General features: G+C 62.0%; 38 protein-coding genes and 2 pseudogenes. 12 read left to right on the top strand and 28 right to left on the bottom strand.

All coding sequences use genetic code 11. The features are described 5' to 3' along the window. From ACTHN9_RS29820 to ACTHN9_RS29800, 5 genes are all read right to left on the bottom strand, one after another. Nucleotides 1-999, bottom strand: a 999-nt coding sequence (locus tag ACTHN9_RS29820; RefSeq protein ID WP_440540431.1) for an aldehyde dehydrogenase family protein, incomplete at its 3' end; no start/stop codon positions are given. Nucleotides 1,000-1,172: 173 nt separating this feature from the next. Continuing rightward, nucleotides 1,173-1,682 (bottom strand): signal peptidase II, encoded by a 510-nt coding sequence (gene lspA / locus ACTHN9_RS29815; RefSeq protein WP_440540430.1) that lies wholly within the window; start codon nucleotides 1,680-1,682, stop codon nucleotides 1,173-1,175. A 198-nt stretch (nucleotides 1,683-1,880) separates the two neighbouring features. Further along, nucleotides 1,881-3,470: a DKNYY domain-containing protein gene (locus tag ACTHN9_RS29810; protein WP_440540429.1), complete on the bottom strand. Its 1,590-nt coding sequence runs from the start codon at nucleotides 3,468-3,470 to the stop codon at nucleotides 1,881-1,883. Nucleotides 3,471-3,500: 30 nt separating this feature from the next. Next, nucleotides 3,501-3,893: a nuclear transport factor 2 family protein gene (locus ACTHN9_RS29805; RefSeq protein ID WP_440540428.1), complete on the bottom strand. Its 393-nt coding sequence runs from the start codon at nucleotides 3,891-3,893 to the stop codon at nucleotides 3,501-3,503. Between the two features lie 114 nt (nucleotides 3,894-4,007). After that, complete coding sequence (locus tag ACTHN9_RS29800) at nucleotides 4,008-4,886, bottom strand: PhzF family phenazine biosynthesis protein (RefSeq protein ID WP_440540427.1); 879 nt, start codon at nucleotides 4,884-4,886, stop codon at nucleotides 4,008-4,010. Between the two features lie 127 nt (nucleotides 4,887-5,013). On the opposite strand from ACTHN9_RS29800, the gene ACTHN9_RS29795 reads away from it, so the two are divergent. After that, nucleotides 5,014-5,379 (top strand): nuclear transport factor 2 family protein, encoded by a 366-nt coding sequence (locus ACTHN9_RS29795; RefSeq protein ID WP_440540426.1) that lies wholly within the window; start codon nucleotides 5,014-5,016, stop codon nucleotides 5,377-5,379. 86 nt (nucleotides 5,380-5,465) lie between these two features. On the opposite strand, the pseudogene ACTHN9_RS29790 reads toward ACTHN9_RS29795, so the two are convergent. Further along, nucleotides 5,466-5,573: pseudogene (locus ACTHN9_RS29790) on the bottom strand (LysR family transcriptional regulator); the annotation flags it as partial. Nucleotides 5,574-5,636: 63 nt separating this feature from the next. Between ACTHN9_RS29790 and ACTHN9_RS29785 the strand changes: the two are divergent. Then, nucleotides 5,637-6,494, top strand: a complete 858-nt coding sequence (locus tag ACTHN9_RS29785) for a DUF2071 domain-containing protein (RefSeq protein WP_440540425.1) — start codon at nucleotides 5,637-5,639, stop codon at nucleotides 6,492-6,494. A gap of 225 nt (nucleotides 6,495-6,719) precedes the next feature. On the opposite strand, the gene ACTHN9_RS29780 is transcribed toward ACTHN9_RS29785, so the two are convergent. The 4 genes from ACTHN9_RS29780 to ACTHN9_RS29765 form a co-directional block, all read right to left on the bottom strand. Then, entirely contained in the window at nucleotides 6,720-9,344 is a 2,625-nt protein-coding gene (locus ACTHN9_RS29780) for a tetratricopeptide repeat protein (RefSeq protein WP_440540424.1), read from the bottom strand. Nucleotides 9,345-9,583: 239 nt separating this feature from the next. Continuing rightward, nucleotides 9,584-10,894, bottom strand: a complete 1,311-nt coding sequence (locus ACTHN9_RS29775; RefSeq protein WP_440540423.1) for a hypothetical protein — start codon at nucleotides 10,892-10,894, stop codon at nucleotides 9,584-9,586. Between the two features lie 543 nt (nucleotides 10,895-11,437). Then, the gene (locus ACTHN9_RS29770) at nucleotides 11,438-13,213 is read right to left on the bottom strand and encodes a hypothetical protein (protein WP_440540422.1); all 1,776 of its coding nucleotides are present in this window, start codon (nucleotides 13,211-13,213) and stop codon (nucleotides 11,438-11,440) included. A gap of 15 nt (nucleotides 13,214-13,228) precedes the next feature. Beyond that, entirely contained in the window at nucleotides 13,229-14,938 is a 1,710-nt protein-coding gene (locus tag ACTHN9_RS29765; protein ID WP_440540421.1) for an Hsp70 family protein, read from the bottom strand. An 879-nt stretch (nucleotides 14,939-15,817) separates the two neighbouring features. On the opposite strand from ACTHN9_RS29765, the gene ACTHN9_RS29760 reads away from it, so the two are divergent. Beyond that, on the top strand, nucleotides 15,818-16,252 hold the full coding sequence (locus ACTHN9_RS29760; RefSeq protein WP_440540420.1) for a hypothetical protein: 435 nt from the start codon (nucleotides 15,818-15,820) through the stop codon (nucleotides 16,250-16,252). Further along, a complete protein-coding gene (locus ACTHN9_RS29755; protein WP_440540419.1) occupies nucleotides 16,249-16,653 on the top strand; it encodes a hypothetical protein in 405 nt (134 codons plus the stop codon). The genes ACTHN9_RS29760 and ACTHN9_RS29755 overlap by 4 nt, the downstream gene beginning before the upstream one ends. 421 nt (nucleotides 16,654-17,074) lie before the next feature. On the opposite strand, the gene ACTHN9_RS29750 is transcribed toward ACTHN9_RS29755, so the two are convergent. From ACTHN9_RS29750 to ACTHN9_RS29740, 3 genes are all read right to left on the bottom strand, one after another. Beyond that, entirely contained in the window at nucleotides 17,075-17,518 is a 444-nt protein-coding gene (locus ACTHN9_RS29750) for a CPCC family cysteine-rich protein (RefSeq protein ID WP_440540434.1), read from the bottom strand. A gap of 198 nt (nucleotides 17,519-17,716) precedes the next feature. After that, the gene (locus tag ACTHN9_RS29745) at nucleotides 17,717-18,094 is read right to left on the bottom strand and encodes a DUF4087 domain-containing protein (protein WP_440540418.1); all 378 of its coding nucleotides are present in this window, start codon (nucleotides 18,092-18,094) and stop codon (nucleotides 17,717-17,719) included. Nucleotides 18,095-18,275: 181 nt separating this feature from the next. Beyond that, nucleotides 18,276-18,731 (bottom strand): hypothetical protein, encoded by a 456-nt coding sequence (locus ACTHN9_RS29740; protein ID WP_440540417.1) that lies wholly within the window; start codon nucleotides 18,729-18,731, stop codon nucleotides 18,276-18,278. A gap of 200 nt (nucleotides 18,732-18,931) precedes the next feature. On the opposite strand from ACTHN9_RS29740, the gene ACTHN9_RS29735 reads away from it, so the two are divergent. Beyond that, a complete protein-coding gene (locus tag ACTHN9_RS29735; protein WP_440540416.1) occupies nucleotides 18,932-19,480 on the top strand; it encodes a GNAT family N-acetyltransferase in 549 nt (182 codons plus the stop codon). A gap of 107 nt (nucleotides 19,481-19,587) precedes the next feature. Here ACTHN9_RS29735 and ACTHN9_RS29730 read toward each other — a convergent pair whose 3' ends face one another. Beyond that, on the bottom strand, nucleotides 19,588-20,535 hold the full coding sequence (locus ACTHN9_RS29730; RefSeq protein WP_440540415.1) for a nitrilase-related carbon-nitrogen hydrolase: 948 nt from the start codon (nucleotides 20,533-20,535) through the stop codon (nucleotides 19,588-19,590). A gap of 94 nt (nucleotides 20,536-20,629) precedes the next feature. Between ACTHN9_RS29730 and ACTHN9_RS29725 the strand changes: the two genes are divergently transcribed. The 5 genes from ACTHN9_RS29725 to ACTHN9_RS29705 all read left to right on the top strand — a co-directional run bounded on the left by ACTHN9_RS29725 (nucleotide 20,630) and on the right by ACTHN9_RS29705 (nucleotide 27,664). After that, nucleotides 20,630-21,523 carry a LysR family transcriptional regulator gene (locus ACTHN9_RS29725; protein WP_440540414.1) on the top strand — a complete coding sequence of 298 codons (894 nt, stop codon included), beginning with the start codon at nucleotides 20,630-20,632 and terminating at the stop codon, nucleotides 21,521-21,523. A 171-nt stretch (nucleotides 21,524-21,694) separates the two neighbouring features. Beyond that, complete coding sequence (locus ACTHN9_RS29720; protein WP_440540413.1) at nucleotides 21,695-22,603, top strand: YihY/virulence factor BrkB family protein; 909 nt, start codon at nucleotides 21,695-21,697, stop codon at nucleotides 22,601-22,603. 377 nt (nucleotides 22,604-22,980) lie between these two features. Beyond that, nucleotides 22,981-24,144, top strand: coding sequence for a porin (locus tag ACTHN9_RS29715; protein WP_440540433.1), 1,164 nt, complete (start codon nucleotides 22,981-22,983; stop codon nucleotides 24,142-24,144). A gap of 305 nt (nucleotides 24,145-24,449) precedes the next feature. Then, nucleotides 24,450-26,114: a phospholipase C gene (locus ACTHN9_RS29710; RefSeq protein WP_440540412.1), complete on the top strand. Its 1,665-nt coding sequence runs from the start codon at nucleotides 24,450-24,452 to the stop codon at nucleotides 26,112-26,114. A 197-nt stretch (nucleotides 26,115-26,311) separates the two neighbouring features. Next, nucleotides 26,312-27,664 carry a cytochrome-c peroxidase gene (locus ACTHN9_RS29705; RefSeq protein ID WP_440540432.1) on the top strand — a complete coding sequence of 451 codons (1,353 nt, stop codon included), beginning with the start codon at nucleotides 26,312-26,314 and terminating at the stop codon, nucleotides 27,662-27,664. Nucleotides 27,665-27,783: 119 nt separating this feature from the next. Here ACTHN9_RS29705 and ACTHN9_RS29700 read toward each other — a convergent pair whose 3' ends face one another. The 8 genes and pseudogenes from ACTHN9_RS29700 to ACTHN9_RS29665 form a co-directional block, all read right to left on the bottom strand. Then, complete coding sequence (locus ACTHN9_RS29700) at nucleotides 27,784-28,233, bottom strand: HU family DNA-binding protein (RefSeq protein ID WP_440540411.1); 450 nt, start codon at nucleotides 28,231-28,233, stop codon at nucleotides 27,784-27,786. Nucleotides 28,234-28,495: 262 nt separating this feature from the next. Continuing rightward, nucleotides 28,496-30,604 (bottom strand): phosphocholine-specific phospholipase C, encoded by a 2,109-nt coding sequence (locus tag ACTHN9_RS29695; RefSeq protein ID WP_440540410.1) that lies wholly within the window; start codon nucleotides 30,602-30,604, stop codon nucleotides 28,496-28,498. 215 nt (nucleotides 30,605-30,819) lie between these two features. Next, nucleotides 30,820-31,098 carry a hypothetical protein gene (locus ACTHN9_RS29690; RefSeq protein WP_440540409.1) on the bottom strand — a complete coding sequence of 93 codons (279 nt, stop codon included), beginning with the start codon at nucleotides 31,096-31,098 and terminating at the stop codon, nucleotides 30,820-30,822. 297 nt (nucleotides 31,099-31,395) lie between these two features. After that, nucleotides 31,396-32,286: a UTP--glucose-1-phosphate uridylyltransferase GalU gene (galU, locus tag ACTHN9_RS29685; protein WP_440540408.1), complete on the bottom strand. Its 891-nt coding sequence runs from the start codon at nucleotides 32,284-32,286 to the stop codon at nucleotides 31,396-31,398. A gap of 314 nt (nucleotides 32,287-32,600) precedes the next feature. Continuing rightward, nucleotides 32,601-34,536, bottom strand: a pseudogene (locus tag ACTHN9_RS29680) (glycosyltransferase); the annotation flags it as partial. A gap of 269 nt (nucleotides 34,537-34,805) precedes the next feature. Further along, the gene (locus tag ACTHN9_RS29675) at nucleotides 34,806-36,293 is read right to left on the bottom strand and encodes an efflux transporter outer membrane subunit (protein WP_440540407.1); all 1,488 of its coding nucleotides are present in this window, start codon (nucleotides 36,291-36,293) and stop codon (nucleotides 34,806-34,808) included. A gap of 29 nt (nucleotides 36,294-36,322) precedes the next feature. Then, nucleotides 36,323-37,924: an MDR family MFS transporter gene (locus ACTHN9_RS29670; RefSeq protein WP_440540406.1), complete on the bottom strand. Its 1,602-nt coding sequence runs from the start codon at nucleotides 37,922-37,924 to the stop codon at nucleotides 36,323-36,325. Further along, the gene (locus tag ACTHN9_RS29665) at nucleotides 37,917-39,059 is read right to left on the bottom strand and encodes an HlyD family secretion protein (protein ID WP_440540405.1); all 1,143 of its coding nucleotides are present in this window, start codon (nucleotides 39,057-39,059) and stop codon (nucleotides 37,917-37,919) included. Before ACTHN9_RS29665 ends, ACTHN9_RS29670 begins: the two co-directional genes overlap by 8 nt. A gap of 122 nt (nucleotides 39,060-39,181) precedes the next feature. Here ACTHN9_RS29665 and ACTHN9_RS29660 point away from each other — a divergent pair, with 122 nt between their 5' ends. Beyond that, on the top strand, nucleotides 39,182-39,985 hold the full coding sequence (locus ACTHN9_RS29660; protein WP_440540404.1) for a CerR family C-terminal domain-containing protein: 804 nt from the start codon (nucleotides 39,182-39,184) through the stop codon (nucleotides 39,983-39,985). A gap of 257 nt (nucleotides 39,986-40,242) precedes the next feature. Here ACTHN9_RS29660 and ACTHN9_RS29655 read toward each other — a convergent pair whose 3' ends face one another. From ACTHN9_RS29655 to ACTHN9_RS29630, 6 genes are all read right to left on the bottom strand, one after another. Continuing rightward, entirely contained in the window at nucleotides 40,243-41,202 is a 960-nt protein-coding gene (locus ACTHN9_RS29655; protein WP_440540403.1) for a nucleoside hydrolase, read from the bottom strand. Between the two features lie 8 nt (nucleotides 41,203-41,210). Beyond that, nucleotides 41,211-41,600 (bottom strand): cytidine deaminase, encoded by a 390-nt coding sequence (locus ACTHN9_RS29650; protein WP_440540402.1) that lies wholly within the window; start codon nucleotides 41,598-41,600, stop codon nucleotides 41,211-41,213. Nucleotides 41,601-41,634: 34 nt separating this feature from the next. After that, on the bottom strand, nucleotides 41,635-42,912 hold the full coding sequence (locus tag ACTHN9_RS29645; protein WP_440540401.1) for a NupC/NupG family nucleoside CNT transporter: 1,278 nt from the start codon (nucleotides 42,910-42,912) through the stop codon (nucleotides 41,635-41,637). Between the two features lie 122 nt (nucleotides 42,913-43,034). Then, nucleotides 43,035-43,322: an H-NS histone family protein gene (locus tag ACTHN9_RS29640; RefSeq protein ID WP_440540400.1), complete on the bottom strand. Its 288-nt coding sequence runs from the start codon at nucleotides 43,320-43,322 to the stop codon at nucleotides 43,035-43,037. Between the two features lie 149 nt (nucleotides 43,323-43,471). After that, nucleotides 43,472-43,750 (bottom strand): hypothetical protein, encoded by a 279-nt coding sequence (locus ACTHN9_RS29635; RefSeq protein ID WP_440540399.1) that lies wholly within the window; start codon nucleotides 43,748-43,750, stop codon nucleotides 43,472-43,474. Nucleotides 43,751-43,851: 101 nt separating this feature from the next. After that, complete coding sequence (locus ACTHN9_RS29630; protein ID WP_440540398.1) at nucleotides 43,852-45,318, bottom strand: sigma-54 interaction domain-containing protein; 1,467 nt, start codon at nucleotides 45,316-45,318, stop codon at nucleotides 43,852-43,854. Nucleotides 45,319-45,650: 332 nt separating this feature from the next. On the opposite strand from ACTHN9_RS29630, the gene ACTHN9_RS29625 reads away from it, so the two are divergent. After that, on the top strand, nucleotides 45,651-47,054 hold the full coding sequence (locus ACTHN9_RS29625; RefSeq protein WP_440540397.1) for a GntP family permease: 1,404 nt from the start codon (nucleotides 45,651-45,653) through the stop codon (nucleotides 47,052-47,054). The last annotated feature ends 24 nt before the right edge of the window (nucleotides 47,055-47,078 follow it).

The raw sequence follows: 47,078 nt of genomic DNA, 5'->3' as shown, positions 1-47,078 counted from the left end.
CTTGTGGTTCGAGCCCATCTTTGAATCGGCGTCGAGTCCGTTGCCGACCTTGATCGCCTTGGCGGCCTCCGTGAACTTGCCGACAAAATCCTTGTAGACCTTGTCCTGCACCAGAAGCCGTGTCGGCGCGATGCAGACCTGGCCGGCATTGCGGAACTTGGCGCCGGCGATGATTTTCACTGCGCCTGCGATATCGGCATCGTTGAACACGATGGCCGGCGCATGGCCGCCAAGCTCCATCGTCGCGCGCTTCATGTGCTGACCGGCCAGTGCGGCCAATTGCTTGCCGACCGGCGTGGAACCCGTGAACGTTACCTTGCGGATCACAGGGTGCGGAATCAAATAGGCCGAGATTTCGGCCGGATTGCCGAACACGAGCCCAATCACGCCTGCCGGCACCCCGGCGTCCACAAATGCCCGCAGCAACGCAGCCGGCGAAGCCGGCGTTTCCTCGGGCGCCTTCACGAGGAACGAGCAGCCGGTAGCCAAGGCGGCCGATAGCTTGCGCACCACCTGGTTCACCGGAAAGTTCCATGGCGTGAAGGCGGCGACGGGGCCGACCGGCTCGCGCACCACCGTTTGCTGCGCACCGAGATTGCGCGGCGGCACGATGCGGCCGTACACTCGCCGCCCTTCGTCGGCGAACCATTCGATGATGTCGGCCGCCGAGAGCACTTCTACGCGGGCTTCGGCGAGGGGCTTGCCCTGCTCCTGCGTCATCCATTGCGCGATGGTCGCCGCGCGCTCGCGCACGAGCGCCGCGGCCTTGCGCATCGTGGCGGCGCGCTCATGAGCCGGCACGGCGCGCCAGGTTTGGAAGCCGCGCTGCGCGGCGGCCAATGCCCGGTCGAGATCCGCGATGCCCGCATGCGCGACCTTGCCGATCACCTGGCCGGTGGCCGGGTTAACCACATCGATCGTCTTGCCGCTGGCCGCATCGCACCATTCGCCGTCGATCAGCAGTTGCGTATTCGTGTAAGCCACCGTCACGTCTGTCATCTCGAGTCCTCTCCGTTCCGCGAAAAAAAGGGCGCTTTCGTACTTGCAAACGGGCCCGCCGATTACACGCGCATCCGTCGGCGAACGTTGCACGCGACAGTCCGCGCCCGGGGCAGGATACTCGCCTTTCGGCTATCGCGTGCGCCGTTGCGCCGCCAGCCCCGGTGTACCGGTCAGGCAGCTGCCGAGCCGGGCGAGGTCGGCTTGCGTTTCATCCCGGCAAGAAGGAGCAGCGCCACCCCGAGCATGATTCCAACGTCCGCGACGTTGAAAATGCCCGTTCTCAACGGTCCGATCCCCATGTTCAGGAAATCGAAAACCCGCCCCCCGTAAACGCAACGATCGAACAGATTACTCAGTCCGCCCCCAACGATGCAGGCGATTGCAACGACCTCCGTGCGGCCGAGCCTGGACGAGCGGAACAGCCATACGCTAAGGCCGATCAGGATAGCGAGCACCCCGTAAATGAAAATCATGTTGCGTGTCGCGTCAGACATTTGAGCCCCGAGACTGAGAAACGCCCCATGGTTGTAGATAGGGAGTATCACGAGGCTTCCAGCAAGAAATGACTTTACGTCGCCTGGCGCCAATATCTGCTTGAACACTGCCTTCGTCAGTTGATCGGCGACGATCCAGGCCACCGCGCATAGCACGGCAGTCGTGAGTCTTTGCTTCTTCGACATTTTCGGTTTGGGCCTTTTAGGTTTGGGCCGGTAGAAAGGTGAACGCGATTTTAACCGCTCCCGGAAGGCACCCGCGGAAGCCGCCATCGAGCCTGCGTCTACTCCGCCGCGAGGGCTCCGCCGTCCTCGCGGTGGATATCTTGGACCAGCCTCCATGCAAGATCGCGCGCTCGCTGCTTGCGATCGATTCCCATTCGTTTAGTTACCGCTCGTAGCGACTGAACCTTGCAACTGAATATCGTCCCCGCACCACGTCGCTCGCATCCGCTTGCCATCGCTGAGATCGACCACGGTATCGTCGGGTGTCGTATCGTCGGCGGATTTGAAAAGATATCGATAGCGATTGTTTTCATAACCGATCGAATAGCCTGCCGGCAGTTTATTCAGTGCGATGAACCGAAGCGGGCCAAATCGACGGGCAAGCGCAGGCGTCGGCGCAGCGAGCTTCGCGACAGCGCCGCACAACGGTCCATCGCCCCTCGATAATGCACCCCGCACATTGATGAACCCGAAGTCATCCGCAAGGGAACCGGCCACTGGGCCGCTCAAGCGGCCTGCAAGTTGCACGGTACCTGCAACGGCGCCTTCGCCGAAGTTTTGATGCACGGGATCAAGATCGAAGAGCTTCTTTCCGGCGATACCCAGATACGACGGGCCCGCCATCATGAAATAAACGAAATCCGGTACGTCGGCGATTCGCTTGATATCGTCGAACTCCTGGAAATAGAGCATATCGCGTCCACTTCGGGCGACACGGAATTCGTTCGGTTGAGCATAAGGGATGCATTTCACATCGGGCGCGCCCGGCACCGGACACACCGGAAACAGCATCTGAAAGGTTTCCGCCCGCACGCCGTCGAGTGCCTTTTGGCCCAGGTAGATGCGCACGCCGTCGCTGATGATGGCCGGTTCAAGCGAGGCCGGAGGGCTAAGCACCTTCAGCGGCGCTTTGACCTCTGGGAGATAAACGGGACCGTTGAGGACGTCGATTGAAAATACACGTCCAGCGTTGACAGCGAACGTGTTGCCGACGATTTCGACTTCGCCCGGCACCATCTTCGGGTCCGAACGCTCTTCGAGGTAGACATGGTTGCGGTCGTACGCCCACCCATCGTCGGCCTTCGCGCCCTTGGGCACGAAGGTCTTGAAGGTCGCCGGGTCGGCACCTGGAACCACGTCGGCGCCGTCAAAGACTTGTTGTCCGTCGGTAGCATGAAGCCGATCCAGAACGCGCAGCGCCGAACCCCGTAGCGTGAGCAAATAATAATGTCGCGTCTCGTCATCCTCATGACGGCGCAAACGCGAGGGGACAAGACAATCGAAATCCGGTACGGGCCCACCGTGCGAACACGAATCATGAAATTCGTGCAGTTCCGAAATGAAATACCCCCGGCCATCTATCACGCCATACTGGTCGCTCAACATCTTCACCGGCCGATACTTGCAAGGCCCCGCGCGCACGGAAGATAGCGAGCCCATGCTTTTGCCTGTATGAGCCAACGGATACCAGTATTCCCGACAGATATTCACGGTGTACGCGTGTGCAGAACAAGCGAAGCCGATAAACAACAAGCCGAGTGCTTGCAAGATCGCGTTGCGGATTCGGTCGCGCGGCCGCAGGCTCATGCGAACGCTAGCTCGCGAAGTGTTTTTGCTCATAAAGGTTGGTTCGGTTTCGCTCGGAGGCGTATTGTCGACGATACGGGCCGATCTGTCGAAGGCGCATTCCAAGCCGCAGACCGCCGGTGACAAGGCATTGCTTTGCGGGTGGGAACCACCTTGACTCATCGCAGACGGGCGTTCACGGATACCGGCGGTTCATTCAATTCGCTCGACAAACTGCGTCCTGTCGAATGGCGCGTCGTATGGCTCTGGCCAATACTCGATCATGCGGGCGATTTTTCCACCTTCGACGGTAAAGAATGATATCGCTCTCGCATTCAGTGCGCCGTCGGTGACGGATACGTCCGAAACAATCTCATCACCGTCCGCGACCATGCGATTTATCGTGAAGGCCCACGGCCCTTGCGCCGGGTACGCCGCGTTGAGTCCAGCGAAATTGTCGGCGCCTCGAATCCGCTCTTTCGACTGAGGCCATTCGAGAACGAAATCGTCTGCGAGGACCGCTGCGACAGCGTGAAAGTCGTTGGTGGCCATAAGCCGCCAAAATTCATGAATCACATCTCGCGCGGTCTTGGGTTGAATAGTCATAACGCTACCTGAGTTGTGCACACGCGTCGAAAGCCTGGACGCGGCTGATTGTCGACTATCTCGTCCGCTAGTGGCGATCATCGGGTCCTGGCCGAGACCCGTTGACCGCTTCGCTCAAATTTCCACGATGACGCTTTGTTTGAGGGTGGCGCTTCCGCCGGCCATTAACCGGACGACCTTCCCATCCTCGATGTCGAGACTGATCTTGATGAGGCTCGGAGACGCAGGCTGCATCAGCCGTCCCTGCTCGATAACCATTTCGGAATCTCTGGAGCCCATGCGTTCGTAAAGGAAGCATGCCAATGGGCCAGCGGCCGTTCCGGTCGCCGATTCCTCGGGAATGCCAAATCTTGGTGCGAACATGCGTGTCCCAGCCTGCCGACCGGCAACAGCAGTCTCACGAGAAAAGACGTAGTAGCCGATCAGGTCGAGTTCCTCGCTGATCGCGGCGATCGCCTGATGGTCGGGCTGAACCTCGGCAACCGAACGGCCATCGGGCAATGCAATGATGAGAAAGCTGTTTCCCGTGTTGACCACTGTCGGGCGTGCAGTGCTATAGATATCTGCCGGCATCAACCCTATGGACGCGGCGATCTTTTCCGCCAGGTCAGACTGCACTTCGATCGATGTATAGGTCGGAGAACCTTGTTCCATCAGAACAGATTTTCCCGCTACCAAAATATCCCTACACCCGTCCACCGTTTCCTTCGTTAACTTCCCCTCACTTACCCGACCAAGCTGCCTGAGCAGTGAAAACGTAGCGATCGTGGCGTGCCCGCAATGTGCAATCTGCCGAGTTGGCGTGAAAAAATCCAGCTTGACAGTCGCAACACTAGATTTGGACACGAACGCCGTTTCTGACAAACCTACTTTCCGCGCAACCGCTAGCTTCTGTTCCGTGGAGAGCGCATCCGCATCGATCACTACGCCAGCGGGATTACCCCCGACTGCGCCATCCGTAAGCGAATTCACGATGTGCACGTCTACCTTCATTGCTTCTCCCGCTTCAGATGTCGTAGTTTCATCAAGCTATTGAAATTCGTTCCCGACGAATGGCAAGATACGTCATGGTAAGCTGGTCAGCCACTTTTCAGCTCCATCAGGGCCACTCACATTAACCATGAACACTATCACACCCGAATTCGCGCAGGCGTTCAGTCAAGAATGGATCGAAGCATGGAATTGCCACGACCTCGATCGCATTCTCTCTCACTACTCCGACGGGTTCGAGATGTCGTCCCCCCTGATTGCACAGATCGTGGGTGAACCCACGGGCATTCTTCGAGGCAAGGAGAGAGTGAGAGCCTATTGGGAAAAGGCCCTGAAAATGGTCCCAGACCTTCACTTTGAAGGCATAGCGACGCTAGCTGGCGTAGGAAGTATCGTCATCCACTATCGAGGTGCCAACGGACGGCTCGCAGCGGAAGTATTCTTCTTCGGACCTGACAATCTGGTCCAAAAGGCGTTCGCCAATTACGCTTCCTGAGCCCGGCGCTGTTCCACTCATTCCGTTGACGACCTCCCGAACACGATACCTTGCTGATTGCGATTGCAGGAAGGCATAGTGCCAAGGAGTTCGACCAGTGTTCCCTTCGCGAGATCTTCCTCAACCATATGGCACGGCATGTGCCCCGAGCACAAGCGGCCCCTGATCAGGTCATGCTTCGCGTCGACCTCTGACCACAACGAGAGACGAAGGAGAATGACATGGAGCGGACGTCGTGCCAGCGGGAAAAGGTTTCTATGCCCTACGACAACACTTTTGTCCATCCGTCCACCAGCCTAATTGGCCGGCTCGCCAATCGGATCGTCGCGAGCCGTCCGTTGCTGCGCACACGCCGCGCGCTACTGTCGCGGCTGCCGTTCCTCCAGCTCGCCAGCGACGTCGCGAACGTCGTGTATTGCACGTGGGTGGTCGATGTCGCGGCGGTTGCGCCACTGGTGCCTCGCGGTATCACGCTCGCAAGCCGCAACGGTCGCACGCTTTTTACGACGCTTACCTATGCGCACCGGCACTTCGGCCCGCGCATTGCCGGTCCGCTGCGGCGCGTATTTCCGTCGCCGCTGCAAAGCAACTGGCGTCTGTACGTCGACACGCTACCCGGCGGGATACCCGCCGACGGCACGGTGCTGTTCGTGAAGAACGTTTTTAATCACCCGCTCTATGCGCTCGGCAGCCGGGTCTTCAGCGACGCGCTGCCGTCGCATCTCGCGCAGCGCTTCACGCATACCGAGCAGGGCGGCCGCTACGACACCCTGCTCTCGGGCGGCGGTGGTAGTGCGCCGGATCTGCGCTGCACGGCGCAAGCGACTGACGATCGAACGCTGCCCGATGCGTTCGCGCCGTTCTTCGACGACTGGCGAGATGCCGTCGCTTCCCTCTCGCTGCAGCATGCGGCGATCGCGCATGTCGAAGACTGCGATCGCCTTGCCTATGCGTCGATCGATCTGCCGATCGATGTCGACGCGGTGCGGCCACTGAAGACGGTCGGCCCCGTGGGCTGCGGAAACTTCCTCGCAGGCATCGGAGCCACGGGCGAACCGATGTGCTTCGTCGTGCCCGATGTCGCGTTTCGCGTGCTGTCCGAGCGGCTGCTATAAGTACGTCGGGAAGACGAATCCACGCCCCCGGCCGGCGGGGGCAATCGGCGCTGCGCGCCTTGACGGCCCCCAACTAAGTCAGCCGTTCAACCGCTCGGTGGGCGTGGGCGCGGCATGGCCCCGAGTGCCCCCACCCGATCTAAAACTTGTTTTGCAGGGAGGCCGTCGGGACCGCACCGGCTGCTGCACGACAGGCGGATGGCTGTCGTCGACCCACAAGGAACATTAGAGCGACGCGGCAGCGAGTAGCTCGGCACGAGCCCTCTCAGCTTCCGTGAGCGACGCTCGCACGCGCGATTCGACGACCTGCGCGGCGCGTGCGTAGGCTTGCCATCCGGCACGAGTCGAAAGTGTGCCCGCTGCGCGCCTAAGCCATGCATCGCCAAGCGCCTTATCTTGAATTCCGCCTCGCCCGCGCCAAAAGAGAATTCCGGTTTCGAACTGCGCGAACGGCTGTGACAGTCGTGCTCTGTCAAGCGCCGAAAGCACGGCCCACGTATCGTGTTCGTCCTTAGCTCCATTCGCACCTCCTGCAGCAGCAGAATCGCCCCCAGCCGAATCAGCGACAGCTCGCGCAAACCAAAATCGATCACGTTTGCTGACGGTTGATGGCTCGTCGCCTTCACTGAGTGCCTTTAACGCGAGCGCGATGGCTGCTTCCTCTGACCCGAGCGCTGCCGCCTTGCGATACCACCGCTGAGCTAGCACAGGGTCGCGCGCAGCGCCATCACCCGTCACGTAGCAATTGGCAAGGTCGGTCGCCGCCTGCGCCGACCCCGCATCGGCCGCGCGAGTCAACCATTTCAACGCGGCAACAACGTCCCGTTGGACGCCGCGCCCGAACAAATAGGATTCGCCGACGAGCATCGTGCCTTCCGCGCTGCGTGCCGCCGAGCGGGTAGCCCACGCGAACGCCTCATAGTCGTCGTGCTGCCCGCCCACACCGATAAAGAGATCTCGCGCCAGCAAACTCTGCGCCGCTGCGTCTCCGCGCATCGACGCATACCTGAACCAGTAGAGCGCCGCGCCATGGTCGACGGGGACGCCTCGCCCAAGATCATAGGCTTCACCCAGAATGCCTGCGTAGGTCGCGTCCCCCATCGATGCGAGCCGCCATTGCCAGTAGGCGCGTGCCGTCATCGGCAATTCCGGCACGGAGCCCGACGCCAGCACGCCCATTGCGATTTTGTCCCCCGCAGCGGCGGCCACGGCGCACCAATACAGCGCCTTGCCTGCATCGTGCACGGCGCCGAACGTGCTGGCATACGACTGACATAGGTCGCGCTCGGAAGCTTGATCCTTCAGCGCCGCCCCGCGCGCAAACCACTCGATTGCCGTCGGCATATCAGGTTGCGCGCCCGGACCCTTTGCATAAAGCTCTCCCATAGCGGCATACGCTGGTCCGAAACGCTGGGCAATCGCTTTGGAAAGCCAAGCCTTCGCCTCGGATAGATTCCCTACGGCGGACTGCCTCAATAGCAAACTCGCCAAAGCGGTCTGCGCCCGAGGATTGCCTTGGTCGGCTGCCCGCTTCAGATAGCTTTCGGCTAACGCATCGTCGTGGGCAACGTCGATACCGGAAAGATATTGCTGCGCGACGACAAGCTCGGCTTCGGTGTCGCCATCATCAGCCGCCTTACGTTGCCATGAGAGTCCAGTGGCCTTTTGTGCTTCCACGCCAATGCCACTCGACAGCATCGACCCGACCCATAGTTCCGAGCGCGGATCGCCGCGCTCTGCCCCCAGCCTCGCGTACCGATACGCTTGTGCCTCGTCGCGAGGCATGCCGAGGCCCCGCGCCGCCATCACCGAGAGGTTTCGCGCAGCGACACCGAGCCCCTGTACCAAGGCCCTCTCGTACCACTCGCGAGCCTCCGGGAGGTTCGGCGGCCCGCCTTCACCTTTCTGCAGCATGGTCCCGAGATCGTTTTGCGCTGGCGCAAAACCCGCTTCCGCCGCACTGCGCATCCATCCTACAGCGCCGTCGAGATCGACTGGACCGCCCGTTCCAGTTCGATATGAAAGGGCAAGCTCGAACTGCGCGATTGGGTCGCCGTTTAGCGCCGCTTTGCGAAACCATATACGCGCGATGACTTCGTCAGCGGTAACTCCGATCCCCTTCGCGTACAACTCGCCAACACGGCGCTGCCCATACGGCGACCCTTGATTGGCAGAATCGAGCAGCAACGCAAATCCGTGACGAGGATCGACCGGCACGCCGGTTCCGCGCAGGTAGAGTTCGGCGAGCAGCGCCTCGGCGTCTCGCTGATGTTGGTGTGCGGCTGCGCGAAGCCAACCGCTCGCCTTTACGTCGTCCTTCTCGACACCCGAACCGAAAAGCAGAGCGCGACCTAGGAGGAACTGAGCGTCGGCATCTCCATGCATTGCGCCGTGAATGAACCAGGCGGCTGCGCCTGAGTCATCTTTCGGGGTTCCAGGCCAGCCCGCCGCCAGCATTCGTCCGGCATTCGCGGCACCTCGTGCGTCGTCATGCGTGGCCGCTTGCACGAACTGCCCGTAAGCAGCGGGGAAATCCGGCTTTCCACCGTCGCCAGTATATTCAAGCACGCCGAGCATATCGGCTGCGACGCCATCGCCGGACGCCGCCGCACGGCTCAACCACCAGCGTGCCGCACGTGGATCCCGCAGCACGCGATCACCCCTCTGGTATAGCGAGCCGACGATGCGTTGCGCTACACGTTGGCCGTCCACCGCTGCATTGAGCAATATCGCCAACCCAGCGCTGCTGGGCGCACCGACGAATCCGTATAGGACTAGCTGGCCGTAGATGGTTTGCGCATCGAGATTGCCGCGGGCCGCTTCCCTGGCACAAACCGAACGCTGTTGCACCGGCGTCTGCAACGGCGACCGGAACGCGCCACTCGGACCGCCCCATTGCAAAGAGCACAATGAAGTGCTGTCGCTGAACGGGATATGGGGAGCCGACTCAAAGACGCCCGGACTTCCAGGCGCATCGTATCGGGCCAATGACATTGCCTGGGCGGCAAGCGACGCCATTGCCGCGACCGCCACGATCGCGTGACTCACACCGGACGGGATTCGCGTCATCGGTCCCCTCGAGACTGCCATTACACGCCGCCGTACTGGACCATCATCCATTCGTTCGTGCCAAACGGCCGAAGGTCGTTGATCCGATCCCTGAAGACTCGCGCGGCGGCCTCATCGTGTCTGACAAAGCGCTCGTAACCGGCGGCCATCATCCACGTTTCAGCTAGAGCGTTCTGACGTGCGGCGGGATTCGCAATCAGATCGATCATTGCGTAGACGGTCTTCAACGGCACGCGGCCGCGAACGTATTGCAGCATAGCCTGGCGATACTGCGCCCCGTTTCTGAAGATACTTCGACGAATGTAATCTTCGAAGTACGCATTCGCCGGAATGGAACTCTCATCGCGAGCGCGCACGATCAGATATAGCGCGGCCAGGTAGTCCCGATCGAAATCTTCCGAGCCGTACGCGGTATCGGCGATCATCGCAACTGCGTTCGGCCAGTCGCGTTTTAGGATATACGCCCAACACAACGACCCGGTTAGTTCAGCATATTTGCGGGATACATCGGCAGGATTCTTCCCATCCATGAGTTCATGATGCATTTGGCCTAGCAGCGGAGTTGCCGCGGCCAGGGCGTCGTCGATGCGATCCAAGCCGACGAGCGTCGTGACTTTCGATTGCCTGAAACGCACATCATCGGGGGCGAGCGCGATTGCTTTGTCGATAGCTGCAAGCGCTTGTTCACGCCGATCGCTCTCGTCGAGGCCAACCGATAGATTCCAGTATGCGTCGGCTTTCGCTTGAGCCGTATCGGCGGTATTCAGCGTCTGTTGCGCGTCCTTCGCCAATCGCTGCGCCCGTTCGAGCAGCGGGTTCGCGTTGCCGAACGGGTGCCTGCGCTCGTTCGCCGCGTCGATCCCGAGGTTCGCCAGCTTGGCGCGCGTGTTCGCGTCGATCGAATCTTCGGCCACCCAGCGCGCGAACTCAATGTAGTCAGCGCGAGCGCCATCCTTATCGCCGACGACTTCGCGATTCTGTGCTCGCAGCGCATAGGCGGCAGCAAGCGCTGGCGTGGCCGAAATCACCGTCGAAAAATTGGCGATTGCTTCGCGAGGGTGTCCCGTTGCCGCGAGGTTCTTGCCGACCTCAAGATGGTATGGGGCCCCGAACGTGGTATCGAGATCGTGTCGGGCCTCGTGCGCGGCCCGAATTCTGTCGAGCGTCGCGAACCCCTCCTTGTACCGGTGCGTGACATCATACAGATTGGCCAGGTAATACAACTGTAAGTCGGTGGGCGCGGACTCTAAATCGATTGCGGCTGATTGCGCTTCGATCGCTGCATCGTTGTTCCGTAGAGCCGCTTCATTCGACGCAAGCTCCTGGAGCATGGATACCCTCAGTGCAACAGGCAGGTCGCGCGATTCCAAACAGGTTCGGATGAGACGAGCCGTTTTCGTCAGGTCCCCTGTTTGCGTCGACACCGCGGCTGCCATGCAGTTCGCCCGGACATCGGGCGGCAGGCTGGTGATGGCCTTCGCTATATCGGCGCCGGACGCAGGTGCCGCTTTACTCTGGCGCAAAGGAGCTTGGGCCTGCGTCCCTGAGGCGGATGGATCGGCGCAGGACAACAAGCAAAATGATGCGAATGAAAGAAGCGTAAGACAAGCAATTCTTTTAGTCATCGTTTGTTCTTGAAGCGGCCGGAGACGACGACACCAAGGCGCCGGTGTTGTCTTTGTTAATTGGAACACTTATTTATCGGCAAATTGCCTTCGGTCTTTAGCAGCCAGCTGAAATACCTCCCGCAGACGTCATCCGAAGCAGCAACGTCCGGGACGCCGCTCCTCCGATTACGCGCGCGCATCAAGTGAATGACTACAGCCCCAGGCCACCGTCGCTAACGGCGCCGGTTACCTTCTATCCCCTGAACCTTACGCTTGCGCACGGCCGATTGGTTCTTTGCTCGCGTTCCTGGCGCGCTTCATCTCAACAGCAACGGGGAGGCATAGGACCAAAAGCGCGCAAGCGGCTGCCAAGTTCGGTGTCATAAGGCCGAAAACCCACCAGTAAAGGACGATCAGAAAATTGCGGAGCGGAAACGGAATGGCGTCGGTGATTCGTGACCATGATGAACCGGCAAGCATCCCGCTCAGCACCGGCACCATGACTGAATACAGTCCCCACGCGTAGCCCGACTGAAACGTCATCAGGAACGTGACAGTTGCTACGATCCATGCAACACACAGGGCCATGGCGACCCGCGGTCGTGCCGCGACCATTGAGCGAAAAGAGGCAAGAGCGAAACGCAGGAAGTATGTGGCCAGTACGCCATGAGCGAGAGCAAGTATCCAGAGCGGCCGATCGACCGCAGCCCAATGACCGACGAAGCCAAGGCCGACTGCGAAGGTCAACGTCGTGAAGAGTAGTCGCCCCACCGACATCGGACCATGGGCAAATGCAGCCCAAAGTGTGCAGCCTGCGAGCGCCGCCGCCGCGGCGTTAGCCCCAACCCCGTATGGGCCGGTGGCAAGAGCGGTGGCGACCGTGACGAGCCACACGGCGATCCAGCCATAGCGGATCCATGCGTTCTCGCGCACGCTCTGGATCCTTGCCCTTTGCTCTTGTGTGAAGATGACCATTGCGGCCACGCCAGCCACGTAGGTCATTACGCCGAGCGACGCAAGCACGATCTGCAGCGTGCCCCACGGGCCGCCCCAGTCACTGTCATTCTTTCCCCGCATCGTCGATGCACACGCAACCAACACACCGAACCATAGTGACTGGAAGACGACGGGCAGCACCAACCCGGTAATCCACGTCCGCAACGACTGGCGACGTTGCCAACGCTCAATCAGGCTCGCGTCTATCCGAACTTGCCGGACGTTCTGATAGTAGTAGTTCAGCGATTGGATGAGCGCATCCATCTCCCGCTCGAGTTCCCGGTCGAACACGACGCGCCTCATCCGCTTCCGCATACCTTCGCCGTCTTCGAGCAGGGAGATGGCGGCCGGATAGCGCTGGCTCAAGGTCTCGTAGTCGGCGTCGGCGAATGCGCGCGAGAGGGCGACGTTGGCGACGCCGGCGTCACGATTCAGCAAGTGCTTATGATCCTGACGCCATTCGAGAACGTCGCACAAGTTGATGCGTAATCGGGGCGGTGTGTCATCGCGCAGGCAATGAAGGATAGCCTGCCATTCGAGCTCTTCTCGAACCTGGAAATTCACCACAGCGGCAAATAGATTGCTGACGTCATTGCGCGACCTGTAGTTCATCGGGTCTGCGACGAAATCCTGCCAGCGTTGCATCGCCTCTTGTACGGGATCGGACCTCCGATGTCCTTCCGTCTTGCTAGACTTTGCAAGCGAGGAGTTCCTATCGACATCGCTTTCTGCGGCGTCGTGCGAATCCCTCGCGATCGATAAGGCAGCATCATCCGATATGGCCAATGCAGCTGCAGACGGAATCGCGACTGCAGGAACATCGCCGGCTTGTGCCGATTCGAACTGCGGTACTTGCGCATCTCCCATCGTCGCGTTTTGCGCGAGTACCAGCGCAAACTCGTAAGCGCCGCGCAAGCGCTGGAAAGCGTCGGGATCCGTGTCCGGCCGCTGCTCTTTGAGGATGCGAGCGTAGGCACGGCGAACTGACCGTTCATCCGCACCGGGCTCGAGGTCGAGCACGCTCCAGGGCCAAGGCTTGGTTTGCACGATGTCCCACCGCCTTTAATACGTTTGCGTAAGGTCGAGACGGTCGAGCACCTCACAAAGGGCCTCTCTCGCGCGCGCGATCTCGTCGGCGTCTTGCCGCTCCAACTGCGACTGAAAGCGCGCGATCTGGGACGCGAGATAAGTCCGTTGATCGCCCAACAATTCCTCGTAAAGCCGGTCCGCGCGGGCGAGCAAGGCGCGGTTCTCGATCTGATCTCTGGGATGGATCTTCAGGTCAGCCAACTTCGCCAGGCACTCCCGCACCTGCTCCGCCGAAAGTACGCCTGGATTGTCTTCGATCACAATGGACCGCGTCTTTCCATCCGGAAACGCTGTGGCTTGCACTTCTAGCACGCCACTCACGTCGTATGTGAAACGCACGTCGGCGCCAGCCTGGCCTGCAGGTTTCAAAGGCACGTCGAGATTAAACTCTCCGAGCGCAATGTTATCGGCAGTCAAGCGCGCTTCGCCTTGAAAAACCTTGATCGACAGGTGCCGCTGCTGCGGGTGGACCGTCACTATCCGCTGCATGCGACTGACCGGAACCGCCGTGTTGCGCTCGATAATGGGTAGGAAGTGCCCAGGAACGAACTGATTCGCGGCGACTTGAATCGAGGTGTCGATACCGAGGCTATATGGCGCGACGTCGGTCAGCACCATTTCTTCGAGGGCGGCATCGCGTCCGATGAGTCCGGCTTGCACTGCGGCACCCAATGCAACGACTTCGTCGGGATTCAAGCGCATCGCAGGCAGGCGCCCGAACATACGCGTCACCAGCTTGCGCACGACGGGCATACGCGTTGCCCCGCCGACCAGGATCACTTCGTCGAGCGAGCCAACCGCGATTTTCGAATCGCGCAACGCCCGCTCCACCGGCTTGCGCAAACGCTGAAGAAGAGAATCGAAGAAATGCTCGATTTCCGCGGCCGTGGTTTGCAGTTCGTACGAACGGCCGTCTAGCGTGACATTGAGTTCGACCGTTTCAGTGCCATCTTGGGTGAGTCGGCGCTTTACGTATTCGGCCTGCCGCTGCAACCGCTGCCGATCGGCAGATCCGAGAGAACCGAGTCGCAGATCGTTGCGCGTGGCGAACAGGTTGACGAGAACCTCGGTGAAGTCTTCCCCGCCAAGATAGTTGTCGCCCGTGCTCGCACGCACTTCCATCACGCCCTCGAAGAAATCAAGCACCGAGACATCGAACGTGCCACCGCCGAGATCGAAAATGAGGAATTTGCGCTCCGTCTCACGATTCTGCACGCCGTAAGCGAGCGCCGCCGCTGTTGGCTCGTTGATCAATCGCAGCACGTTAAGGCCGGCGAGTTCTCCAGCGATACGCGTGGCCTTGCGCTGTGCATCATTGAAGTAGGCTGGAACTGCAATGACCGCATCGCGGGCTTCGGTGCCTAGAAAAGCGTCGGCGTCCGCCTTCAGCGCCTTCAGTACAAGCGACGAAAGCTCTTCGGCCCGAAAGTAGCGCGAACCGACGCCGAACTTGCGATCGGTACCCATGTACCGCTTGAAGTTGGCCGCGGACGCTTCGGGGTGTGTCTGCAGACGATCGTAAGCGGGACGCCCGGTCAGGATCGAACCGTCGGCGTCCATGGACACGCACGACGGTGTGAGAACCTGCCCCAGTGCATTGGGGATCAGGATTGCTTCATTGTTACGCCACAGGCCGACCAAGCTGTTGGTCGTGCCAAGATCGATGCCAATGATCGAGGACATATCCGTTATACAGGCTTATAGGCACCTGCTCTCAAGGCACCTTATATTGTTATCGCTCCAGCGCTGGGAACGCGCATCGCGGACCAACTCGGGTTAACGGAAAATTTTGCGAAACCTTGAGCGATGACGGGAGCCCCGTGATCGCGAAGAATAAAGTCCGTCTTGCGGCGCTTCCCAACGTCGTTGGCCGTAGTCGCCCCATTTCTGCCCGTCGGGTTTCTCCAAAGCGGTCTGACGCGCGGTGACGGATCCTTCGTGTTTCGCTTCTACGAAGCGGCCGTTCGCGATCTCCCGCAGCCGGCCAGGAGCAGTCAGTCGACTGGGAGACGGAGATCGTCGACAATGCAGATGTTCTTGGATTGTTAGGTAGTGGAAAAATGCGCGTTGTCGTTGCACTGCTCGCTTTCATGGCCAGCAGCCTTGCTTACGCGGGCTACGACGTTCACATCACCCGAAAATCTTTCTGGGCGGAAGCCTCGGGGCCAAGAATCACACTCGAACAATGGAAGGCATACGTTCAGTCCGACCGGCAAGTGGTGAACGATCCTGCAAACGGACCAACGGACTTTCTCGTAACGGTCAGAGGAGCAGCCTTTCCGCTTTGGTACAACGCGGAGCTGGGTGAACTCTATACAAAGGACCCAACGGACGAAGCAGTTCACAAGCTCGGGGATATCGCTAGGGCGATGCGAGCGAGAGTTCAGGGCGATGACGGCGAGTCGTACCCTGCTAAGCCGTGACCTCTGGTACATGTAAGCTAGGAGTCGACCAGCCGCAGATAGTCGACACGGTTACCAGGATCGGGACAACTTTCGCGGGGGGCCGCGCGCCTCAGGCTCGTGGTAAGCACACAAACTCGACAACGAAAGAGCCGCTCGAATGTATAAACCGTGGAAGCCCCTCGGGGAAATCGTAAAAGGCGACCGGCCGGGCTTCGAACTGACGATCTGCGGGCGCAGCCTAACCGTGAACCGCCATGTTTGGCGCGAACGAATCTGTATTTCGAGAATGTGCCTGAATTTCCAGCACAGCGTAGCGGGTTTCTATCTTATCGACGAAAGCGTGGAAGTTACGTCGAACCACTCGCCGCTTCCGCAAGAATTCGACAATTCGGATGCGGCATGGCGTGGATGCGAAATGTGGGTCGAGGAGAACAGCGCGCGGATTGACCTATACGGGGAGCTTGGAAAAGTAAATTATGAGAAGTTACACAGCTACTACATGGTCGGGCAAGATGTTGTGCTCGTGATCGACGCCGAAAGGGAGCCGACCGTTATCGAGTTACCGGCATCTTCGCTACCAGTGTGGGAATGACTGTTTTCGTAAATTGCGACAGTCGCCCTCGGGTCGTATTATGCCATTTGCGCTGCGGCCAGCCAGAGGCGAGGATCGCGCTCGGTCGTCGGGCGCTGAACGGCCACAAGCGGCCGTTGAAACTTTGTCAATGGGATTTTTTGGGGCATGCGTTTCGCATTACATTTTGTCTTTCGAAGGAAGACATGGATGCATTAGCCAAGGCACTGGTACTCGCCGTTAGGTATATCGATCAGCGGAGCAGCTTGCACATGGAGGACGACGACGTGAACGCGCTTGAGGAGATTGCATCCGCACTCGCATTCGTATCAAAAGCAGAGCGCGATGCCTTTGTCAGAGCCGCAACGTCGCTTGGCTTCCCCGAGCTAGTGGAGCAGCTCGACTTAGAGCCGCCGCAATGAACGCGTTGCAAGCGCGGCATCTCACGTGACAGACGGCTGGCATTGCGTCGTTCAGTGTGTGTTCGGCTACATGTCTCGGGAATCAGCGTTCCCGTTTGAGAACGTCTACCGACCGTTTCGGGTCGGGGCCTGCCGTACGACTCGCGGACGGGAGGCCCCGACCCTGAAGCGACCTTCAGTTTCCCCGCCAACGGACAGTCGCGAGCAACGATGCAGATCGTTCGCTCGGGGCGGTCAACTATTTGGCTAGCTCCGCAAGGTCGATATACTGTCGTCGCGGCGGGGGGAAGGACACCCCGTCAGGGGCACCAGTGGGTAATGCCGACCGCGCCCAGGGTCTTGGGCACCGTCTGCGTAAGAGTCAGGCGCAGACCATGCCCCGCCGCAGCGCTTGATTCAAGTTTGCCGCTGTCTGCGGCGACTATGCCTGCCGAGCCCAATCTATCTCGTCGTCCGCCGGTCTTCGAACATGGGGTAATGCTCTTTCCTCACACGCGCCGATCATTTCGTAATTGCGGCGAGCCTCCGAGAGAGACTGTCGATTTGCGCCGCCAGCAAAATCAGGATCGCGTGTTTGAATTAAGTCATCCTCCCAAAAGCAGATCGGGCAGACTTCGTATGATCCAGGACAGAGATCGCGAAGGGTACGGTGGCCACAACACTCACACACTCTGCGGTGGCCTGGAGCACAGCTCTGCAAGTCAGTGCTTGGAATAGTCGCCAGCGCTGATTGGCCCGCGCCAAGCGGGAATTCGACTTCATAGGCGGCAACCAGTCCGAGATCGGAATGGACGAGCACGACCGTTCCTACAGTTCCTGCCCTCACGCGCAGTGTCGAGCTTTCGCCGATTGTTTGCGCTTCCATATCCCGGGTCGGGACAACCAGGTCATTTTCTGAGATTGAACGATTCTCTTGAGCCATTGTTGCGATCCGCAGGTATTACGATGCCTCGATTCCCATGGCGCGGATTGTCGAGGATCTACGCCCGTATGTCGACTGTCCGCTTGTGGCCGATGCCGGACCTCCCACACAGACGGCAGGCACCCGACCTCCCCCGCACTTTCACGGCAAAGGCAGTGAGCGATCGGCCTTACAACGCTTCAACGGAAGCACCTTGGCAGAATATAGCCGTACGACCGTACCGGCGCCTTTGTCGACGTCCATATCGATGCAAGCGCATCCGTAGCCGTGTCCGCCCGCATTGGTAACGACCCAATCGCCCGAACTCATGTCAGGAAGATTGTCGAATCCTGGGACTGGCCGCTCTCCCATAACGGAAAGCGTCCAACTTCCGTCCTTGTCGTCGAGCCACCAGTTGGCGGGCGTCGGGTTTTGCAACCAACCGCAGCGCTTTTCCCGAGTAGTCGCAGCCGCATGTGAACAGAGTAACGCAGCCGAGATGCAAAAGAAAAACGCGCGGACTACCTGACCAAGATTCATGGAATAGGACGATCCAAGAATAGTTCGTTGAGGATCTACACATCGACAGCGGATGACCGAAACTGGCCGGCAAATGCCGGACGGGAAATCATCACAAGAAGTCACCGCCAGCGACGTTGCAGGCGGCATTCGGCAAATTATCGCCGATATCGGCAATACAGGCGAACATCTAGTTTTAGCCCTATCCGAACACGCAGCTTCGCCGGTCTCGCAGAATCGCTTCCAGCTCCGAATCGTTCTTCCACCCGAGCAACAAACGGCGACATACGGCAACCGCAAGCACGGCGAGGATCGGGGCAACAACCCACTTACTCAAATGAAGCGCGGCGCTGAGGATCGACCCCAGACCGATGAAGATCGGAATCGAATAAAGTGCATCGGAAACAGTTGTATCGGCCGATATGAAGTCGCCGGACACAGGATCAATCCACGCAACCAGGGAGCCTTTGTCGGAACTTGCGAACGCGCCGACCGTGTCATTTCCGGAACGGGCTTTGACGATACCGCGAACATCCAACGTATAGACAGTCGCACCATCCACATGCAGGCTCAACGTAGTATAGCTGCGCATTCTCTGACAGTAGTAAACGTCCAGATCATTGATCGGCATGATGGTGAGGCTCTTCGCTTCGAACATTGCAGCCCTCCCCGGATACGTTGGACAGCCCGTCCGTACCCGAACATAGATCAATCACACCGGCTCTACGGCAGCCAAACGTGAAACTTGAGGGATCGGCAGGACGGCCGTTTCGGGACATGGAAAAGACGAAAACGAAAAATTGTGCTTACCACCTTGATACACTCCCGATCACTCAATTGCCGGCTTCCAGCATTCAAATGCCCGTCCGCGATGCTTCGACTTTATCCACCGCACGTCTAACGCTGCGCCCGCCCCGGGCGGAGGACGCCATTCCGATGTTCGCCATGTATTCGGACGTCGAATTCATGCGCTATTGGTCGTTTCCCGCGATGACGCGGATCGAACAAGCGGTCGAATATCTCGCCCGCCGGATGCAGGGATCCGCGTCGGACACCGATCTTTTCTGGACCATCGAACTCGCCTCGACGCAAGAAACGATCGGCACGTGCTGTCTGTTCAATGCCGACATCACGTCCAAGCGTGCCGAGATCGGCTTCGGCTTGCATCGTCCGTTCTGGGGCAACGGTTATATGAGCGAGGCGGCGCGCGCCGTCGTCGATTGCGGGTTCGAGTTGTTGAAATTGCATCGGATCGAAGCGGAAATCGATCCTCGCAACGCCGCATCGGCGAAAGTGCTCGAACGCCTGGGTTTCGTCCGGGAAGGGCTGCTGCGCGAACGGTGGATCATCGACGGCGAAATCTCGGATGGCGCAATCTATGGGCTTTTGCGGAGCGATCCTCGATAACCATCGGCGCATCGAGCGCAGCCGTCGAGCCAAGGACGGTAACGGCTATCGGAACGTTTAAAATTGGCGCCCGCTTACCGCCAGCCCCCTAGCCCCCCCAGTCACAGTCACCGCTTCCTAGCGACCACGGCCAAGCTCACTGCCACGGATCCCCGCGCGCACGTTCCACGCTCGGCTTGCGGCCAGGGACGGGCATCGGCATACGATTGCGCTTCCGACGCGACAAGCGAAGCGTAGAGTTCCGGTTTGCGTGCGGCAAGCCAGCGGCGTGCATCGCTTCGCTGCGCGAGATCGGGATCGATCGATGCCTTCGCCACGGGAAGGCCCGGGCGCACGCCCGCGGCAATCACGACGCCGCACGGATCGGCGATCAATGCGGCCCCGGGCTCGCGTGTGCCTTTCGGTCCAGCCTGGGCATCGCTAAGCACGGCGAACATGCCGTTGTCGCCCGCGCGGGCCGCCAGCGAATGGGCAGACCAGTTGGGCCGAGACGACGCACCTGCCCCAAGGCTGGTGCAATGAGGGGCGACGAGCAATGTGGCGCCCTTGAGTGCGGCGACACGCGCATTCTCGGGCATGTAATTATCCGCGCCGATCAAAATACTCATCTTCATTCCCCACGGCGTATCGAAGACATCGAATCGCGTCCCGCTCTGCAGATGCGGGCTTTCCATCGTATAGACCTTGCGTTGCACGTGCTGCGCACCGCCCGGCATGCATACGACGTAGCTGTTATAGAGCGCCCCATCGTCGCCGCGCTCAATCCACCCCACCCCGGCCGCCACACCCGTCGCGTCCACCGCTTGGGCCACGGCGCTGATCGATGGACCATCGAGCGGCTCGGAAAGCGCTTCGAGTTCCGTTCGACGCAACCGCTCGATGCGCCAAGCGAGCGCGAGACTCATTTCGGGAAAGACCGCGAAGCTCACCCCGTCGCGCGCGACATCGGCAAGTCGATCGGCAAGCCCCGAGACCAGCGCGGCATGCGCGGTCGCACCGGAAGGGGCAAACGGCAGCGCGGCGACGCGCAACGGGGAAACGGGAGACCTCGACATGGCGGAATCGAATCGGCGATGGGATGCCTCTATTGAATCGCCTCACAATCGATTAGTAAAATGAATGCTTTTACCGGTTCGATTCCAAAAACGAATGGATCTCAAACTGCTTCGCGCCTTCCTGACCGTGACCGAACTCAGGCACTTCGGCCGTGCCGCCGATGCCTTGCATACGAGCCAACCGGCGCTGAGCAAGCAGATCGGTGCATTGGAAGCGAGCCTCGGCGCACGCCTATTCGAGCGCGGCCGGCATGGCGCCGAACTCACCACCTTCGGTGCGGACTTTTTACCGGACGCGGCCGCGCTCGTGCGCGATGCGGACGACATGTTGCTGCGCGCGAAGGAAGCGAGCGGCGGTAAGCGCGGCCGGTTGCGCGTGGGTTTATGTCTGTCCGTGCTGACCATCGCCCCCCGCTTGATCGCCGATTTCCGTCGCTTGCATCCGAACGTGAGCGTGACGCTCGTCGATCTTTCGTCAGCGGAACAAACCCGCAGGATCCTAGCCGGCACGCTCGACGTCGGCTTCATGCGCGTCTCGCGCAACGACGAACTCGCCAATTTTCCGATCGTCGACGAATCGCTCGCCCTCGCCATTCCGCAAGAAGCACGGATCAAGCGTCTGCCGGCCGATTTGAACGTCTTGAACGAGATCGGCTTCGTTGCACTGGCCCGCGCGCGCCAAGCTCGCACCGCCGATCAAGTCGATCGCTGGTGCGCCGAGCGCGGCTTCACGCCGAGGATCGTTCAAGAAGCGCAGGACATTCAATCCGTGTTGGCCATCGTGGCGGCTGGCGTGGGCGTCGCGTTTGTCCCGTCGCGAATGCGACATTTGTTGCGCGACGCCACCGTTCTCACGCTGCAAGGCCCCCACGCGCGTTGGCGTGTGGGGCTCGCCTGGCAAGCTGGGCGCGACGACGTCGTGACGCAGCGTTTTGTCGCGTTTGCACGCGCGGCGCTCAAGCGGCAACGCGCCGCCGCGGTCGCTTGAAAATCGGCCGCAACGAATGCCAGGCCCTGCAACGACATCAGCCGCGCATCGAACACGCTGCGGCGAAGCAGCAAAACGCAGCGGTGCCGCTAGCGACCTCGCCCCCGTAAAGAACAGGCATGTTGCCTGCAACAGCGAAGCGCATCGGGACGCGTAAGCGAGGATCGATCGATGGCTTCATTCACGCTGCGTGAACTGCCGCGCGCCGCGCGCAACGAAGGCGCCTGCGCGGTCGACGCGGTGCAGCATTTCGGTGACGACCGCTGCACGACAATGGCCGCCGGCATCGCCTTCTACTCCGCGTTTTCGTTGGCGCCGATGCTCGTCATGGTCATCGCCGTGGCGGGCTGGTTTTTCGGCACCAATGCCATTCGAGGGCAAATCTTTCAAGATGCCCATTTGCTGATCGGCGACGAAGCCGCCGCCGCGATTCAGATGATCGTTGCCAATGCGCGCTCGCATAGCGGCTCGGGCGGCTTCGCCGCATTCATCTCGTTCGTGGCACTGGCACTCGGCGCGTCGGCCACGTTCGCTTCGCTGAACACGGCACTGTCGATCATCTGGCCGGCCGATGCGTCGCAACGCGTCTCGAGCGTCATGGCACTCGTCAAAGTCCGCTTGATTTCGTTCGGTCTCGTGCTGGGCGTCGCGTTCCTCGCAATCGTCTCGCTCGTGCTCGATACGGTCGTCAGCTATATCGGCGAATGGCTCTTGGGCGGGACACCCTTCGTCGTCATCGGCGACATCCTGCAACTGGCACTCGGCGTGGTGGTGCTCGCGTTCGCCTTCGCTGGGCTATTGAAATTCCTGCCGGATGCGCACGTTGCATGGCACGACGCGCTCACGGGCGGCATCGTCGCCGCCCTGCTATTCACGGCGGGTAAGAAGTTATTCGCGCTTTATCTGGCCCATGCCGGGCTGTCCAATGCATTCGGCGCCGCCGGATCGCTCGCGGTTTTATTGATGTGGCTGTACTTTTCCGCGGCAGTGCTGTTGCTCGGCGCCGAATACGCGGCAGCAAGAGGACGGCGTCGTATACGCGCCTATTTACGCGCACAGTCGAATAGATCTGACTATTAACGCGCACGGCGCCCATTACATATTTCGCCTGTTTTGTCCAGTTACGGCTTGGCGCTGCCGCGGGGCACGATGTCGCATTCGTGTGCGCGGTGCACCGTTGTGCTGCCAGCAACTGCATCATGGTGACTTCCAACGATGCTCGGGGCGAGCGGTACGCCCGGATGCTGGGAAAACTTGCGCCATTGCGTCGCAGTTTTGCACTTTCCCTAATTAAGTATTTCAAATGCGGCAATAATTCGATATGCCATTTTTACGCCCTTGCGGGCCGTGCTGTTTCGTTTTGGCGACAGTGCCTTTTTTTCCGTTTCAACCTTTCAAGGACATTGCGCTATTCTCCTCCCCGCAACAGTCTAATAAACGTTTCGCGTGGAGAAATGATGAAAAAAATCGCTTTGTCAACCCTCTCGCTCGCCTTGCTCGGCGCCGCCGGTGCAGCGCATGCGCAAACCAGCGTGACGCTCTACGGCGTGATCGATAACTCGCTCACGTACGTGCACAACGCCAACGGCAACAAGAATCTGTGGGCGCTCGGCAATGCGAGCGGCGGCGACTTGGCCGGCACGCGCTGGGGCCTGAAGGGTCAAGAAGATCTGGGCGGCGGTCTGGCCGCGATCTTCCAATTGGAAAACGGCTTTAACCCGCAAGACGGTTCGCTCGGCCAGAGCAACGCCACGACGCGTCGCATCTTCGGCCGCCAGGCGTTCGTCGGTCTGACGAGCCAAACCTACGGTACGTTGACGCTCGGCCGCCAGTACGACCCGGTGGTGGACATGGTCCAGGGCATCACGGCCGATAACTACTTCGGCAGCGCGTTCGCCACGCCAGGCGACGTCGACAACTACGACAACAGCTCGCGTACGGACAACGCGATCAAGTACGTCACGCCGAACTACGCCGGCTTCCAGGCAGAAGCGATGTACGCATTCGGCGGCGTCGCAGGTTCGACCGGCTCGGGCCAAACGTGGTCGGTCGCCGCGTCGTACACCAACGGCCCGATCGCCGCAGCGGCAGGCTACTTCCATGCCGACAACACCAACACGCTGACGAACGGTCTGCGCTCCGGTTGGACGAGCACGTCGGGCGGCACGTTCGACGGCCCGATCAACGGCGATTACGTCACGGCCAAGTCGATCGGCATCGCACGCGTCGCAGGTCAGTACACGGTCGGCCCGTTCACGTTGGGCGCGAGCTACAGCAACGCACAGTACAAGCCGGACGGCTTCTCCGCGTACCGTGCGACCGAGAAATACAACTCGGGTAGCGGCTTCCTCAACTACCAAGCTACGCCCGCCCTGCTGGTTGGCGTCGGCTACACGTACATGAAGTCGAGCGGCGATTCGTCGGCAACGTACCACCAAGCTTCGCTGGGCGCCGATTACAACCTGTCGAAGCGCACGGACGTGTACCTCGTCGGCGCGTACCAGCACGCCAGCGGCAACGTCGCCGGCGGCGTGGCCGCCCAGGCGTCGATCGGTTCGTACGGCTACAACGGCACGAGCTCGCAAGAACTCGTCGCATTGGGCCTGCGCCACAAGTTCTAATAAGTTCGTTCGAGCAATCGACGAGAAAACAACCGAGCAGTACGCGGTATCAAGCCAGCCGGGCTTTCCCGGCTGGCTTTTTTTATGGCGACCGGGTTGCCTCACCGCGAATGGAATTGAAAGCTATGGAAATAGAGTCGAAAGCTAGATGCCTCGGACGCTTCATATATGCATGGTCCAATGCGCCGTCCTTCCGAAAAATAACCATCGTTCACCGCACGTTCCTTCGCTGTCATTCTCTCGGGATCGAATGACGACACCTCGCGAGAGGGCTTGCGGCAACGACACACCAGGAGTGCGTCCCCATGTTTCGCCGTAAGCTTCTTCCCGTTGCAGTAGCAGCCGCGTCGCTTGCCGTGCTCGCCGCATGCGGCAGCAGCAATTCCAATAGCGCAGCCGCCGTCGCAGCGATCAGTCTTCAAAACCTCACCCCGACCGCGACGCCGATCAAGCACGTCGTGGTGATCTACGGCGAAAACGTCTCCTTCGACCACTACTTCGCGACGTACCCTAACGCAACGAATCCCGCCGGCGAGCCGGCGTTCACGGCTGCCGCGGGCACGCCGACGGTCAACGGCCTCTCCGGCACGCTGCTGACGGCCAACCCGAACGCCAACGCGGCGCTCAACGGGACCGACGCGTCCGCTCCGTTCCGCCTCGATCGCACGCAAGCCGCGACGGCCGACCAGAACCACGCGTACACGGCCGAAGAGCAAGCCTACGACAACGGCGCGATGGATCTCTTCCCGAAATTCACGGGTAACGGCACGAGCGGCGGCGCCGGCGCATTCGGTACCAAGGGCCAAGTCATGGGCTACTTCGACGGCAATACCGTGACGGCAATGTGGAACTACGCGCAAAACTTCGCGATGAGCGACAACGCGTATACGGACACGTACGGCCCGTCGACGCCTGGCGCGCTCGAAGTCATCGCCGGCCAAACGAACGGCATGCAGATCGTCAAATCGTCGCGCAGCTCGTACTACACGGCCGACGGCCAAGGCGGCCTGACGATGATCAACGACGTCGACCCGGGCTTCGACCTGTGCTCGAGCACGACCGATCAAGCCATGATGACGGGCAAGAACATCGGCGACCTGCTCAACGCGAAGAGCATCACGTGGGGCGGCTTCATGGGCGGCTTCAACCTCTCGACGACGAACGGCAACGGCACGACGGGCTGCAAGCGCAGCACGATGTCCGCGGTGGTCGGCGCAGCAACGGCGGACTACATCCCGCACCACAACTGGTTCCAGTACTACCAGTCGACGTCGAATCCGCAACACTTGCGCCCGACTTCGACGGCCGCCATCGGCTACACGACGGTGCCGAACACGACCACCGTCGATCCGGCCAACCACCAATACGACATCAACGATTTCTTCGCGGCCGTCAGCGCCGGCAACTATCCGTCGGTCAGCTTCCTGAAGGCGCCCGCCTATCAGGACGGCCACGCGGGCTATTCGGATCCGCTCGACGAGCAAGCGTTCGTGACCAAGGTCGTGAACTTCCTCGAACAGCAGCCCGACTGGAAGGACACCGCTGTGATCGTCGCTTGGGATGACTCGGACGGCTGGTACGACCATCAATATCAACCGCCGACGTCGGCCTCGTTCTCGAGCGCGGATCAACTGAACGGCAACGGTATTTGCGGCACGGGCACGCAGCCGGCCGGCCTGAACGGTCAACCCGTGAACGGCCGCTGCGGCCCGGGCACGCGTCTGCCGTTCCTTGTGATCTCGCCGTACGCAAAGCAGAACTACGTCGACCACACGTTGATCTCGCAAGCCTCGGTCGTGCGCTTCATCGAAGACAACTGGCTCGGCGGTCAACGTATCGGCGGCGGTTCGTTCGACGCCACGGCCGGCAGCATCATGAACCTGTTCAACTTCTCGGCCTCGCCGCGCACGACGCCGCTGTACCTGGACCCGACGCAGGGTACCCCGGTCAGCACGCCGCCGCAAAGCTGATCGCCACGCATCGGCTAGCGCGCCAAACGGTGCGCTAGCTCGACGACGAGCCTCCACAGCCCGGCAACGGGCTGTGGTTTTTTGTTAGATCGCAGCCACGTTTCACGACCAACACGATGCAGCCGCTCGATTCCGCCTTGCCGCCCTCACCCGCCGACCGTGGCAACCCGCCCCCGCGCCGCCGCGCACTCGTTAGCATGGCCGCACTCGGCATCGCGCTGGCCGGCGCCTGCGCCTGGGCACTCGCGTATCCCGAGCGCACGCCTGCCGCCGTGGGCGACATCGTGGAGCAGTTGACGGGTGCCAACCCCCACCCGGTTCACCTCGAGCGGCCAGCCGTCGCACCGCTCAGCGCGATGGCACAACTCGGCAAGCAAATCTTCTTCGACCCGAGCCTATCGGCTTCGGGCAAGCTCTCGTGCGCGTCTTGCCACAGCCCCGCGCACGCTTATGGGCCGCCCAACGCGATGCCGGTTCAGCTCGGCGGAGCGTCGATGACGCTGCAAGGCGATCGCCCGCCGCCTACGCTCATGTACTTGTATCGCCAACCGAATTTCAGCATCGGACCGGATACCGCCGACGCCGACACGCAGGCCAATTTCGCGCAGGAAGCCGCAGCCGCATCGGGCGCCGCGCGCGCGCAAAAGACGGCCGGCGCCGCCCCGGCCGCGCCGGCCATGGTGCCGCAGGGCGGCATGTTCTGGGACGGCCGCGCCGATACGCTGCAAGCGCAGGCGTTCGGGCCACTCATGAATCCGGTCGAAATGGCGAACGCGAGCGAAGACGACGTCGCACGCAAGTTCGCGAGCGGCGCCTACCGCACCGCGTTCCTCCAACTCTTCGGGCCACGTATCTTTACCGATTCGCGCCTGCTGCTGTCGGAAGCCATGTTCGCGGTTGCCCGTTACCAGGTGGAGGATCCGTCGTTCCACCCGTATTCGAGCAAATACGATGACTGGCTCGAAGGACGTGCGCGCTTGACCCGCGCCGAACTGCACGGGTTGCAGCTCTTTAACGATCCGAAGAAGGCCAATTGCGCAGGCTGCCATTTGTCGAAGCCCTCGCCCGACGGGCTGCCGCCGATGTTTACCGATTACCAATACGAGGCGCTCGGCGTACCGCGCAACAGCGCGCTCGCGGCCAATCGCAGCCCAAGCTACTACGACATGGGCCTATGCGGCCCCTATCGCAAGGATCTCGCCGCGCAAACGCAGTACTGCGGCATGTTCCTCACGCCGACGCTGCGTAATGCGGCCACACGCCACGTCTTCTTCCACAACGGCGTGTACCACTCGCTCGACGACGTGATGAAGTTCTACAACCTACGCGATGTCGAGCCCGGCAAGATTTATCCGCGCGATGCGCAAGGCCACGTCTTGCAATACGACGATTTGCCCGCGAAGTATCGGGCCAACGTCGACAAGACCGATGCCCCCTTCGATCGCCATGCGGGCGACACGCCTTCGATGACGGACGCCGACATCAAGGACATCATCGCGTTTCTGCATACGTTGACGGACGGCTATCAGCCGAGCGGCAGCGCGCATTGAGCCCACCGCGCATAACCGGCTAAGCGTCCCGCCATCGAACGCCTCGCGCCGCGCGAGGCAACAAAAAACCCGCAAAGGCATGAACCTTTGCGGGTTTTTTACTGGCTTAAGCGAACGACTTAGGCCGAGGCTGCGTCCTTCAGCTTCTTCAGCGCACGTGCCTTGATGCGCACGCTTGCCGGCTTGGCCGGGAACCAACGATCTTCACCCGTGAACGGATCCTTGCCGAAGCGCTTCTTCTTCGCCGGCACGGCTTGCACGACGATCTTCAGCAGGCCCGACAGCGTGAACTCGCCGGCACCCTTCTTGTGCACCGAACCGAGGATCGTGTCTTCGAGCGCCGCGAGCACGGCCTTGACGGACTTCGGCTCGATAGCCGAGCGCTCTGCGAGGTGAGCAGCCAGCGAGGCCTTCGTGAAGGTGTCCTTGATCGGCGACGGGGCGCCGGACGCCTTCACGGCGACCTTCTTAGCCGCGGCAGTCTTCGCCGGAGCAGCCTTCTTGGCAACTGCTTTTTTCGCCGGTGCGGCAGCAGCCTTTTTCGCAACCTTCTTTGCGGAAGTAACCATGTTTCTCCTACCTGTTGGTCGTTGAACGCACGAAACGGGCACGACGTGCGCCGCTTCAACGCCGGATTCTACAAGCGCCGCGCGGCTTCATGCATTAATTTGTGTTTCGGGAGCGTGTTTACAGGGGGATTTGTTGCGCGCCGCCGACTATCGCGGCGATTTGAAGGGCTGTCGTCGACGGCGCAGCGCCATCGACGACGGGGATACAGGGTTTGTCCGCAAGGGACGTCCCCTAGATTTCATCGTCCCAAGCCGTTAGGTTTCAGGCCAGACCGAGCGCGGGATCGCTCATGCTATGACAGCCCGTTTCGACGTGACCGGCGAGCATGCGCACGAACAGCGGATCGGTGTCGACGGTCACGTGAAAGTCGTACCAAGCATGATGCGCGCGCAAATCGACGTACAGGTCCACACTTTCGCCACCCGGGACCCGGTGCGTCACGCGCTTGCCGCTGTAGGCGTCGGAGACCGTGAACTCGCACGCCGCGGTGCCCTTGTTTTGCAAGCTCAGCTCGATGTTGCCGTTCGCGACGTCGTACGACTCCACGACCTCCGGCACGGCCACGCCCGCGCTCCACCAATGCGCCGCGACGGCCCGGCCGGCGAAACGGCGAGCAAATCCGTTCGGCCCGTGCACCGCAAAATCGTAGCTGCCGTCCAAATTCAATGCGAATTCGTCGACGAGATGCCTGTGCGGCTCCACCGTATAGGCGCGCGGCGCATCGGCGCTGTGAGCCTTGTACACGTGGAACGCGGCGCCCGCTTGCCCGGTGTTCGTCAACTTCAGGCGCAACTGCCCTTCGCCGGCCTCGGCGTGCGCACGCGCGAAGAGTTCATAAGGCAACGCGCGTGCCGGACGTACCCCCGGTTCCTGCTGGGGCTTCGCCTGCACGAGCGGCGGCAGCGGCACGTAATCGGGGTGGCGCTGCTGGTCGGGCGGCACGTAGGCGTTCGTGCTCGGCAGCGTCGGGAACGCCGCATTAGGATTCGCGAAATCGAAGGCACGCGTCAAATCGCCGCAAACGGCCTTGCGCCAAGGGGTGATGTTGGCTTCGCTCAGGTTGGGCCCATGGCCGAATCGCCGCGCGATGAAGCGAATGATCGAGGTATGGTCGAACGTTTCCGAGCACACCCAACCGCCCTTGGACCACGGCGACACCACAAGCATCGGCACGCGCGGCCCGAGACCGTACGGGCCGGCCGGATACGTCGCGTTGCCCGCGAAATACTCGTTCGTCGTCTCCACCGTCGAGCGCCCCGACGCGTTCGACCACGGCGCGAACGGCGGCGCTACGTGGTCGAAGAAGCCGTCGTTTTCGTCGTAGGTGATAAGTAGCGCGGTCTTACTCCACAGCGTGGGGTTCGACGTGAGCACCTGCAGGACTTGGTCGACATACCACGCGCCGTAGTTCGCGGGCCAGTTCGGATGCTCCGAATACGCTTCCGGGGCGACGATCCACGACACCTGCGGAAGCGTGCCGTTTTGCACGTCCTGCTTGAGCCGATCGAAGTAGCCGCCGCCGGCAGCGACGTTCGTGCCCGTGCGCGCATTGTCGTAGAGCGGATCGCCCGGTTGGGCATTGCGGTATTGATTGAAGTACAGCAGCGAGTTGTCGCCGTAGTTGCCGATATAGGCATTTTGCGTCCAGCCCCACGATCCCGCCGCGTCCAACCCCGTGCCGATGTCCTGATAAATCTTCCACGAAATGCCGGCCGCTTGCAGCACCTCGGGATAGGTGGACCACGCATAGCCCGCTTCGGCGTTGTCGATGACGGGGCCGCCTCCCTTGCCGTCGTTGCCCACCCAGCCGGTCCACATGTAGTAGCGATTCGGATCGGTGGGCGTCATGCCCGAGCAGTGGTAGGCGTCGCAGATCGTAAAGGCATCGGCCAACTGATAGTGGAACGGGATGTCTTGGCGCGTGAGATACGCCATCGTCGTCGTGCCCTTCGCGCTCACCCATTGATCGTAGCGGCCGCCGTTCCATGCGTTGTGCGTGGTCGTCCAATCGTGCGGCAAGTCCTGCAGGAACTGCATGCCGAGGTCGGGCGCGCTCGGCCGAAACGGCAAGACGTAGCCGGCGTCGGCCGGCAAGGGCTGTTGCCATACGCTGTTGCCGTTCGGCAAGCGGATCGCACGGCGGTCGCCATACCCGCGTACGCCGCGCAACGTACCGAAGTAGTGGTCGAACGAGCGATTCTCCTGCATGAGGATCACGATGTGCTCGATGTCGGCGATACTGCGCGTCGCGTCGTTCGCGGGAATCGCGAGCGCGTTGCGAATGCCGGCGGGCAGTGCGCCCATCGCGGCGGCCGCGCCTGCCGCTTGAGCGGCGGCGCGCAGAAAATCACGGCGGCTTGTCGATGTCATATTGAATTCGTGTTTCTGACGAAGGAAGGGAACGAAAGACGGCCTCGCTTCACGGCGACGCGCGTCGGCTCACTACGGCAAAACGAACGACGGGAAGAGCAACGGACAGCACTACGGAAATCGGCGACGCGCGCCGCGCCCGCATCGAATGACGATCGGCGATGTCGCAGCGGCAGGGCATCGCAACGACGGCTCGGCGATCGGGAACCAACGAATCAGTCGGCCGTATGCATCACGGGCGGCAGCAGCGCATCCGATGCGGCATGCGTTGGCGCGCCGTCGGCGGTGTCGAATCGTTGCGCGTGGCCGCTCGCCGCCGGCGCCGCAACATCGCGCGTGCCGGGCAGCATCGGCGCGGTATCGGCGGCGGGCGCCTTGGCGTCGAGCGCGTCATGGCCGCCGTCGCATCCCGCGGCAAGGACGCAAGCCGTACCGGCCGCCACTGCCGCAAGCAGCATGCGGCCACGCAAGGCCAGCGGCGAGCCGCGCGACAAACGTTTGCTTCGTGAAGGTGGGCCCACCCGCGATACTCGCTCGATCAACGCCACTCGATGCTCCTCGTCGAACACGCATTCGCCACGGCCGGCATCGCCTCATGCGGCGCTACCGGACTGAACGGCCGTCCAGCATAGGAAGAAATCGTGTCTGCTTGATGAAGGGGAATGCGTAACGCCTGCGCAAATGAACGCGCGCGCACGGTTGACACCGGCGCGCGATAGGCAAGACGGGAAAGCGGCTCGGGCGAGCGGCGCTCAAGGACAATCGCCCTTGCCCGCCGCTTCGCCCTTCTCTTAGGACGACGAGGAAGCGAGATGGCCCACGTAGTCGCGCAGGTACGTATCGAATGCCTGCCCGATCTCTGGGTGCCGCAAGGCGAACTCGACCGTCGCTTTCAGATAGCCGAGTTTGCTGCCGCAATCGAAGCGCTGGCCATAGTACCGGTACGCAAGCACCTGCTCTTCGGCCAGCAGCGCGTGCAAGGCGTCGGTCAATTGCAATTCGCCTTGCACGGAAGGCTCGAGCCGGCGCAGATGCTGGAAGATGCTCGGCATCAACACATAGCGGCCGACGACGCCCAAATTCGACGGCGCGGCCTCGGGCGACGGCTTCTCGACGATCCCCGACAGCTTGAAGATGTCCTCCTCCCATTCGCGCCCTTCAACGATGCCGTACGAACGGCTATCCTCGCGCGCGATCGCTTCGACGCCGACGATGGTGCTGTGATAGTGATTGAAGACATCGATCATCTGCTTCATCACGGGCTGGGTGCCGTGCAGCAGATCGTCCGCGAGGATTACCGCGAACGGGCTATCGGCGACGAGCTTTTCCGCGCACAGCACCGCATGGCCGAGCCCCCGCGCGGCCGGCTGACGCACATAGAAGCAGTCCACATGACTCGGTTTGATCCCGCGCACCAATTCGAGCAGCTTCTCCTTGCCTCGCGCCTCGAGTTCGGCCTCGATTTCATAGGACGTGTCGAAGTGATCCTCGATCGCCCGCTTGCTGCGGCCCGTGACGAAGATGAGTTCCGTAATGCCCGCTTCGATTGCCTCCTCGACCGCGTACTGGATCAACGGCTTATCGACAACAGGCAGCATCTCCTTGGGGCTCGCCTTGGTGGCTGGAAGGAACCGTGTGCCCAGTCCCGCCACTGGAAACACCGCTTTCGTGACTTTCAACATCGTTCGTTCCCTTGGGGTAATTGTTAGTTGTTATCGCAACCGCGGCACGAACTCATCCCAAGTCGCGCGCCGCTCGATACGATCGAACGCGATCGCAAGCTACCGATCGAAATGCCGGTCGCTGCGCGCCCATTGTGCGACGCGCATTGTTGACTCGAACCCGCCGAAATACCGCTATGTGTTCAAATAGTGAGCATCTCGTGCCACCCGTCCACCAGCGAGCGACACGGAACGACGTACTTCACACGACAAACGCCTGTTCGCGCAACGCACCGCGTTGCTGCTCGCTTGCCGCCGCTGCGATGGCGGCAAGCGACCCGCCAAGCATCAGCGGGCGCCGCGCATCGCCGCTTGCGCGAGAATGGCCGACACGCTCTCGATCTGTTTGCGAGCGACGTACGGCTGAGCCTTGGCCGGCTCGGCACCGCGCGATGCCTGCGGCGCTTCGTCCACGATATCGATACGCAACCGCGGCGTCTTCGTGAACGCCTCGAAAGCGTGCTTCGACGCCGCACTATCGGCGATCGCGCGATCGAGCGCCACGCGCGCACACCACTTCAAGGCGAAGCGCTGAGCCCTTCCGAGCGGATCCGCGCCAACGCTTTGACGCAAATGCCATACCACCGGGCGCCGCACGATCATGCCGGCCAGCGCGCCGACGAGCATCGTGCGCGGCGTGTTGGCATAGATGACGTCGACGTGCCGCGCCCGCTTGACCGTCTCGCGCACGAGCGACGCGATGCCGGAGAGCGTGCGCGATTTCGGCGCGCCGGTACGCCCCGTGATGCCGTACAGCGCAGGCGCGTCGAGCACATCGACCGCCACGCCGGCTTCTTCGAGTGCGAGACGGAATGGGCCGTCGTCGAACAACACCACTTCGACCGATTCCCTCAGATGACTGGCAACGTTCAGCAACGAAACTTCCGCATCGTCGAGCCCCCCGCTTTGATCGAGCGCCAACACACGCACGGCGGCGGGGGCGGGTGTGGGCATCCTGAGGCCGCCGCCCGCGTTCCCGGAGGCCGGCTTGCCGTCGTCGTGCTGGGTCGCCCCGGGCATGACTTGCTCGACGAATCCCATGAAACGCTCGCGAAACGTCGCGATCGAAAAGCGCTCGGCATTCATGCGGCAATCGCGCGCCGAGAAACGATGCGCATTGTGCTCGAACTCGCGCACGGCGCCCACAACGGCCGGCACGCTCTGCTCGCGGAAGAAGACGCCGGTGGGGTGCGCATGCCCCAGCTCGCGCACCGTTTCGAGTACCCCGCCTTTACCGAACGCAATGACGGGCGTGCCGCACGCCTGCGCCTCCACCGGGGCGATGCCGAAGTCTTCTTCGGCCGCAAAGACGAAGGCCTTCGCGCGACGCATATGGTCGTGGAGAACGGCGAAGGGCTGGTACCCCAAGATTTCGACGTTCGGCCCCGCCTTGGCGCGGATCGCTTTCATTTCGGGCCCGTCGCCGATCACGACGAGACGTTTGCCGGGCATGCGCGAAAACGCCTCGACGATCAGATCGATCTTCTTGTACGGCACCATGCGCGAAGCGGTGAGGTAAAAGTCCTCTTTGTCTTCGCCGACGATGAACGACTGCACGTCGACCGGCGGGAAAATCACACGAGACTCGCGGTGATAGACCTTTCTGATCCGACGTGCGATGAATTGCGAATTGGCAACGAAATGATCGACCGAGTTAGCGGTGCGCGTGTCCCAGTTGCGGATGTAGTGCAAGACCACGCGCGCCATGACCGAGCGCAAGCCGCTCGTCAGGTTCGATTGCTCGAGGTATTGGTGCTGCAGATCCCATGCATAGCGAATCGGCGAATGCACGTAGCTGACGTGCACCTGATCGGGGCCCGTGAGCACCCCTTTGGCGACAGCGTGGCTGCTCGAAATGACGAGATCGTAGGCGCTCAGGTCGAGTTGCTCGATCGCGAGCGGCATCAGCGGCAGATAGGCGCGGTACTTCTTGCGCGCCAACGGAAGCCGCTGGATGAACGATGTCGTCGCACGTTTGCCGTGCAAGAACTTCCGATCGTCGACGAAATCCACCAGGCTGAAGATATCGGCCTGGGGAAAACAGGCGATCATTTGTTCGAGGACACGCTCGGCGCCCGCGTAGGTAACCAGCCAATCGTGTACGATCGCCACGCGGGGTGCGCGGGCGATCGGCGTCCTTTGCGGTGCCCGAAGGGCCTCGCTGTGGCGATCCAGCGTGGCGGATGCGTCGGCGAAAATGTCGTGGCTCATGCGCTTCTCCTCTAGCCGCACTAGCCTACGAACAAAGTATTCCCCGTAAAGATCGAAATTATTTCAAAAAAATGCAGAGGCCCGCTCGGACGGCCTCGCACGGAGCCCATGCTCGTTCAATTCGTGCGCGACGCGCTGCCTTTTTGTTTCATTTTTTTGCATGCGCCTTGGGCCAGAGGCTGCCCCCGCTAGCCTTTCGAAAGACGGCGGCGAACCCCCATAACACTGTCGAAATTACAGCGCTTGTAAAAGCTGCCGCCTCTTCCCGTTCAGCCGTGCGCCGGCTGCCAGCCGAGGCCCAAGCTCTTTTGTAGTTGGACGAAATCTTCAAGCAGTTGCGCGCGGCCCGCGATCACGTCTTGCTGCGCGGAAAACTGCGTGCGTTCCGTGTCGAGCAGATCGATCGCCGTCGCCACGCCCGCTGCATACCGTTGCCGCATCAACGTCGACGCCCGTTGCGCCGAAGCGTCGACTTGCTCGAGCCGCACGAGGTGTTCGCGCTGGTGCCCGTAGCGCGATAGGGCCGAATTCGCATCTTCGAGCGCGGCAAGCACCGTGTGTTCGTAGTGCGCGCTCGCCTCGTCGCGCGAAGCGCGCGCGGACTGCACACTCGCCGCCACGCGTCCGAAATCGAGCACGTTCCACTGCAGATACGGCACGCCCAACCAAGAGAAATTCGCCTTCCTAACCAAATGTCCGGGGTCGGCCGCCGTGAACCCGAGGCTGCCGAGCAAGGAGACTTTAGGGAAATAGTCGGCGATATGCTCGCCGATTTGCGCGCTGCTCGATGCCAAGCGGCGTTCGGCGGCGCGGATGTCGGGCCGCTGCCGCAACAGCGTCGCGGGATCGCCCACCTCGACCATCGCGGGCATCGCCGGCAAAGGCCGCAGCGCCGCGAGCTGCGCGTCGAGCGCGCCCGGTGCGCGCCCGGTCAGCACCGCCAGCCGATCGAGCGAGTCTTCCACCTGTTCATCGAGCGGCACGAGCGCGGCGCGCGTCGTCTGCACTTGGCCCGCGAGACGTTCGACGTCGACATCGGCCGCCGTACCGTGTGCGCGCCGCTGCTGCGTGAGCGTCAGCATTTGCTGCTGCAGTTCCGCCGATTTCCGTGCGAGTACGAGCCGTTGTTGTCGGTCGCGCAAGTCGATATACGCTTGCGCCACTTCGGCGGCCAACGACACTTGCGTGTCGGCGAGATCCGCATCGAGCGCGTCGGCCTCGTCCGACGCTGCTTCGATCGAGCGGCGCGTGCCCCCGAACAGATCGATCTCCCACGAGGCATCCAGTCCGGCGGTATAAAGCTGCAAGGGGCCGCGACCGGTAGTGCCGCCGCCCTTGCCGCTTGCGCTTCCGTTACCGCCCGATGCGAGCGCCGATAAATCGGGGCTGCGCATGCGAACCGCGGCCGCATCGACCGACACCTTCGGCAGTTCGTTCGCACGCGTGCCCACCAGTTGCGCACGCGCCTCGCGCAACCGCGCCTGTGCCACATGGACATCGGGATTGTGCGCGAGCGCCGCCTCGATCAGCGCATCGAGCTGCGCGTCGCCCAGCGCTTGCCACCAAGCGCTGGCCGTCGGGGCCGTTGCAACGATACCGGTGGACGGAGCCCGGACGAATGTGGGGTTCGCGATCGCGTCGGCGGCGATAGGCGGGGCGCCGCGATAGTCGGGGCCGACCGTGCAAGCCGATAGCGCGGCGAGCGCAATCGCGGTACAGGAAGCGGCGATAAACCGCGGAGAACGACGAATCGGCATAGTGTTTTGATCCTGACAACCTTGAAGCATCAGTGCCCCGCTGAAGGTGCGCTGCCCGGTTGCGGCGCCGGCCTTTTCAGCAGGAGGGCGAGCGGGATGCAAGCGAGCAGCGCAATCGCCAGCAGATAGAAGGTTTCGGAGTACGTCATCACGGCCGCCTGCTGTTGAATCTGCGCGGCGAACTGCGCGAGCGCTTGCATCTTCGCGTAAGCGGCGTCGCCCGTTCGCGCGAGCCAGTTGGCCGCGCTCGCTGCGATGCGCTCCTGGCCGATCGGCGAATTGGCCGTTGCCGATTCGCGCAACATCGCGACGTGAAACGCGTTGCGCCGATCGATGACGACGCCGATCACGGCCAGCCCGACCGAGCCCCCGAGATTGCGCGCCATGTTGTACAGGCCCGCCGCATCGCCCGAATCTTCTCTCGACACCGCCGCCATCGACGCCTGATTGAGCGGCATCATCGACAGCATCTGGCCGACGCCGCGCAGCAGTTGCGACCAGACGAAATCGTGCCCGGTGCTTTGCGCGGTGAGGCTCGTATCGAGCATGCAGCTCACGATGAAGAACACGAGCCCCGCCACCACCATCAACCGAAAATCGACCTTACCGAGCAGGCGCGGCAGCACCGGCATCATGAGGAAGGCCGGCAAGCCGGAAAGCAGCATGATGTCGCCGGCTTGCTCGGCGTTATAGCCCGAGATGAGGCTCAGGAACTGCGGCACGAGATACGCGACGCCATAGAGCGCCGCGCCCACCGCGAAGACGATAACGATGACGCTCGCGTAGCGCGCATTGCGCAGCAACGACAGCCGCATGATCGGCTTGGCCGCGACGAACTGCGAGATACCGATCAAGACGAAACCGAGCAACGCGACGGCCGAGAACATGACGATTTCGCTCGACTCGAACCATTGGTGGCGCTGCCCTTCCTCGAGCACGAGCGTAAGCGAACTGAGACCGATCGATAGGCCGACGATACCGATCCAATCGGCGTTGACGAATTCGTGCCAATGCGGGCGGCCGGCGGGCAACCCTGCAACCAACAGCGCGATCAGGGCGATACAAACCGGCAGGTTGATGAAAAAGCACCACTTCCACGAGACGTTCTCGGCCAGCCACCCGCCGAGCACCGGACCGAGCAGCGGGCCAAGCAGCACAATGAGCCCGAAGATCGTCATTCCGACCGCGAGCTGTGCGCGCGGCAGCCGCGTACGGATGATCGTCTGCGCGGTCGGAATCATCGCACCGCCCGTGAACCCTTGGCCCACACGGCCGATGATCATCCACTCGAGCGAATGCGACGCCCCGCAGATCATCGAAAACGCCATGAACAGCACGGCATTCGTGAGCAAAAAGTTGCGCAGCCCGAACACGCGCGTGAGCCACGCGGCGAGCGGGATCATGACGATCTCCGACATGAGGTAGCCCGTCGAAATCCAGGTGCCTTCCGTGCCCGTCGCACCGACGGAGCCTTGAATTTGCGGCAGCGCCGAGTTCGTGATCGAGATATCGAGCGTCGCCATCAAGGCGCCCAGCGAGCCGGCCGCAACCGCGATCCAATCGCCCGCGTGCGCGCGCTCCGGCTCTCCCGGCAGGGCGGCGGCGCTAGCCTGCGAGGTCGCGTCAGCCATGCGCGTTCTCGGCGGCGAGGTGTCGATCGTCGTCCCGCGCCGAGCGCGTATCGACGTCCACCGTCACCGACAAACCCGGCAGCAGCAGCGCACGCGTTTGCGGACCGGCGTCGACGCGAATCCGCACCGGCACGCGCTGCACGATCTTCGTGAAATTGCCGGTTGCGTTTTCGGGCGGGAGCAACGCGAACTGCGAACCGGTGCCCGGCGCGAAGCTATCGACCACGCCGTGCAAATCGATGCCGCGCAGCGCGTCGACATGCAGCGTTGCCTTCTGGCCCGGACGCATGCGACCGATCTGGGTTTCTTTGAAATTCGCTTCGAGATAGACGTTTTGCACCGGCACCACCGTCAACAAGCGTGTACCCGGCTGCACGTATTGGCCGACCCGCACCGAGCGATCGCCGATGCGGCCCGCGATCGCGCTATAGAGCGTCGTGTCGCTCACGTCGAGTTGTGCTTGGCGCAAGCTGGCGCGTGCCGCTTCGAGCTGGGCGCGAGCCTGGGCGATCTGCGCCGTCGTTGCGTCGATTTGGGTCTGCGCGGAACGCACCGCCGCGACATTGGCCGCAAGCGTAGCGCGCGCTTGATCGCGCGTGCTGACCACGCTCGACAGACGCTCGGCCGTTTCCGCGCCGGTCGCCGCGAGCGGCGCATAACGGCTCACGTCGTCTTGCGCGTGCCGAAGCGCCACGCTGGCCACTTGCGCTTGCGCCTGCGCTTGCACGACGCCCGCCTGCTGCTGCTTCAAATCGGCTTGGGCGCGTGCCAGATCGGCGGCGCGCGCATCGACGGTCGCTTGCGCCTGCGCGAGCGACGCTTCGTACTGCCGAATATCGAGCCGCACGAGCGGCGCACCGGCGGCAACGGCCTGATTGTCGTGCACATAGACCTGCGTGACGTAGCCGCTGATCTTCGGGGCGACGGTCACGCTATCGGCTTGGAGATAGGCGTCGTCGGTGCTTTCGATAAAGCGCTCGACCGTCCACCAATGCGCGAACCATGCAATGCCCGCCACGAGCGCGACGATGGCCGCGCCGATCAGCCAGCCGCGATGGCGCGCCCGGCGCGGAGCGCCGCCGCCGGCTGCTTGCTGCGTGTCCCCGCGCGGCCGCGCCTCGATTGTCGTTGCCATGATTCAGGTGTCCTACTCAGAGAGGGATGAAAATCGGCACAATTATTCCAGTTGGAAAAAATGTGTCAAGTGATATATTTCTGACGGCCACACCGCCGTAACCGTTAGAAAGGATTGACGCCATGACCGAGATGAAGCGCCTTCGCCGTTCCACCGAAGGGGGCTACGCACGCGGGGAAGAAACTCGCCTTCGCATCATCCGTGCGGCGATCGAGTTATTCGGGGAGCATGGATTCGTCGCGGCGTCGACGCGCGATATCGCGGCACACGCGGGCGTCAACGCGCCGGCGCTGCAGTACTACTTCGAGAACAAGGAAGGGGTGTATCGCGCGTGCGCCGAGCATTTGGCCGACGAGGTATGGAGCAAATTCGAGCCGGTGGTGCGCCGTTCCGCTGCGACGCTCGAATCGACCGACGACCTCGCGCAACTGATCGAGGCGTTCATCGATTTGCAATGCGTCATGTTGGACAAGGCCATGGAGCGCCCGAGCGCGCCCGCTTTGCGGCTCTTTTTCGTGCGCGAGCAAGGCGGGCAGGAACCGCAGATCGCAACCGAAACGTTTCAGCGGCGCGTGCGCGCCCCGCTGAATAACGTGGCGACGCAGCTCATCGCGAAGATCTGCGGGACGGCGCCCACCGATCCGCTCACCGTCGTGCGCTTGATCGCGTTGAACGGCCAGTTCGCGCTATTTCACATGGCGCCGCGCAGCGTGCTGGCGCTCTTCGGCTGGACGGCGTTCGATGCCGAAAAGCTCGCGTTCGTGAAGCAGACGGTTTTTTCGAATACGCGGGCGTTACTGCAAGCGTGGGCGATGGAGCGCGAGGCGGCGACAACAGCGGCTTCGGCCTCGCCAGCGCAAACCGGGACAGAGAAACCGAAGCGCACCGCGCCAGCTCGCAAACGGGCCACGTCGCGCGGAACTTGACCTCGGTCACCGATCGAAACACCGAGTTCGTCGAATCGGCCTACTCGGCGCGGCTAGCGCTGCCAGCACGTCCAGCGCCTCGCCTTGTCGAGTTCAACAGCCGGAAAGGTGAGTGTTTGCGGGATCTCTGCCGACAACGCACCCTAGCGCCGCCCCGGAGGCGGCTCCGGTACCCGCCAATTCAGGCATAAGGTGAGCGTTTTCGGGAGGCAGCGCGCGATCGTCCGTCCGCGCGCGGCCCCCTCGATCTCACGCACTCAAGCCTTTCCAACCAGCGTGCGCGCATAAAGCGCAAGCATCTGCGCACTATCGACCCGCACGCAGACCTCGCACGAAGGCCGGCCGTCCCATTCGGGCGCGGGCGCCGCGAACCCGTCCGGCTTTTGCAGCGTATGCCCCGCGGCAATGCCGTCGGTCAGCACGCGCACCGGCCCGCTGCGTGTCGTATATAGCTGCGGCGCGAGCAGATAAGCAACAGCCGACGAATCGTGCACGAAGATGCCGCCAAGGCCCACGCTCGAATGATGAAACGCTTCGTAATCTCGAGAAACGTCCCACACGAACTGTCCCGCCTCGCCCGCTTCATCGCGCAGCTTGGCCAAATAGTCCGTCGTCATCACCGTGTTTTCCGTCACGTCCAACCCGACGATCGCCACGGGCCATGCCGCGCCGAAGACGATATCGGCCGCATCGGGATCGCCCGCCATATTCGCCTCGGCAGCCGGCGACACGTTGCCGTTCACGCCGCCCGTGCCGAACGCGCCGCCCATCACCACCACTTGCTTGACGAGCCGTGCGATCTCCGGATCTTCGTCGAGCGCCAACGCGAGATTCGTCAGCGGGCCCACCGCAAGCAGCGTCACCTCGCCGGGGTGCGCACGCACGGTATCGACGATGAAGCGATGCGCGGGACGCGTGTCGAGTCCGCTTTGCCCCGTCGGCAGCAAGCCCGTATTACCCAGGCCGTCCCTGCCGTGAATCCAGTCGATCGGTGCCGGCGCCGACCGGCGCAAGGGCGCCGCCGCCCCTTGTGCAACCGGTACGCCCGGCGCAAAGCGCTCCACGAGGTAGCGCGCATTGCGCGTGGTCGTCTCGATCGTCGAATTGCCGAATACGCTCGTCACGCCGAGCAGTGCGATATCCGGATGCAGTGCTTGAAAGACGAGCGCCATCGCGTCGTCCACGCCCGGGTCCGTGTCGTAAATGACTTTATGCATGCGAAGGCTCATAGGTAGAAGGCATCGGGCAGTTGTTCGCGCGCCGTCGTATCGCGGGTGGCGCCGTGCAGATTGCCGAGCCGAATGGCGAGATCGGGCCCGCCTAGTTCGATGATGACTTGGCGGCAGGCGCCACACGGCGCGATGGGCCCCTCGGTGTCGCCAACGACCGCAAGCGCCGCGAACGCGTCGCGGCTGTATCCGGCCGCAACCGCGCTGAAGAAAGCCGTTCGCTCCGCGCAGTTGCACAGGCCGTACGACGCATTTTCCACATTGCAGCCGTCGAACACGTGCCCATCCTTCGTCAGCAGCGCAGCACCCACCTTAAATTTCGAATACGGCGCGTATGCGCTTTCGCGCGCCTGCTTCGCTCTTTCGAACAATTGTTCCAACGTCATGGCCGCCCTCTCTGTTTTTCGAATCGATCGACAACTAGTGAAACGTCAAGAACATACCCGCGATCGTGGCACTCATCAAATTCGATAGCGTACCGGCCAGCACCACGCGCAGTCCGTAACGCGCCACTTCCGAACGACGCTCGGGCGCAACCGCGCTGAAGCCGCCGGTCAGCACGGCGATCGAGGAAAAGTTCGCAAAGCCGCAGAGCGCAAACGAAACGATGGCCAACGTGCGCGGGGTCAGCACTTGAAGGCCGGCCGCGGCCACGCTTGCCGAATCCTTCAGATACGGCGACAGCGAGGCGTAAGCGACGAATTCGTTCAGGATGACTTTCTGCCCGAGAAAATTCCCGGCCACCAACGCCTCGTTCCAAGGTACGCCGATCAAGTAAGCGAGCGGCGCGAACACGGCACCCAGGATCGACTGCATGGAAATTTCCGGATGACCGAACCACCCGCCGATACCGCCGACCAAACCGTTTAGGAGTGCGATCAATCCGACGAATGCGATCAGCATCGCGCCGACCATCACGGCGATCTTCAACCCGACGGCGGCGCCAGAGCTGGCCGCCTCGATAACATTGGCCGGGCGCCGCTCGTCGAAACTCAGTTGTTCGAGCTGGACACGGCTCGCTTCCATCGTGGGATGGATGATCTTCGCGAATAGCAAACCGCCCGGCACGGCCATGAACGAGGCGGCCAGCAGGTATTCGATGCGCACGCCGAGGCCCGCGTAGCCCGCCAGCACCGACCCCGCCACGGCAGCCATGCCGCTCGACATGACGGCGAACAACTCGGCTCCCGTCATCTCGCGCGCAAACGGCTTGACCACCGCCGGCATTTCGCTCTGCCCCAGAAAAATGGTCGTGACGGCCGAAAACGACTCGAGCTTGGAGACACCCAGCAGCCGGTGAAACACCGTCCCGAGCACGATGACGATCCAGCGCATGACGCCGACGTAATACAGCACCGAAATCAATGCCGTCACGAAAATGATTGCCGGCAACACGCGTACGGCGAACACGAATCCGCCATTGCCGAACAACGCGAACATCTTGGACTGAACGAGGCCGCCGAATAGAAACTCGATGCCGGCATTGCCGTAGTCGAGAATGTGATTGACGCCGGCCGCCATGTCGGCGAGTACGATCTTACCGAACGGTACGAATAGCACGAATGCGCCGATGGCCACCTGTGCCAAGAGCGCCGAAATGACCGTGCGCGGCCGGATGGCGCGCCGATTCGTGGAAAAAGCGAATGCAATCGCCAATAAGACGAGCATGCCCAGCAGGTTTCTGACGATCGGTGCCATGTCTCTCCACATTTGGAATAGTTGTCGATGGCAGCGATCCTAAACGAACGTTCGCCGAACGAAAAGCCAATGGGGGCTTTTCGTTCGACGCCAGCCGCGGCTGGCCTGTCCTGCTATGCCGGCTACTGAATGAGAAACTTCTCGCGCCGTTTGCCGAGCCAAGCCGGCGCACGCCCACGTCCGCTCCAGGTTGCGCCCGTTTTCGGGTCCCGGTATTTCGGCGGCAGGCCGCCTGTTTTACGCGATGCCGCGCGTTTGCTCTTAAAACCGAGTTCTTCGGCGGTAATGCCGTACTCCGCAATCCGCTCCTTGATATGCTCGATCGTGGCGGCCAACTCTTTATCGCGCGCCGCTTCCATTTGCGCTTGCACCTTTGCTAGCTGCTCGGTCAACTGTCTGTACGTCGCCATAGAACATCGCCTCCTGGTTGATTGTCGGTAAACGCTTCTCTGACCGCCCTTTTGCGTAAAAGTGCGATCGCCTTTGTATCGACATCGGTCGATAGCAAGCGATGGACCTCGGCGACGCGCACTGTCGCGCTAGACCAAGCTACGCTCACTCATTTAGCCTTGCAAGCGAACAGTAACTTGTGCGAGCCGTCGACGTCCGACTGCTGAATGATGTCGATATCGCCGCTACAAATAGCGCGCGCATGCTCGGTGCAATTGTCCCAAGCGCTGCTTGCCGAGCATTGGACAACCGTCGTCGGCCGCCCATCGCCCGTAAAGAGCGGCGCACTGCCGCCGCATCCGCCAAGCGCGGCGGCGCCAAACAACGCCGCCAGCGTGCAGCGAGCAAAAGCGCCCTCGCGAGAATGAAAGAAAGACATGCCCTTCATTGAACGAACTCCTTTGGCCTAACGTTCTTTTTCGAATGGCCGAGTATGCCACGGCATTGCGCCCGCGCCGTGACCGCGGTCGATTCCGGCGCGGCGCTCATTCAACTATCGATTCCCAAGGCCGCAATCTTTTTATAAAGCGTCGCCCGTCCCATCCCGATCCGCGCCGCCGCCTCGGCCACGTGACCGCCTGCTGCGCGCAGCGCGTCCGCCAGAAAACGACGCTCGAAATTCGCCATCGCCTGAGCATACGATCCAGAACCGTCCACCGGCGCCGACGCCTTCTGTTTCGCAATGGATGCATCGCCGGCGAAGCCGGACGCCGGAACCGCGCTAGCGCCGATGAACGGCGCCAGCATGCGGGCGTCGATGCGCTCGGTATCGGAGAGCATGACCGCGCGCTCGAGCGTGTTGCGCAACTCGCGCACATTGCCGGGCCAATCGTGCGCCGCCAACAGACGCAACGCATCGTCCTGCAATTCGAGGTGCCGCCCATGCCCCCCGCGTCCCGGGGCCGACAGATCCTCCAAGATCGCGTAGGCCAACGCTTCGATATCCGCTCGCCGCGCCCGCAACGGCGGCGCGTGTATCGTCAGCACGTTGAGCCGGTAAAACAGATCCGCGCGGAACCGTCCCGCAGCGACGAGCGCGGCCAAATCGGCGGAGGTCGCCGCCACGATCCGCACGTCGGTGCGCACGATCCGGTTCGAGCCCAACGGCTCGAACTCTTGATCCTGCAAGATGCGCAGCAGCTTGCCTTGCAGCGGTAACGGCATATCGCCGATCTCGTCGAGAAACAGCGTGCCGCCGTGCGCCAATTCGAACTTACCCACGCGGCCGCGCCGTTCGGCCCCGGTATAAGCGCCGGGCGCCGCGCCGAAGAATTCGACTTCCAGCAAAGTATCGGGGATCGCCGCGACGTTGACCGTCACGAGCGGACCGCTCGCCCGCGCGGAGGTGCCGTGGATCGCATGGGCCAGCAACTCCTTGCCGGTGCCCGTTTCGCCGAGCAGCAAGACCGGCGAATCGACGTTGGCCGCGCGGCGTGCCTGCCGCTTCACCTCCAAACTCGCCGCGCTCGTGCCGACGAAACTCGCCAGCGTGTACTTCGCCCGGCGCGCTTGCGCGAGCGATTGCTTCGCGGCGATCAGCTCTTCTTGCACGCGCGAATAGTGCGAGACGAGCGGCGTCAGCGATTTCATCTCGTCGAACAGAGCAAAGCCGATCGCGCCCACCGTCTTGCCCGATTCGTCCTCGAGCGGCAAGCGCGTCACCACTAACGGCTCGCGCCCGTTTTCGAGCACGTCGAGCAAAATGGGTTTGCCCGTTTGTACGACTTCGCGCATGAGGCTGTTCGGAATGACGGCTTCGCAATCGAGTCCGATCGCCTGCCGACTATCCGTCAAACCGAAACGCGCGGCATAGCGTTCGCTCATCCAAACGATGCGCGCATCGGCGTCGACAATGAGCGTGCCTTCGCTGAAGTTTTCGAATGCCTTGAACAGCGAGTTCGTCGCGTTGCGCACGATCGCGCTGTAATCGGCCGGGACGCCGATGAGATCGGTCATGTCGGAATCGTCTCCCTCTTTCGTCGCGGCGCTCGGCGATCGAGCCGCTCCGATTTGATTTCTCGAAATGGAGACAGCATATCTCATAACAGAGACAACGCGCGGATTCCCCGTCGCCAAGGCAATTTGACGAATCGGTCGATGCTTTCTGGCGGCCGAAAAGTCTCCATTCGGAGATCGCGGCACGCCTAGGTGAACCGGTTTCCGAACCGCGTGCCGGTTTGCCCCAAGCGCAAGCAGGACCAGCAAGCGGTGGCACGGAATCTGCAATGTGCGCTGCCTGCATTTTCCCGTGCGCCCCATCCGCACTCACAATCACAATTGGAGACCCGATGTCGTTCGTCATCGTTCTTGCCGCCTTGGCGTTCTTGATGTTGGCCGCCTACCGCGGCTACAGCGTGATTTTGTTCGCGCCGATCGCCGCCCTCGCCGCCGTATTGCTGACCGATCCGGCCGCGGTCGCCCCTGTCTTCACCGGCATCTTCATGGAGAAGATGGTCGGCTTCGTCAAACTGTATTTTCCCGTCTTCCTGTTGGGCGCCGTCTTCGGCAAGGTCATCGAATTGGCCGGCTTTTCGGAAGCGATCGTCGCGGCGGCCATTCGCTATATCGGCCGCGGCCGGGCGAACGCGGTGATCGTCGCCGTGTGCGCATTGCTGACGTATGGCGGCGTCTCGCTCTTCGTCGTGGTGTTCGCGGTGTATCCGTTCGCGGCCGAACTCTATCGCCAGAGCAACATTCCGAAACGCTTGATGCCCGGTGCCATCGCGCTCGGCGCCTTCTCGTTCACGATGGATTCGTTGCCGGGCACCCCACAGATTCAAAACATCATTCCGAGCGCGTTCTTCAAGACGACGGGATGGGCCGCGCCGGCCCTCGGCACCATCGGCTCCGTGTTCATCCTCATCGTGGGACTCGCCTACCTCGAGTGGCGTCGGCGTTCGGCGCTCGCCAAGGGCGAAGGGTACGGCACCTCGCTCGTGAACGAACCCGAGCACGCGGGCACCCGCGCGTTGCCGCATCCGCTCATCGCTATCGCACCGCTCGTGCTCGTGGGCGTGGCGAACTTCGCGTTCACGAAGCTGATCCCGCAGTGGTACGGCGCCGATACCTATACGGTGCCGCCCGATGTCTTGCCGGGCGTGCACGCACCGCTGTCTGCCACGATCAAGACGGTCGTCGCGGTGTGGTCGGTGGAAGGCGCGTTGATCGCCGGCATCTTGCTGGTCGTCGCCACGGCGTTCAACCGCGTCCGGGCACGCTTCGCGACCGGCACCAAGAGCGCCGTGGCCGGGGCGCTGCTCGCCTCGATGAATACCGCATCGGAATACGGTTTCGGCGGCGTGATCGCGGCATTGCCGGGTTTTCTCGTCGTGGGCGGCGCGCTCAAGTCGATCCCGAACCCGCTCGTGAACGCGGCCGTGTCCGTCAGCTCGCTCGCGGGCATCACGGGCTCGGCCTCGGGCGGCATGAGCATCGCACTGGCGGCGATGTCGGATTGGTTCATCAAGAATGCGACGGCCGCGCACATTCCGCTCGAAGTGCTGCATCGCGTGGTGGCGATGGCGAGCGGCGGCATGGATACGCTGCCGCACAACGGCGCCGTGATCACGCTGCTGGCCGTGACGGGACTCACGCATAAGGAATCCTATCGCGACATTTTTGCGGTCACGCTCATCAAGACGCTCGCGGTGTTCTTCGTGATCGGCGTGTACTACACCACCGGCATCGTGTGAGGTCGAAGGGGCTTACGATCCGCC

Source organism: Trinickia sp. (genome assembly GCF_051953405.1).
GTDB lineage: Bacteria > Pseudomonadota > Gammaproteobacteria > Burkholderiales > Burkholderiaceae > Trinickia.
This window is presented reverse-complemented; position numbering and strand designations above follow the sequence as displayed.

Coding starts and splice junctions, on each gene's coding strand:
- ACTHN9_RS29735 (WP_440540416.1), top strand. CDS start 18,932: ATGCCCGTCCGCGATGCTTCGACTTTATCCACCGCACGTCTAACGCTG.
- ACTHN9_RS29640 (WP_440540400.1), bottom strand. CDS start 43,322: ATGGCGACGTACAGACAGTTGACCGAGCAGCTAGCAAAGGTGCAAGCG.
- ACTHN9_RS29750 (WP_440540434.1), bottom strand. CDS start 17,518: ATGGAAGCGCAAACAATCGGCGAAAGCTCGACACTGCGCGTGAGGGCA.
- ACTHN9_RS29675 (WP_440540407.1), bottom strand. CDS start 36,293: ATGCCGATTCGTCGTTCTCCGCGGTTTATCGCCGCTTCCTGTACCGCG.
- ACTHN9_RS29805 (WP_440540428.1), bottom strand. CDS start 3,893: ATGACTATTCAACCCAAGACCGCGCGAGATGTGATTCATGAATTTTGG.
- ACTHN9_RS29765 (WP_440540421.1), bottom strand. CDS start 14,938: ATGTCCTCGATCATTGGCATCGATCTTGGCACGACCAACAGCTTGGTC.
- ACTHN9_RS29800 (WP_440540427.1), bottom strand. CDS start 4,886: ATGAAGGTAGACGTGCACATCGTGAATTCGCTTACGGATGGCGCAGTC.
- ACTHN9_RS29760 (WP_440540420.1), top strand. CDS start 15,818: ATGTATAAACCGTGGAAGCCCCTCGGGGAAATCGTAAAAGGCGACCGG.
- ACTHN9_RS29785 (WP_440540425.1), top strand. CDS start 5,637: ATGCCCTACGACAACACTTTTGTCCATCCGTCCACCAGCCTAATTGGC.
- ACTHN9_RS29650 (WP_440540402.1), bottom strand. CDS start 41,600: ATGACGTTGGAACAATTGTTCGAAAGAGCGAAGCAGGCGCGCGAAAGC.
- ACTHN9_RS29695 (WP_440540410.1), bottom strand. CDS start 30,604: ATGACATCGACAAGCCGCCGTGATTTTCTGCGCGCCGCCGCTCAAGCG.
- ACTHN9_RS29715 (WP_440540433.1), top strand. CDS start 22,981: ATGAAAAAAATCGCTTTGTCAACCCTCTCGCTCGCCTTGCTCGGCGCC.
- ACTHN9_RS29665 (WP_440540405.1), bottom strand. CDS start 39,059: ATGGCAACGACAATCGAGGCGCGGCCGCGCGGGGACACGCAGCAAGCA.
- ACTHN9_RS29755 (WP_440540419.1), top strand. CDS start 16,249: ATGACTGTTTTCGTAAATTGCGACAGTCGCCCTCGGGTCGTATTATGC.
- ACTHN9_RS29630 (WP_440540398.1), bottom strand. CDS start 45,318: ATGACCGATCTCATCGGCGTCCCGGCCGATTACAGCGCGATCGTGCGC.
- ACTHN9_RS29720 (WP_440540413.1), top strand. CDS start 21,695: ATGGCTTCATTCACGCTGCGTGAACTGCCGCGCGCCGCGCGCAACGAA.
- ACTHN9_RS29745 (WP_440540418.1), bottom strand. CDS start 18,094: ATGAATCTTGGTCAGGTAGTCCGCGCGTTTTTCTTTTGCATCTCGGCT.
- ACTHN9_RS29775 (WP_440540423.1), bottom strand. CDS start 10,894: ATGCTCCAGGAGCTTGCGTCGAATGAAGCGGCTCTACGGAACAACGAT.
- ACTHN9_RS29625 (WP_440540397.1), top strand. CDS start 45,651: ATGTCGTTCGTCATCGTTCTTGCCGCCTTGGCGTTCTTGATGTTGGCC.
- lspA (WP_440540430.1), bottom strand. CDS start 1,682: ATGTCGAAGAAGCAAAGACTCACGACTGCCGTGCTATGCGCGGTGGCC.
- ACTHN9_RS29670 (WP_440540406.1), bottom strand. CDS start 37,924: ATGGCTGACGCGACCTCGCAGGCTAGCGCCGCCGCCCTGCCGGGAGAG.
- galU (WP_440540408.1), bottom strand. CDS start 32,286: ATGTTGAAAGTCACGAAAGCGGTGTTTCCAGTGGCGGGACTGGGCACA.
- ACTHN9_RS29740 (WP_440540417.1), bottom strand. CDS start 18,731: ATGTTCGAAGCGAAGAGCCTCACCATCATGCCGATCAATGATCTGGAC.
- ACTHN9_RS29795 (WP_440540426.1), top strand. CDS start 5,014: ATGAACACTATCACACCCGAATTCGCGCAGGCGTTCAGTCAAGAATGG.
- ACTHN9_RS29660 (WP_440540404.1), top strand. CDS start 39,182: ATGACCGAGATGAAGCGCCTTCGCCGTTCCACCGAAGGGGGCTACGCA.
- ACTHN9_RS29730 (WP_440540415.1), bottom strand. CDS start 20,535: ATGTCGAGGTCTCCCGTTTCCCCGTTGCGCGTCGCCGCGCTGCCGTTT.
- ACTHN9_RS29725 (WP_440540414.1), top strand. CDS start 20,630: ATGGATCTCAAACTGCTTCGCGCCTTCCTGACCGTGACCGAACTCAGG.
- ACTHN9_RS29655 (WP_440540403.1), bottom strand. CDS start 41,202: ATGCATAAAGTCATTTACGACACGGACCCGGGCGTGGACGACGCGATG.
- ACTHN9_RS29635 (WP_440540399.1), bottom strand. CDS start 43,750: ATGAAGGGCATGTCTTTCTTTCATTCTCGCGAGGGCGCTTTTGCTCGC.
- ACTHN9_RS29645 (WP_440540401.1), bottom strand. CDS start 42,912: ATGGCACCGATCGTCAGAAACCTGCTGGGCATGCTCGTCTTATTGGCG.
- ACTHN9_RS29705 (WP_440540432.1), top strand. CDS start 26,312: ATGGCCGCACTCGGCATCGCGCTGGCCGGCGCCTGCGCCTGGGCACTC.
- ACTHN9_RS29810 (WP_440540429.1), bottom strand. CDS start 3,470: ATGAGTCAAGGTGGTTCCCACCCGCAAAGCAATGCCTTGTCACCGGCG.
- ACTHN9_RS29710 (WP_440540412.1), top strand. CDS start 24,450: ATGTTTCGCCGTAAGCTTCTTCCCGTTGCAGTAGCAGCCGCGTCGCTT.
- ACTHN9_RS29700 (WP_440540411.1), bottom strand. CDS start 28,233: ATGGTTACTTCCGCAAAGAAGGTTGCGAAAAAGGCTGCTGCCGCACCG.